At 53.1% G+C, this 56,051-nt stretch carries 54 protein-coding genes, 3 tRNA genes and 1 pseudogene (2 of these 58 cut by a window edge); 42 read left to right on the top strand and 16 right to left on the bottom strand.

Annotated elements, in window-relative coordinates; translation table 11 throughout:
- The 9 genes from tolR to nadA form a co-directional block, all read left to right on the top strand.
- On the top strand, positions 1-342 hold the 3' portion of the coding sequence (gene tolR / locus ACFOSD_RS00575) for a protein TolR (protein ID WP_380694709.1). 78 nt of this gene lie to the left of the window's left edge; only the last 342 of its 420 coding nucleotides appear in the window; the start codon falls outside the window, past its left edge; its stop codon occupies positions 340-342.
- A gap of 12 nt (positions 343-354) precedes the next feature.
- Positions 355-1,269, top strand: coding sequence for an energy transducer TonB (locus tag ACFOSD_RS00570; RefSeq protein ID WP_380694711.1), 915 nt, complete (start codon positions 355-357; stop codon positions 1,267-1,269).
- Positions 1,270-2,565, top strand: a complete 1,296-nt coding sequence (gene tolB, locus ACFOSD_RS00565) for a Tol-Pal system beta propeller repeat protein TolB (RefSeq protein ID WP_380694713.1) — start codon at positions 1,270-1,272, stop codon at positions 2,563-2,565.
- A gap of 74 nt (positions 2,566-2,639) precedes the next feature.
- Positions 2,640-3,233 carry a peptidoglycan-associated lipoprotein Pal gene (gene pal, locus ACFOSD_RS00560; RefSeq protein ID WP_380694715.1) on the top strand — a complete coding sequence of 198 codons (594 nt, stop codon included), beginning with the start codon at positions 2,640-2,642 and terminating at the stop codon, positions 3,231-3,233.
- 15 nt (positions 3,234-3,248) lie between these two features.
- The gene (locus ACFOSD_RS00555; RefSeq protein WP_380694717.1) at positions 3,249-4,058 is read left to right on the top strand and encodes a tetratricopeptide repeat protein; all 810 of its coding nucleotides are present in this window, start codon (positions 3,249-3,251) and stop codon (positions 4,056-4,058) included.
- Between the two features lie 6 nt (positions 4,059-4,064).
- On the top strand, positions 4,065-4,742 hold the full coding sequence (queC, locus tag ACFOSD_RS00550; protein ID WP_380694720.1) for a 7-cyano-7-deazaguanine synthase QueC: 678 nt from the start codon (positions 4,065-4,067) through the stop codon (positions 4,740-4,742).
- A gap of 57 nt (positions 4,743-4,799) precedes the next feature.
- Positions 4,800-4,875: transfer RNA gene (locus ACFOSD_RS00545), tRNA-Lys, on the top strand.
- A gap of 115 nt (positions 4,876-4,990) precedes the next feature.
- A tRNA-Lys gene (locus ACFOSD_RS00540) sits at positions 4,991-5,066 on the top strand.
- A 110-nt stretch (positions 5,067-5,176) separates the two neighbouring features.
- A complete protein-coding gene (gene nadA, locus ACFOSD_RS00535) occupies positions 5,177-6,232 on the top strand; it encodes a quinolinate synthase NadA (RefSeq protein WP_380694722.1) in 1,056 nt (351 codons plus the stop codon).
- Positions 6,233-6,298: 66 nt separating this feature from the next.
- On the opposite strand, the gene ACFOSD_RS00530 is transcribed toward nadA, so the two are convergent.
- Positions 6,299-7,729 carry a M48 family metallopeptidase gene (locus ACFOSD_RS00530; RefSeq protein ID WP_380694724.1) on the bottom strand — a complete coding sequence of 477 codons (1,431 nt, stop codon included), beginning with the start codon at positions 7,727-7,729 and terminating at the stop codon, positions 6,299-6,301.
- Between ACFOSD_RS00530 and ACFOSD_RS00525 the strand changes: the two genes are divergently transcribed.
- The 7 genes from ACFOSD_RS00525 (at position 7,728) to ACFOSD_RS00495 (ending at position 12,914) form a co-directional block, all read left to right on the top strand.
- Positions 7,728-7,976, top strand: a complete 249-nt coding sequence (locus ACFOSD_RS00525) for a sulfurtransferase TusA family protein (protein WP_380694726.1) — start codon at positions 7,728-7,730, stop codon at positions 7,974-7,976. The two genes, ACFOSD_RS00530 and ACFOSD_RS00525, sit on opposite strands and share 2 nt — an antisense overlap.
- Complete coding sequence (locus ACFOSD_RS00520) at positions 7,969-9,042, top strand: AI-2E family transporter (protein WP_380694728.1); 1,074 nt, start codon at positions 7,969-7,971, stop codon at positions 9,040-9,042. The genes ACFOSD_RS00525 and ACFOSD_RS00520 overlap by 8 nt, the downstream gene beginning before the upstream one ends.
- A gap of 106 nt (positions 9,043-9,148) precedes the next feature.
- Positions 9,149-10,024: a 4-hydroxy-tetrahydrodipicolinate synthase gene (dapA, locus tag ACFOSD_RS00515; protein ID WP_380694730.1), complete on the top strand. Its 876-nt coding sequence runs from the start codon at positions 9,149-9,151 to the stop codon at positions 10,022-10,024.
- The gene (locus ACFOSD_RS00510; RefSeq protein WP_380694732.1) at positions 10,021-10,587 is read left to right on the top strand and encodes a hypothetical protein; all 567 of its coding nucleotides are present in this window, start codon (positions 10,021-10,023) and stop codon (positions 10,585-10,587) included. The genes dapA and ACFOSD_RS00510 overlap by 4 nt, the downstream gene beginning before the upstream one ends.
- A gap of 2 nt (positions 10,588-10,589) precedes the next feature.
- A complete protein-coding gene (locus tag ACFOSD_RS00505) occupies positions 10,590-11,363 on the top strand; it encodes an MBL fold metallo-hydrolase (RefSeq protein WP_380694734.1) in 774 nt (257 codons plus the stop codon).
- A 13-nt stretch (positions 11,364-11,376) separates the two neighbouring features.
- Positions 11,377-12,093, top strand: a complete 717-nt coding sequence (gene purC / locus ACFOSD_RS00500; RefSeq protein ID WP_380694736.1) for a phosphoribosylaminoimidazolesuccinocarboxamide synthase — start codon at positions 11,377-11,379, stop codon at positions 12,091-12,093.
- Between the two features lie 20 nt (positions 12,094-12,113).
- The gene (locus ACFOSD_RS00495; RefSeq protein ID WP_380694737.1) at positions 12,114-12,914 is read left to right on the top strand and encodes a hypothetical protein; all 801 of its coding nucleotides are present in this window, start codon (positions 12,114-12,116) and stop codon (positions 12,912-12,914) included.
- A gap of 60 nt (positions 12,915-12,974) precedes the next feature.
- Here the strand turns inward: ACFOSD_RS00495 and ACFOSD_RS00490 are convergent, their stop codons facing one another.
- Positions 12,975-14,417: a hypothetical protein gene (locus tag ACFOSD_RS00490; RefSeq protein WP_380694738.1), complete on the bottom strand. Its 1,443-nt coding sequence runs from the start codon at positions 14,415-14,417 to the stop codon at positions 12,975-12,977.
- An 85-nt stretch (positions 14,418-14,502) separates the two neighbouring features.
- On the opposite strand from ACFOSD_RS00490, the gene ACFOSD_RS00485 reads away from it, so the two are divergent.
- Both ACFOSD_RS00485 and ACFOSD_RS00480 read left to right on the top strand, forming a co-directional pair.
- Entirely contained in the window at positions 14,503-15,912 is a 1,410-nt protein-coding gene (locus ACFOSD_RS00485) for a hypothetical protein (protein WP_380694740.1), read from the top strand.
- A 130-nt stretch (positions 15,913-16,042) separates the two neighbouring features.
- Positions 16,043-16,723 (top strand): FKBP-type peptidyl-prolyl cis-trans isomerase, encoded by a 681-nt coding sequence (locus ACFOSD_RS00480; RefSeq protein WP_380694742.1) that lies wholly within the window; start codon positions 16,043-16,045, stop codon positions 16,721-16,723.
- A 136-nt stretch (positions 16,724-16,859) separates the two neighbouring features.
- On the opposite strand, the gene ACFOSD_RS00475 is transcribed toward ACFOSD_RS00480, so the two are convergent.
- Positions 16,860-16,935: transfer RNA gene (locus ACFOSD_RS00475), tRNA-Asn, on the bottom strand.
- Positions 16,936-17,134: 199 nt separating this feature from the next.
- On the opposite strand from ACFOSD_RS00475, the gene ACFOSD_RS00470 reads away from it, so the two are divergent.
- From ACFOSD_RS00470 to ACFOSD_RS00450, 5 genes are all read left to right on the top strand, one after another.
- Entirely contained in the window at positions 17,135-17,665 is a 531-nt protein-coding gene (locus tag ACFOSD_RS00470) for a hypothetical protein (protein WP_380694744.1), read from the top strand.
- 128 nt (positions 17,666-17,793) lie between these two features.
- Entirely contained in the window at positions 17,794-18,777 is a 984-nt protein-coding gene (locus ACFOSD_RS00465; RefSeq protein WP_380694746.1) for a YheT family hydrolase, read from the top strand.
- 61 nt (positions 18,778-18,838) lie between these two features.
- Positions 18,839-19,087 (top strand): sulfurtransferase TusA, encoded by a 249-nt coding sequence (tusA, locus tag ACFOSD_RS00460; RefSeq protein ID WP_380694748.1) that lies wholly within the window; start codon positions 18,839-18,841, stop codon positions 19,085-19,087.
- A gap of 58 nt (positions 19,088-19,145) precedes the next feature.
- Entirely contained in the window at positions 19,146-20,336 is a 1,191-nt protein-coding gene (locus ACFOSD_RS00455; RefSeq protein ID WP_380694750.1) for a DEAD/DEAH box helicase, read from the top strand.
- Entirely contained in the window at positions 20,317-21,453 is a 1,137-nt protein-coding gene (locus tag ACFOSD_RS00450) for a 4-phosphoerythronate dehydrogenase (protein WP_380694752.1), read from the top strand. The genes ACFOSD_RS00455 and ACFOSD_RS00450 overlap by 20 nt, the downstream gene beginning before the upstream one ends.
- On the opposite strand, the gene ACFOSD_RS00445 is transcribed toward ACFOSD_RS00450, so the two are convergent.
- Positions 21,454-22,665: a pyridoxal phosphate-dependent aminotransferase gene (locus tag ACFOSD_RS00445; RefSeq protein ID WP_380694754.1), complete on the bottom strand. Its 1,212-nt coding sequence runs from the start codon at positions 22,663-22,665 to the stop codon at positions 21,454-21,456.
- Positions 22,666-22,727: 62 nt separating this feature from the next.
- Positions 22,728-23,504 carry a hypothetical protein gene (locus ACFOSD_RS00440; RefSeq protein ID WP_380694756.1) on the bottom strand — a complete coding sequence of 259 codons (777 nt, stop codon included), beginning with the start codon at positions 23,502-23,504 and terminating at the stop codon, positions 22,728-22,730.
- 272 nt (positions 23,505-23,776) lie between these two features.
- Between ACFOSD_RS00440 and ACFOSD_RS00435 the strand changes: the two genes are divergently transcribed.
- Complete coding sequence (locus ACFOSD_RS00435) at positions 23,777-24,613, top strand: HAD-IIB family hydrolase (protein WP_380694758.1); 837 nt, start codon at positions 23,777-23,779, stop codon at positions 24,611-24,613.
- Entirely contained in the window at positions 24,606-25,817 is a 1,212-nt protein-coding gene (locus ACFOSD_RS00430; RefSeq protein WP_380694760.1) for a glycosyl transferase, read from the top strand. Before ACFOSD_RS00435 ends, ACFOSD_RS00430 begins: the two co-directional genes overlap by 8 nt.
- A 142-nt stretch (positions 25,818-25,959) precedes the next feature.
- Here the strand turns inward: ACFOSD_RS00430 and ACFOSD_RS00425 are convergent, their stop codons facing one another.
- Positions 25,960-27,714 (bottom strand): sugar phosphorylase, encoded by a 1,755-nt coding sequence (locus ACFOSD_RS00425; protein WP_380694762.1) that lies wholly within the window; start codon positions 27,712-27,714, stop codon positions 25,960-25,962.
- A 226-nt stretch (positions 27,715-27,940) separates the two neighbouring features.
- On the opposite strand from ACFOSD_RS00425, the gene galU reads away from it, so the two are divergent.
- Genes galU through ACFOSD_RS00410 form a run of 3 tightly spaced genes read left to right on the top strand, consistent with a single transcriptional unit; the run spans position 27,941 to position 30,038 of the window.
- Complete coding sequence (gene galU / locus ACFOSD_RS00420) at positions 27,941-28,780, top strand: UTP--glucose-1-phosphate uridylyltransferase GalU (protein WP_380694764.1); 840 nt, start codon at positions 27,941-27,943, stop codon at positions 28,778-28,780.
- A gap of 43 nt (positions 28,781-28,823) precedes the next feature.
- The gene (locus ACFOSD_RS00415) at positions 28,824-29,051 is read left to right on the top strand and encodes a hypothetical protein (protein WP_380694766.1); all 228 of its coding nucleotides are present in this window, start codon (positions 28,824-28,826) and stop codon (positions 29,049-29,051) included.
- Between the two features lie 36 nt (positions 29,052-29,087).
- Entirely contained in the window at positions 29,088-30,038 is a 951-nt protein-coding gene (locus ACFOSD_RS00410; protein WP_380694769.1) for an NAD(P)-dependent oxidoreductase, read from the top strand.
- Here the strand turns inward: ACFOSD_RS00410 and ACFOSD_RS00405 are convergent.
- Positions 30,035-30,937, bottom strand: coding sequence for a DMT family transporter (locus tag ACFOSD_RS00405; RefSeq protein WP_380694771.1), 903 nt, complete (start codon positions 30,935-30,937; stop codon positions 30,035-30,037). The two genes, ACFOSD_RS00410 and ACFOSD_RS00405, sit on opposite strands and share 4 nt — an antisense overlap.
- A gap of 205 nt (positions 30,938-31,142) precedes the next feature.
- On the opposite strand from ACFOSD_RS00405, the gene ACFOSD_RS00400 reads away from it, so the two are divergent.
- The 4 genes and pseudogenes from ACFOSD_RS00400 (at position 31,143) to gdhA (ending at position 35,707) form a co-directional block, all read left to right on the top strand.
- Positions 31,143-31,877: a substrate-binding periplasmic protein gene (locus ACFOSD_RS00400; RefSeq protein WP_380694773.1), complete on the top strand. Its 735-nt coding sequence runs from the start codon at positions 31,143-31,145 to the stop codon at positions 31,875-31,877.
- Positions 31,861-33,180: a GGDEF domain-containing protein gene (locus tag ACFOSD_RS00395; RefSeq protein ID WP_380694775.1), complete on the top strand. Its 1,320-nt coding sequence runs from the start codon at positions 31,861-31,863 to the stop codon at positions 33,178-33,180. The genes ACFOSD_RS00400 and ACFOSD_RS00395 overlap by 17 nt, the downstream gene beginning before the upstream one ends.
- 96 nt (positions 33,181-33,276) lie before the next feature.
- Positions 33,277-34,230 carry an acyltransferase family protein gene (locus ACFOSD_RS00390; protein WP_380694777.1) on the top strand — a complete coding sequence of 318 codons (954 nt, stop codon included), beginning with the start codon at positions 33,277-33,279 and terminating at the stop codon, positions 34,228-34,230.
- A 130-nt stretch (positions 34,231-34,360) separates the two neighbouring features.
- A pseudogene (gdhA, locus tag ACFOSD_RS00385) lies at positions 34,361-35,707 on the top strand (NADP-specific glutamate dehydrogenase).
- On the opposite strand, the gene ACFOSD_RS00380 reads toward gdhA, so the two are convergent.
- From ACFOSD_RS00380 to ACFOSD_RS00370, 3 genes are all read right to left on the bottom strand, one after another.
- Positions 35,704-36,570, bottom strand: coding sequence for an NmrA family NAD(P)-binding protein (locus ACFOSD_RS00380; RefSeq protein WP_380694779.1), 867 nt, complete (start codon positions 36,568-36,570; stop codon positions 35,704-35,706). The pseudogene gdhA and the gene ACFOSD_RS00380 overlap by 4 nt on opposite strands.
- Before the next feature lie 37 nt (positions 36,571-36,607).
- Positions 36,608-37,048 carry a MarR family winged helix-turn-helix transcriptional regulator gene (locus ACFOSD_RS00375; RefSeq protein WP_380694781.1) on the bottom strand — a complete coding sequence of 147 codons (441 nt, stop codon included), beginning with the start codon at positions 37,046-37,048 and terminating at the stop codon, positions 36,608-36,610.
- Positions 37,049-37,122: 74 nt separating this feature from the next.
- Complete coding sequence (locus tag ACFOSD_RS00370) at positions 37,123-37,764, bottom strand: NAD(P)-dependent oxidoreductase (RefSeq protein ID WP_380694783.1); 642 nt, start codon at positions 37,762-37,764, stop codon at positions 37,123-37,125.
- A gap of 180 nt (positions 37,765-37,944) precedes the next feature.
- Here ACFOSD_RS00370 and ACFOSD_RS00365 point away from each other — a divergent pair, with 180 nt between their 5' ends.
- Positions 37,945-38,634: a tellurite resistance TerB family protein gene (locus ACFOSD_RS00365; protein ID WP_380694785.1), complete on the top strand. Its 690-nt coding sequence runs from the start codon at positions 37,945-37,947 to the stop codon at positions 38,632-38,634.
- On the opposite strand, the gene ACFOSD_RS00360 is transcribed toward ACFOSD_RS00365, so the two are convergent.
- Entirely contained in the window at positions 38,631-39,998 is a 1,368-nt protein-coding gene (locus tag ACFOSD_RS00360; RefSeq protein ID WP_380694787.1) for an MATE family efflux transporter, read from the bottom strand. The two genes, ACFOSD_RS00365 and ACFOSD_RS00360, sit on opposite strands and share 4 nt — an antisense overlap.
- An 85-nt stretch (positions 39,999-40,083) precedes the next feature.
- Positions 40,084-41,706 carry a methyl-accepting chemotaxis protein gene (locus ACFOSD_RS00355; protein WP_380694789.1) on the bottom strand — a complete coding sequence of 541 codons (1,623 nt, stop codon included), beginning with the start codon at positions 41,704-41,706 and terminating at the stop codon, positions 40,084-40,086.
- A gap of 149 nt (positions 41,707-41,855) precedes the next feature.
- Here ACFOSD_RS00355 and ACFOSD_RS00350 point away from each other — a divergent pair, with 149 nt between their 5' ends.
- From ACFOSD_RS00350 to ACFOSD_RS00330, 5 genes are all read left to right on the top strand, one after another.
- Positions 41,856-42,887, top strand: a complete 1,032-nt coding sequence (locus tag ACFOSD_RS00350) for a histone deacetylase family protein (protein WP_380694791.1) — start codon at positions 41,856-41,858, stop codon at positions 42,885-42,887.
- Positions 42,888-42,944: 57 nt separating this feature from the next.
- Entirely contained in the window at positions 42,945-43,394 is a 450-nt protein-coding gene (trxC, locus tag ACFOSD_RS00345) for a thioredoxin TrxC (RefSeq protein WP_380694793.1), read from the top strand.
- 8 nt (positions 43,395-43,402) lie between these two features.
- Positions 43,403-44,056, top strand: a complete 654-nt coding sequence (locus tag ACFOSD_RS00340; protein ID WP_380694795.1) for a rhomboid family intramembrane serine protease — start codon at positions 43,403-43,405, stop codon at positions 44,054-44,056.
- Positions 44,057-44,136: 80 nt separating this feature from the next.
- Positions 44,137-44,733: a LemA family protein gene (locus ACFOSD_RS00335; RefSeq protein WP_380694797.1), complete on the top strand. Its 597-nt coding sequence runs from the start codon at positions 44,137-44,139 to the stop codon at positions 44,731-44,733.
- Between the two features lie 6 nt (positions 44,734-44,739).
- Positions 44,740-46,698, top strand: a complete 1,959-nt coding sequence (locus ACFOSD_RS00330; protein WP_380694799.1) for a M48 family metallopeptidase — start codon at positions 44,740-44,742, stop codon at positions 46,696-46,698.
- On the opposite strand, the gene ACFOSD_RS00325 is transcribed toward ACFOSD_RS00330, so the two are convergent.
- Positions 46,680-48,596, bottom strand: coding sequence for a methyl-accepting chemotaxis protein (locus ACFOSD_RS00325; RefSeq protein ID WP_380694801.1), 1,917 nt, complete (start codon positions 48,594-48,596; stop codon positions 46,680-46,682). The two genes, ACFOSD_RS00330 and ACFOSD_RS00325, sit on opposite strands and share 19 nt — an antisense overlap.
- Before the next feature lie 201 nt (positions 48,597-48,797).
- Between ACFOSD_RS00325 and ACFOSD_RS00320 the strand changes: the two genes are divergently transcribed.
- Positions 48,798-49,661: a DMT family transporter gene (locus tag ACFOSD_RS00320; RefSeq protein WP_380694803.1), complete on the top strand. Its 864-nt coding sequence runs from the start codon at positions 48,798-48,800 to the stop codon at positions 49,659-49,661.
- On the opposite strand, the gene ACFOSD_RS00315 is transcribed toward ACFOSD_RS00320, so the two are convergent.
- Positions 49,658-50,701 carry a LacI family DNA-binding transcriptional regulator gene (locus ACFOSD_RS00315; protein WP_380694805.1) on the bottom strand — a complete coding sequence of 348 codons (1,044 nt, stop codon included), beginning with the start codon at positions 50,699-50,701 and terminating at the stop codon, positions 49,658-49,660. The genes ACFOSD_RS00320 and ACFOSD_RS00315 overlap by 4 nt on opposite strands.
- A gap of 144 nt (positions 50,702-50,845) precedes the next feature.
- Here ACFOSD_RS00315 and ACFOSD_RS00310 point away from each other — a divergent pair, with 144 nt between their 5' ends.
- Together ACFOSD_RS00310 and pgmB are read left to right on the top strand one after the other, a co-directional pair.
- The gene (locus tag ACFOSD_RS00310) at positions 50,846-53,194 is read left to right on the top strand and encodes a glycoside hydrolase family 65 protein (protein ID WP_380694807.1); all 2,349 of its coding nucleotides are present in this window, start codon (positions 50,846-50,848) and stop codon (positions 53,192-53,194) included.
- A 24-nt stretch (positions 53,195-53,218) separates the two neighbouring features.
- The gene (pgmB, locus tag ACFOSD_RS00305; RefSeq protein WP_380694809.1) at positions 53,219-53,875 is read left to right on the top strand and encodes a beta-phosphoglucomutase; all 657 of its coding nucleotides are present in this window, start codon (positions 53,219-53,221) and stop codon (positions 53,873-53,875) included.
- A gap of 28 nt (positions 53,876-53,903) precedes the next feature.
- On the opposite strand, the gene ACFOSD_RS00300 is transcribed toward pgmB, so the two are convergent.
- Both ACFOSD_RS00300 and ACFOSD_RS00295 read right to left on the bottom strand, forming a co-directional pair.
- The gene (locus ACFOSD_RS00300) at positions 53,904-54,341 is read right to left on the bottom strand and encodes a methylglyoxal synthase (protein ID WP_380694811.1); all 438 of its coding nucleotides are present in this window, start codon (positions 54,339-54,341) and stop codon (positions 53,904-53,906) included.
- Between the two features lie 125 nt (positions 54,342-54,466).
- The gene (locus ACFOSD_RS00295) at positions 54,467-55,555 is read right to left on the bottom strand and encodes a hypothetical protein (protein WP_380694813.1); all 1,089 of its coding nucleotides are present in this window, start codon (positions 55,553-55,555) and stop codon (positions 54,467-54,469) included.
- Between the two features lie 166 nt (positions 55,556-55,721).
- Between ACFOSD_RS00295 and ACFOSD_RS00290 the strand changes: the two genes are divergently transcribed.
- On the top strand, positions 55,722-56,051 hold the 5' end (the start) of the coding sequence (locus tag ACFOSD_RS00290; RefSeq protein WP_380694815.1) for a CHASE2 domain-containing protein. Its footprint extends 1,992 nt past the window's final position; only the first 330 of its 2,322 coding nucleotides appear in the window; the start codon lies at positions 55,722-55,724; its stop codon lies off the right edge, out of view.

Below are 56,051 nucleotides of genomic sequence, written 5' to 3'. Positions count from 1 at the left end.
ATTATTTTTATGGTAACCGCTCCGATGCTGACGCAAGGCGTGGAGGTGGAATTGCCAAGAGCATCCACCGAGCCATTGCCCGTTGAAGATGACCGGGAAAATCTCATTGTGTCTATTAATGCCGAGCAGCAAGTTTTTTTAGAACTGGGTGAAGAAGACCCACAACCGATTGAGTTATCGGAGGTCAATAATTTTGTCGCCGAAATCATTCGGCGTAATCCGAATACAGCGGTATTAGTGCGCGGTGATCGCAGTGTGCCCTATGGCCGTGTGGTGGAGTTGATGGTTTTGTTGCAGTCTGCCGGGGTCGGCAATGTCGGCCTGGTAACAGACCCGGTATGATGGGTTGCATGAATGATGCGTGATTGGGACCACTTGTTTCCTGGCCTTTATACCGTCATATTGCATTTGATGATCGGTGGGTTTGTGGTAATTGGACTGCCCACGTTCAGCAGTCCTAGAGAAGTCAGTGCCCCCAATGTTATTCAAGCCGAGCTGGTAACCTTAAACCGCACGCAGGCTGCTACAGCACCTGTTGCTCGCCCGACACCGCCACCACCACCTCGACAAGTTGAAACCGCGCGCGTTACGCCGCCGGCACCAACGCCTGAACCCGCTCCGACGCCTGCACCAGCACCGGCTCCGACGCCTGTACCAGCTCCTACACCAGAGCCTGCACCGGTACCAGCTCCTACACCAGAGCCTGCACCGGTATCAGCTCCTACACCAGAACCAGAACCAGAACCAGAACCAGAACCAGAACCGGAACCGGAGCCAGCACCCGCTCCGACACCTGCACCAGCGCCTGAGCCTGAGCCTGCACCAGCGCCTGAGCCTGAGCCTGAATCCGAGCCAGCACAACAACCTGCACCGCGCACGATTACGGATGAAGATTTGGCCATGCTGGAGAGTACAATGCTGAGTTCGTTGGAGGCCGACCAGCGTCGGTCAGAGGCTGCAGCAGAACAAGCGGAGCGCGAACAGCAAGCCATTATCACTTATGAGCAATTGATTGGTGATACCGTGCGGCGATTCTGGAGTTTGCCACCCAATGTAGACAACAGCATGCGGCCCACTGTACTGATTCAGTTATTGCCTACCGGTGAAATTGTTTCTGCGGCTATTGCCCAGTCGAGTGGGAATGCTGCTTTAGATCGTTCGGTATTGCAGGCGATTGACCGTGTGGGTCGTTTTCAAGTGCCGTCTGATAACCGTGTGTTTGAGCGTTCATTTAGGCGCTTTACCATGACTTTCGTTCCGGAGGTATAAATGAAAATCGGATTGATACGACTATTGTTGCTGTGTTTGTGTGTCAACACTGCCGTTGCACAGCTCAATATAACGGTTACGAAAGGCTATGATGACAAAACCAGTATAGCGGTGGTGCCTTTCTTGTGGACGGGTCCAGGGGCTGCACCGTCTGAAATGTCCGATATTATTATTGCCAATTTAGAGCGCACGGGACAATTTGAAGCGCTGGATCAAACGGCTATGCGCAGCTGGCCCAGTCGAAGCGACAGTATTGTGTTTGCGGAGTGGCGATTATTGCAGCAGGATTTCCTGGTTATCGGTCGCTTGCGTGGTATAGAAGGCGATCGCGTGGAAGTGACCTATGAGTTATATGATCCCTATCGTGAACAACGCGTTCTGCAGGGATCATTGCAGGCGGGAATAGCCCAATGGCGCGCCTTGGCACACCGCGTCAGCGATGCGATTTACGAAGAAATTACCGGTATTAGAGGCGTATTTTCGACCAAAATAGCCTATGTTGTGATGCAGGAAAACGATGCTGGGGCACAGTATCGTTTGCAGATAGCGGATGCCGACGGTTGGAACGAGCAAATATGGTATCGCTCGTCGCAACCGATTATGTCACCCGCCTGGTCGCCGGATGCTACAAAGTTGGCGTTTGTAGATTTTATGCCCGATGGCAGTTCCGTAGTGAAGATGTTGGATTTATCTTCTCGGACGATCCGTACGCTGGCAGAGCGACAAGGTGCTATTAACAGCGCGCCAGCGTTTTCTCCAGATGGGCGCAGAATAGCATTGACGTCGAGTCGGGGCGGAAGCCCCAATATTTATGTGCTGGACTTGCAATCGAACCGATTGCAGCAGGTAACGAATCATTGGGCTATTGATACCGAGCCTGACTGGCTGGACAATAGCAGCCTGATATTTACCTCGGATCGTGGCGGTAGCCCGCAGATATACAAATTGGATTTAGCGTCGCAAGCGCTGGAACGATTGACTTTTGACGGGCGCTATAATGCGCGTGGACGAGTTGGTTCTAACGGTGAACGAATCACCATGGTATACAGCAACGGCGGGGGATATTATATTGCCACCATGGAAATGGATAATCGTCGGGTGCAGGTGCTGACGAGTGGCAACGGAGCAGATGAGTCTCCCAGTTTAGCCCCAAATGGCACTATGGTGATATACGCAACAAAACGTGGCACAAACTCAGAACTTGCGTGGGTGTCAATTGATGGTAAGGTAGAAAGTGTTATGCCGAGTCGGTTTGGTGATGTACGCGAACCGGCATGGTCACCATTTACCTATTAGTAGTAAGAGATTTCAGGGTCGTGCTATGATGTCGACCATGATTTGCAATAACTTAAATTTAACGGGATTGAACGATGTCTAAAATTAAACTGCTGCAGGTACTGTTGGTTTCAGGGATTCTGGGCGTAGTGGGCTGTAGCTCTGCGCAAGTAGATGACGACTCTGGTGCTAGCACTTCTACTGAAACAACGGCGCCAGCTGAAACGGGCGGCGTAGAAGCCGATGCCGGTTCATCGACCGGCGATGTCATGGTTATTGACACTCCAGAGCAGGCCGGTACCGGTGGCGTGATGATCATCGATACCCCGGTTGCTGAAGAAGAGCCAGCGATGGCCATGCCGCAAATCACTGTTGTGTTCTTTGCTTTTGACAGCTTCACAGTCGATGCGGCTAGCCGCGACGTACTGGATCAGCACGCGACTTATCTGCGTGACAATCCAGACAGCGTTGTCGTCTTGGAAGGCCATACCGACGAACGAGGCAGCGCTGAATACAACTTGGCATTGGGCGAAAACCGTGCCAAAGCGGTTCAAGATTACTTAAGCCTGCGCGGTGTAGACGGTGCGCAAATGTATGTAACGTCGTTTGGTGAAATGAAGCCTGCTGCTCGCGGTTCTAATGAAAGCGCTTGGGCTTTGAATCGCCGCGTGCAAATTCAGTATCAATAAAACAGTACCTCTCTTATGAAGCGTTATTTCATAAGTGCTGTTGCAGGAGCTGCCCTTGTTGGCAGCTCTTTGCTTTCTGCAGCACCGCCAATTGAACAAGGTCGTCCTACGCTGATTAACCAGTCCGGGCGGGGTATTTTAGCGGACGAGTTAATTACCGATGAGTTATTGCGTCAGCGTTTGAGTACGTTGCAAGGTCAGCTGTCGTCTGAGTTCGCCACTCAAGACAGCTTGACACAATTATTGGATCGGCTGTTCCGCATGGAGCGCCAGATGCAATTGATGCAAGGTCAGATTGAAGAGTTGACCTATCGGTTGCAGGTTGCTGAACGTGACAACCGTGAACGCTATATCGATTTGGATCAACGCTTAACGAGTATTCAAGCATCGGGTGCGCAATCGTTGGCGGGACGTGCTACCGAAGTGCAGCCTGCGCAGTCGGTGTCTGCAGATGAACAGGCGCAGTTCAATGCAGCACGCGATTTAATCAGTGAGCGCAATTACGAGGGTGCAGTGGAAGCATTGCAGACCTTCATCACCGATCATCCGGATGGTTTGTTGCTGGATGGCGCGTATTTCTGGCTGGGTGAAGTCTTCACATTACTGCGTGAGTTTGACAATGCACGGGAAGTCTATCAGAAGGTGTTATCAGACTATCCGCAATCCACGCGGCGCAATGACGCCACCTTCAAGCTTGGTTTTCTGGAAGAGCGGGTAGGTGATGTGAACCGAGCTCTGGAATACTATCGAGCAGTCATTGCCGCAGCACCGGATTCTCAGTTGGCCACCTTGGCCAGCCAGCGTATTAACAGTTTGCAAGAATAACGCACCATGAGTACAGCTATTGTTCTTCTTTCCGGCGGGTTGGATTCCACCACGGTAGCCGCGGTTGCGCGCCAACAGCACGACCGTGTGGTGGCGCTGAGTTTTCGCTATGGCCAGCGCCACTCTTCCGAGTTGGCTGCCGCACAACGTGTTGCTGAAGGCTTGGGCTTGCATGAGCATCGAGTAATTGATATTGATCTCGGTCAGTTGGGCGGGTCGTCGTTAACGGATCCAGAACTCGTCGTTCCTGAACAGCAGGAAGATGGTATACCTAATACGTATGTTCCGGCACGGAACACTGTGTTCCTCGCTTTTGCTTTGGCGGTGGCCGAAGTGTCACAAGCGGACAGTATTTACCTGGGCATCAATGCGGTGGATTATTCCGGCTACCCGGATTGTCGCCCCGAGTTCGTTGAGGCCTTCCAGCATCTGGTCAATGTCGCGACAAAAGCAACAGTGTCCGGGCAACCGATTGTTATAAAAGCCCCTTTGTTGCACCTAACCAAGGCAGACATCATTCGGCTCGGCGTTGCGGCGGGCGTGGACTACGCGCAAACCGTATCCTGTTACCAAGCTGACAGTGTAGGCGCAGCCTGCGGTGTTTGCGACAGTTGTCGGCTGCGACAACAGGGTTTCCGCGATGCCGGGCTGACAGACCCGACACGTTACTGGAAAAAAAATTAATTAAATTAGGGACTTGCGTTCAAAGAAAAAATCCCTATCATATGCCGCCTTGCTTAAGGGTCGTTAGCTCAGTTGGTAGAGCAGTTGGCTTTTAACCAATTGGTCGCAGGTTCGAATCCTGCACGACCCACCACCTCCCAACGGACTTTCTGCCTCCGTGGTGATGGTCTTTAAGCAGAGTCAGCAAGCCTAAGTGCTTAATACGGTTGACTTTTTTGTATCAAAAGCGCAGAATGCACGCCGCTTGAGGGTCGTTAGCTCAGTTGGTAGAGCAGTTGGCTTTTAACCAATTGGTCGCAGGTTCGAATCCTGCACGACCCACCATTTCTCATTGCGATCTCCACAATTTATTGATCATCGATCTATTGCCTTGATGTTGACTATCGTGATAGTAGAGATCTCATGTCCTTTGAATCCAAGCTAAGCAGCGCTTTATGAATGCATCCTTTTCGGTTGGCCCAAAGATTTCTTCCATACCCGCAGTCTGCGTTCCAGAGCATGTAGATCACGGTATTCTGACTCACGCTGAAAAAAACGTGCTGATGAACGAGCTGGCAGAATTGATGCAGGCTCAGAATGCAGTGTTGGTGGCGCACTACTATACCGATCCACTGATGCAAGAGTTGGCAGAGCGTACCGGTGGGTTTATTGGCGATTCGTTGGAAATGGCACGTTTTGGTGCCCAAACCGAGGCAGAGACTCTGGTGGTGGCTGGCGTGCGTTTTATGGGCGAGAGCGCCAAGATTCTGAGTCCGGAGAAACGGGTGATCATGCCAACCTTGTTGGCTGAGTGTTCGCTGGACCTGGGTTGTCCACCCGCTGAATTCGCCGCCTTTCGAGCACAACACCCTGATCGCACCGTGGTGGTGTATGCCAACACGTCTGCAGCGGTAAAAGCCCAAGCTGATTGGGTGGTGACGTCGAGCATTGCGGTTGATGTGATCAGTTATTTGCATGACCGGGGAGAGAAAATTCTGTGGGCACCCGACCAGCACCTCGGTCGTTATGTTGCGTCACAAACCGGTGCCGACATGCTGCTATGGAACGGCGCTTGTGTAGTGCACGAAGAATTCAAGGCGTCGGGTTTGCAGAAGCTGATGGCGGTGTATCCGGATGCGGCTGTGTTGGTGCATCCTGAGAGCCCGGAGGCGGTATTGGCCCTAGCCGATGTGGTAGGTTCTACGACCCAACTCCTGAAAGCCACACAAACATTGCCACACCAGCAATTCATTGTGGCGACGGACCGTGGCATTTTCTACAAGATGCAGCAGGCCAATCCGAAGAAGTCGTTCATTGAAGCGCCAACGGCTGGCAACGGAGCGTCCTGCAGGAGTTGTGCGCACTGTCCTTGGATGGCGATGAATCAATTGGATAATCTGCGTGCTGCCTTACTGGAAGGTAATCAGGAAATCCAGGTCGATGAAATGTTGCGACAGCAAGCGATGATCCCGCTGCAGCGAATGTTAGATTTTAACAACGGTGTGCGGTAACAGACCTGTGAGCCATTGCTAGGCAACCTCTGAACAATGTCGGCGAGGTAGTTGTTCAGAGATTCCCTAGGAGCTGATTAAAGCCTGCCAGCGACGCAACTGCGGCGTCCAAGCCAAGCGTTCGGTGCTGTTCTCGGATAATTCAATGGCGCGCTGTAATTGTTCTGCCGCAGTGCCTACTTCTCCTTTGATCCAACTGCTCTGAGCCGAGGCCCGGAACGCTAGAGCTCGTTTGTCCAAGCGATTGTAGCTATCACTGAGTACACTCCAGCTCAACAGGTCATTGCTGGGCGCTAAGCCCATTAATGTGCGCGCCCAGCGTTCGTGCTCCGTAGTAGACTCGTACAGTTGACCTGAAAGTACACTCAGGGCAACCAAGCCGCTGTCAGGCATCAATCGACCCTGTCTTTTTAATTCTGTTCGTACCGCCTCGCCCTGTGTGCGTTCTTGCGCTTGCAGCCATTGGGTGGCCCGGTAAAACAGGTACGGATTGGCCGGGTAGGTGGTCAACAAACGTTGCCAGTGCTCACCTTGTTCGCTTCTCGGTTGGCGGTGCAGGTTTTGATACTGCAAGCAGCGCTCGGCTTGACTGCGTACGGTAAACGCCAGGTCGACTTGCACCCAGCACAGGGGAATACTCAGTGTTGAGCCCGCGGCGACCGTCGGGTTTTCCTGTAAACGATTGCGCAGGTCGGCTAAGCGTGCGCTGACGTTCGGATGCGTGCCTTGGTAGGAACTTTGGGTTGTTCCGGACTGACTGCGTTGCACGCGCGCCATTGCTTCATACGCATTGATCACGCCCTGTAAAGATAGGTCGCTCGACCGCATGGCGTTAACGGCGGCGCGATCGGCTTCTTCTTCCATGGCCCGTGAAAAAGCTAATCGTTGTTGAATGGCAAAACCTTGTGCGCCGTAAAACAAGCCGGCAGCTAGGTCGAGATCAATCTGTGCTGCCAGTGGCGTCAGCAGTAAGCTGGCAATGACCCATGCGGTGGATTCCCTGGCGCTGGTCGCCAACCGCGCATGATGGCCGAGGGCGAGATGACCCAATTCGTGTGCTATGATGGCTTGCACATCGGCGGTTTCGGTCATATTTTCCAATAAGCCAAGGTGCACACCGACCAAACCACCGGGCACCGCAAAGGCATTAAAGGTTCGATCATTGATACCCATGATGGACAATTGCGCTAGGCTTGGGTCACCGACAAAGTGCGGCAGCAGCGGGGTGGTGCTTTGTTCCAGGTAGTAGCTCAGTGCAGGGTCCTGTACTACGATGCCTTCTCTGTTAAGAAAGCGTAAGTAGCGTAAGCCGGATATTGCTTCTTCAAACTCGGTGCGGATATCTTTTTGGCCCAGCGTCGGTAAATTGGCTTGTGCGTAACCAACGGATGCACTGGTCGTGAGCAGAATAAGCAGCGTGCATAAGGGCAAAAATAGTGGTAAACCCCATCGTACAAATAGGCGTTTTGAGGATGAGTCAGCGACAGGTCGTTTCATGGCAACCAATATAGCTCAGACCCACATCGATGCCACAGGGTTGGCATGTCCTTTACCATTGTTGAAAACCAAACAGTGGCTGGCCCATGCTATACCGGGTGAACAGTTATTGATTGCCACGACGGATGCGGGGTCCCGGCGGGATATCCCTCGGTTTATCAGCAGTACGCATCATGTTCTTGTGGAAGAACGATTCGACCCACAACAGTGCGTGTTTATTATTGAGGCAGGTCCACGTCATGCTTAAAGTGTTCGAGCGCATGTACCAGCGTTATTTTCATGATGAAGAGGCCGTCATACTGGCATTGGTGTTGGTTTCCGCTGTCCTTGTCATTTGGTTGTTTGGCGGGGTGCTGGCACCCGTGATTGCAGCGCTGATTGTGGCCTATGTTTTGGCGCCTATTATGGATCGTCTGGTGCGGATGAAGCTACCCATTACCGTGGCCGCATCGCTTTTGTCACTCCTGTTCTTGGGGGTACTGCTTTTGGTGCTCCTGGTCTTGGTGCCTTTCTTGTGGGGGCAGCTCATGACCCTGACCAGTGAATTGCCCAAGATGCTCAATCAAATGCAAGCGGCACTGGCGTTGTTGCCCGAACGTTTTCCGGACGTGTTCGATGAAGCGGAAACGCGCCGCTTTATGAGCCAGCTCAATTTAAGTTCCATTGGCAATCAAGCGGCTAACTTTTTACCGCGCATACTCGAATATTCGTTGTCGACCATTCCTAATCTGGTCACTATTTTGATCTACCTCATCATTGTCCCCTTGATGGTGTTTTTCATGCTCAAGGACAGGCGCACCCTCTGGGATTCGTGGCTTACTCTTTTGCCTACGCGGCGGCGGCTATTGACCAATATTGGCATAGAAATGAACCAGCAAATTGCCAACTACATTCGTGGTAAGGTCATTGAAATTCTCATCGTCGGTACAGTCAGCTTTGTTGCCTTTGAAGTACTTGGACTGAATTATGCGGCCTTGTTGGCGTTATTGGTGGGTTTGTCGGTGTTGATACCGTACATCGGCGCTACCTTGGCGACCGTGCCGGTGGCCCTGATTGCGTTGTTTCAGATGGGTGTTGGTCCACAGTTTTATACCGTGTTGGTGGTTTATTTGGTGATTCAGATTTTGGACGGGAACGTCCTGGTGCCTTTGTTGTTTTCCGAAGCGGTTAATTTACACCCGATCTTCATCATCATTGCCGTGTTGTTTTTTGGCGGTGTGTGGGGCTTTTGGGGCGTATTTTTCGCCATACCGCTTGCCACCTTGGTGAAGGCAATCTACAACGCCTGGCCCAAGCATCCTGACATCGTGTAAAAAATATTGTCTTTGCAGAGTCAGCTTGGTTGAGATAGCGCGGCTAGACCTTTAACATTGCGCCCTTAAATATGCCGTTAGCACGCCATTAGGCGGGAGTAGAAACATGATTACTGGGAGTATGGTTGCTCTGGTGACCCCAATGTCGGAAGACGGAAGCATCCATTGGGAAAGTTTGGAGCAATTGCTCGATTTTCATATCGAGAACAAAACACAAGCCATTGTATCCATGGGTACAACCGGCGAATCCACCACTCTCAGTATGGCCGAACATAAGTCCGTGGTTAAATTCACCGTAGAATACTGTGCCGGGCGCATTCCCGTCGTGGCGGGAACCGGAGCGAACAACACCATGGAAGCGATTGAGCTGACACGTGCCGCCGCCGAGGTTGGGGCGTCTATGGGGTTGTCGGTCGTACCGTATTACAACAAACCCAGTCAAGAAGGCTTATACCAGCACTTTAAAACCATCGCGGCCGCCGTTGATTTGCCCATGATTCTGTACAATGTCCCCAGCCGCACCGTGACCGACATGAGCAATGAAACCATCGCACGATTGAGTCGTATTGATAACATCGTGGGCGTGAAAGAAGCCACGGGTGACGTGAGCCGGGTTAAGGCCATTAAACAACTGGCGGGCCAGGATTTTGCGCTGTATTCCGGTGACGACGCCACCAGTAAGGACTTTTTGTTGGAAGGTGGTGACGGCCTGATCTCGGTGACGGCCAACGTGTCCCCTTTAGCCATGCAGAATATGTGTGAGGCAGCGATGTCAGGCAATCTGGAGTTGGCCGAACGTTTGGATAATTTGCTGCAACCGTTGCATAAAAATTTGTTCCTCGAAAGTAATCCGGTGCCGGTGAAGTGGGCCTTGCATTTAATGGGCTTGATTCCGCCGGGCATTCGTTTGCCCTTGGTGCCCTTACACAGCCAATATCATGAGACATTGAAACACGCAATGATGGAGTCTGGCATCCTGTGATGTGGCGAATAATCTGTAGCGTGATGGTGTTGAGTCTGGTGGGCTGTTCCAGTGCGCCTTTGATAACTCAGCAACCCGGTGAATTGACCCGATCCTACCAATCCGACCTGCTACCGCCGGAAAGCTCACGGTATGCGATTGCCAATCCACTGCCCAAAGATTCTCGTGTCGACCTCGCAGCTCCGCGCCGGGTATTGTCGATCGAGGAAATGACGGATGTCCGGGTCATTGAAGAAGCGCGGTTATTTACCGATGCAAATGGCTTACCCATCATCGAGCTACCGGTTGTGCCAGCCACTGCAGCGACGCAAATAGAAGCCGCGATTGAGGCATTGGAATGGTCTATCCGGCAAACCGACTACGCGGAAAGCCGGATTTCCATCGATGGCACACCATGGCTGGAACGCCGCAGTGACCAACTTATTCCAGCGCGACCACAAATTAACATCTATTTTTACTCCTTTTCTAATGGCACACAGATCCACATGGAACGCGAAGGCGAACTGTCGTTTCCCGTAGCGACCCAGCGAGAGTTGCTGCAAGAACTGTACGATACACTGTAATCATGCTCATGCAGTTTGCGTCCTTGGGCAGTGGCAGTAAAGGAAACGCGACCTTGGTACGTGCCGCTGACACCGCCGTTTTAATCGACTGTGGTTTTAGTGTGAAAGAGACTTTGCAGCGCATGGCACGCTTAGCCTTCGAGCCGAGCCAGCTTTCGGCCATTCTGGTTACGCATGAGCATGGCGACCATGCTAAAGGCGTAATGGCGTTGTCCCGGAAGTTAAATGTGCCTGTTTTTATGTCGGCAGGAACCGCGATTGCCTTGGACTGTATGGCCGATCCTCGTGTTCAAACGATAGACCTGCATACACCCTTTCGCCTGGGGGATTTGCACATTGAACCCGTCGCGGTTCCGCATGATGCGCGTGAGGCCTGTCAGTTCGTGCTTGGCTATGAGTCGCATCGTTTGGGGATTTTGACTGACTTGGGGCATATTACGCCGCATGTTGTGAATCTTTATCAGCAGGTTGATGCGCTAATTCTGGAGGCCAATCATGACCCTGAATTGCTCGCTGAAGGGCCTTATCCACCGTCGTTAAAACGCCGGGTAGGCGGTGCGTTGGGCCATTTAAGCAATCGGCAAAGCGCTGAACTGTTGCAGCAAATAGATTTGGCGCGCGTGCAGAAGGTGATTATTTCGCACATCAGCGAACAGAATAATGATCTTGCGCTAGCGAAAGCCACGTTGGCATCGGTCATGCCGGGCCATGAAGATAAATTACAATTCAATTGTCAGGACGCCGGCTTTGACTGGTGTCAGATTCAACCGCTCTGAGGGGCTTGCTACGATGAACAAAAACACGCTGCTCTATGCCGGGAAAGCGAAATCTGTCTACACCACGGATGAAGACGGTCTGTTGGTCATGGAGTTTCGTGACGACACCTCGGCGTTTGATGGCAAGAAGAAGGAAGCCTTAGCGCGCAAGGGCTTGGTGAACAATCAATTTAATGCGTTCATTATGGAGAAGTTGGCCGCAGCAGGTATACCAACGCATTTCGTCAAGCTGTTGAGCCCACATGAGTCCGTGGTCAAAAGCCTAACCATGTTGCCGGTAGAATGTGTGGTACGTAACCGGGCCGCAGGCAGCTTGGTGCGCCGCTTAGGGTTGGCGGAAGGCCAAGAACTGAATCCGCCGGTGTTCGAGTTTTTCTACAAAAACGATGCGCTGGGTGACCCCATGATTAATGATGCGCACATCATTAGCTTTGGCTGGGCAACCGAAGAACAAATTGCTGGCATGAAAGCGTTGACCTTGGCAGTGAACCAAGTCTTGACTAAGCTGTTCGATGAAGGCAATTTGATTTTGGTCGACTATAAGCTCGAATTTGGTTTAGTTGGCGACCAATTGGTCTTAGGGGATGAATTTTCACCCGATGGCTGCCGGTTGTGGGACAAAACCACGCTCGAAAAATTGGACAAAGACCGTTTTCGTCAGGATCTGGGAAATGTCATTGAAGCCTATGAAGAAGTTGGGCGTCGCATTGGCGTAACGTTTACCGCCTAAAGGCGTAAGAGGAAAAAAGCATGAGCATGAAAAAAACGTTGTTGGCCATGGCTATGGTAGCTACCGCACCCGCCGTTTCAGCGCTGCCCTTGGTGGATGTTGAAGCCGGTTTGGGGATGAATTTTAACACGCTGAACAGCGGTGCGATTGGCGATGATGTATCGCTGACCGGCAGTGGTGGTGATGTCGTGAACCTGGATTTGGATGCAGCCAATGGCCTGTACGTCAGTGGCCGTTTGGGTTTTCCCTTGTTGCCCGACTTGAAAGTCCGTTATGAGTCCATGAAATTGTCGAACGACAACGTGAATGGCACCGTCGAATTCTTTGGTGAGTCGTTCAATGTCAGTGGTGAAGCTGAGTTGGATATGTCCCATTTGGACACCGCCTTAGTTCTGAGCTTGAAGATGTTTCCGTTTGTGGATTACCTTGATGCGGGTGTAAACGCACGTTGGATGCTGGGCGGTTTTACGGCTGAGGTGGGTGGACAGTCTCAAACCCAAGACTTTGAAGCCAATGGCGTTCGTTTATTTATTCCTAGCCTGCATTTGGCCGGTGCGGTAAGTATTCCTGTGGTAGACGCGCAGATTTCCGGTGCTATTAATACCTTGCCAGTCTCCGGTGCCAGCATGAACGATTGGCACATTAAAGCGCGGTATTACGCGCCGTTGCCTACTAACTTGTTGGCGAAGGTCGGTGTGGAAGCGGGCTACCGTAAGTGGACCATTGACATCAATGGTGCGGATTCAGCCTTTATGCCAGACGAAGCGGTGTTGAATTTCGACACCTCAGGTGTTTTTGTCGGTGCCGTGGTCAGTTTCTGATCCTACGCTACCATGAACATCGAAAGGCCGCCTACGCGGCCTTTTTTGTGGCTGGAGGAATCAGGGGGCGTTGGTCCATGCCTGACTCTCGCTGGTTTCGCAGCGGCCACGCTCGCGGGCCTGCTGAGCAGCAAGGCTCTCGTTTAACGCCGACTGGGTAGGGTGGCGATAGAAGTACAGTCGGGTTTCTAATTCCAAATCGCTGCACCAGCCGATGAGCGTGCCCTCGAGTTGCTCGGTTCGACTGCAAATACCCGTTTCATCATAGATGACGTCGGGGTCTTCCATGTCGTACGGCCATTGAAGACGCGATCCATCAAGCAGCTCCGCACACTTATTGATGGACGAAGTATTGATCAGGCGTGGAACGCGCCAACTTCCAGAGTCGCCCCAGGTGGCCAAGCTAAAATCCGGTGCAACGCCGGTCACGTTAATATCCACCCCTCCTTGTGCGACCACACCGTCTGCGGTGGCCACCACATTCACCCGATACTGTCCCACATTGCTCAAGGTGAAACTTTGTGTCGTTGTATCCCAGAAAGCCACCGGTTGACCGCGTGGATTGAGCAAGGCAGCTTCAAATACGACGCTTTCAGCCGCCGTTACGGCCTCACCCGACAAGGCAATCGTGATGTCGGTGTCCAGTGGTACATCACCATTGTTTGGTGTGGCCGTGACATCAACCTCAAACGGCATGCCCGGTGGTGACGTGATGGTGCAGGATTCGAATTCTGCGTCGGCCGGGCGTGTATAGCCTTCCGTTAATTCAAGTAGATTAGCGGTATATTCCCGACTGCCGAGAAAGGTCGAGCAGACGTGTATGAAACGGGCGATGATCTCATCTTCATCATTGGTCACGGTTGAATAACGAAAACGCGTGGCTGATAGGGTTGCGGAAAGCGTGTCTGTTTCCAAATGTTCGGTGGTAAAGGGGTTGTAGGTATCGGGCATGCGCCAGGCGTCGCCTAAAAAACCGGATAAGCCATCGGTGATGAATTCTATGAGTTCGCTGTCGAGGTCACTGGCCAGTGCTTCGGCGCAACTTTCATCGTAGAAACATGCTTCCGGTGAGGTGTCTCGATCTTGCCAAAGATACGCCCGCACGACAGCGTCTGTAATAGGGTTGATGTTGACCCGTCCTGACGTTCCTGTAATGCCCATGCGATAGAACGAATACAGTTCTACGCCCTCCGGTTCCGCCGGTGCGGTGTATATGAGCCCTTGTTCGTTAAACAGCCCCAGCAGTCGGAAACGACCCACTTCATTTGCTGCCGTCGCCAACAGTAGATCCAACTCGCCATCAATCATGTCCTGTGCGTAGATCGGTGCCCAAGGCAATGGATCATCATAGGCAGCACGGCCCAATATCGTCTGGTCACCCAATGGCCGAGTCAAGCGCGCATCACGTTCACTGGCTGAACTGCCAGACGCGTTGTTGTCGTCGCCACAAGCGACTAAGAACAAACACAGCAGACTGATCAATGTGGGTAGAATCGGCTTCATAGCATTGTGTATGTGTAAAAATTATTCCAGTGATAGTAGTATCGGAACGCGCGACCATTTCATGAGCACTTAGGAGGTAACACCCTTGGCAGACCAACTCACTTGGCTGATCTGGCCGCAGTCCGCTTGGCTGTCGTTACTGACCTGGCTTGTCGTCTTGATTGTCGTCGCCTCATGGGTTCGTTCCGTAGCCGTAACCGCTTTACAGCAAGTTTTCCGGGTCTTACGTCATGCCTTGGCACGGGTTACTTGGCGTTTGCAGGCTGCGGCACAGACCATGGCGCAACACAATGACAAAGTGTTGATCATGATCAGCCGGAGCTATCTCGAACGCGACATCAAGCGGCAAGCAGTGCATCTGCAATACGCGCTGGAAAATGATCTTGCACAAATCGAGCCCATGAGCATCGAAGTACGCCGGTTAATTGAAAAGATGCAAGAAGACTACGCCGCCACGCAGGAACAAACGCCCGAACTGCCTGAATGGCTGCGCGCTGCCGAGGCCATGGCGAATGCCCCTGCTACCCAGTCGGGGAATCGCACACTGCAGCATCTCTTGCAGCAGTTGCTGGAACGTATCCAGCAGGAATCTCGGCAGGTACGCCAGGAATACCGGCAAGCGATTGCCGATCGACACGCCGTGTTGAATCAGTTTCTGCCCTTTTGGCGACGTCTCCTGCATATGCAGGGCGATATCGGTCAGGGCGTACGACGTATCGAGCAACGGGCCGAGCGCTTGGAGCATCTATTAGAGCAATTTGATCGCTTGTCAGCTGGGACGTCGCGCGCCTTGCGCCCGGCGGTGGGTTCTATTCTGGTTCACTTTACCACCGCCTTGTTGATCACCGCGGGTTTACTGATGTTCGGCTTGGTGAGCTACTGGGTTATTGCCCCGGCCGTGGTTGTGCTCATACCCGTCGCAACCTATGAGTGGGGCATTGTGTCTGTGGTGGCTCTGTTATTGGGTCAGGTGATGACGGGCTTGGTATTGTTGGAGAATGTCCAGGCGACACGCTTGTTGCGCGGGTTGGGCGCCACGGATGCCATCCTGGCAAAAAATCTGCGGCGTATGGCCTTTGTGGGTTTGCTGATTTGGTCTTTGATTAACGCGTTGCTGGCTTTGGTTGGAATGAATTACCCGCCGATTTCCGATGCCTTGGTGGTCGGCACGGTCGAGAATCCACAGGTGGCGCTCGGTGCGCGTGTCTTGTTGGCTTTGATGATTCCTTGGGTACTGACGCTGATTGTGATTCCACTGGAGCCGTTACTGAATGGTCTTCGTTTGATGCTGGGTACTTCCGTGGTGGGTGGTCTGTTGTTGTTGGCTTGGGTTATGCGGTTGGGCTTGTTGTTACTGCGTATCGTCGAGCGCTTTGTGCTGGGTTTGTATGATTTGGTCTGTGCACCTTTAAATCCCTTGGTACAGGCTTGGCAACAGCGTAAACAAAGCCAAAAGACGGCAGAAACTCACGCCGATGCTCCATCTGACACTTGAGCACACGACAGCGCCTTGGTAACGTGTGACACGGTAAATGATCCTTTCGTTTGTTGCCGTTATGAGCGCCTTGTTTGGGGTGGCATGACCGAGCAACATTCGACCTGTTAAATAAGAAAAGGCCTACAGAATGAAGAAGTTCACCAAGCTCGCGATGGCGAGTGTTTTGGTTGGTATGGGCGGAATGGTTAGCGCTCAAAATTTGGAAACGGTCACCGAGCAAACCAGTTATTACTTTGGTTTGGATTTGGGCAGTAACCTGGCGCAGCAAGTTGGCCAAGATCGTATTGATGTTGAATCGGTCATCCTCGGTTTGCGTGACGGCTTATCACAATTGGAGCCGCGTTTAACGATGGATGAGATCCGCACCGCCGTTATGGCGTTGCAGCAAGAATTACAGCAAGAGCAGGAAGGGCGGGTGTCTGAGATGCGTCAAGCAGGCGATACGTTTTTAGCTGAAAATGCCACCAAAGAAGGTGTCATGGTAACGCCAAGCGGTTTGCAGTACGAAGTCATCACCGCCGGTGCGGGCGGCGCGTCCCCCGAAGCAACAGACACTGTCCGGGTTCATTATCATGGCACCTTGATCGATGGTACGGTTTTTGACAGTTCGGTAACGCGTGGCGAGCCGGTTGAGTTCCCATTGAATGGCGTGATTCCAGGTTGGACAGAAGGCGTGCAGTTGATGAGTGAAGGCGATAAGTACCGCTTCTATATTCCTTCCGATTTGGGCTATCGCGACCAAGCGGTTGGCTCAATCCCACCGTTCTCTGTACTGGTGTTTGAAGTCGAATTACTGGAAGTGCTGTAAGTCGATTTCTTTCGTCAAGTTCTCTATGAAAACCGCCCATGTGGCGGTTTTTTGTGGGCTGAAATTAAGGGTTGCCATGAATACGCAAGGCAACAAAAAACCCGGCCATGTTGCCATGACCGGGCTTCTCAAAATATGGCTCCAGCGGCAGGACTCGAACCTGCGACCAAAGGATTAACAGTCCTCTGCTCTACCGACTGAGCTACGCTGGAGTAACTCGAACAGGTGGGGATTATAGAGAGTCGACTTTTCGTGTCAACCCTAATGGCCTGTTTTTTAAGAATTTTTCTCTCATTCCAGCCTTTCGATGGCCTCATCCGTTCAGCACTTGTGACAGACTCAGAAGCGGCACGATTTTTGATTGTTATCCGTACTGACTGAACAATCGTCAATTTAATGGCGGAGACAACGATGGACTTGCAAACGATCTATTTATTGGTGGGTACCTTTGGTGCCGGAATTCTGACATGTGGCCTGATCGCGCTCATTGCCGTTAAGTTGGCACGGCGCAGAGAAAGTGGCCCGGAATCAGGCTCTGTACAAACGCGCCGCGCGTTGCTGGAGTCTGTGGCACAGAACGTCAGTGAAGTTCACCATGTATATCAACAGTTTCTGGCGATGGCCCTGGAGTTCTCACGCCACGGTAATTCCTGGCCGAACCAACGCAAAGAAGAGTTGCGGCGCATCACCGATGAACTGGTGAATGCCTTTCGCCATCTGACGGAGGCCGAGGCAACCTTGCTGTTGTTGGGTGAAAAGAAATTGGAGCGTGCTTTGCGTATCTATGGCTCGAAAATTGTCCATCTGCGCCGTCAGATCTATGCCGACAAGGCAACGTTCAGCGGTGAAGATATTCAAGGGCTTGATCATCTGCGTAAAGAGATTGCCGAGCTGCGGGAGACTTTTTACGACGCCTTAAGCCAACGCTTTAAAACGGTATAGGCTGAAAACGCATGTCGGATACAGAAAAGAAACCACCCTGTCCATATTGTCAGCGATTGCGCTGGTCAACTTTGGGGTTGGTTGCGGTAGCCGTGCTGTTGTATTTGATCACACGCTGAGGGCGGTTGATGCCCATCGTCAATTCATCATTCCGCCCTGTTGCCTGGCAATGGGGTGGTCATTTACAAACCATAATCCCCAGCCTGTTCAGGCGCGTTACTCAACCCAGTGACCCTGTTGAAATACCCTTGCCGGATGGCGACCGCTTGGTGGCCGACTACTACTCGGTGGGAAAACCTGCGGCGGAAACGCCGGTGATCATCATCGCGCATGGCTTGGAAGGGCATTCCCAGCAGCCTTATGTGACGGGCATGGCGCGCGCCGCGCAGGCCAATGGTTGGGCCGTTATCGGATGGAACTTTCGCGGTTGCGGTCGTGCCGACAATCTTACCCCCAAGGTCTACTACGCCGGATGCAGTGAAGATTTGGATGCAGTAGTGACCTGGGCACGGGTACAAGGGCATCAGCGCATTATGTTGTCTGGCTACTCCATGGGGGCCAATGTCACCTTGAAATGGCTGGGTGAGCAGGGTGGTCAGGCCATCGAGCGCGGGGTTGTTGCCGCGGCGGTTGCGTCAGCACCCGTGGACCTTGAAGGTTGTGCCGATACGCTCGGCAAACCCTCCAACTGGCTGTACCGAAAGCGTTTTGTACGTGATCTCAGCACGCGCCTGCGGCGCAAGGCTGAGCGGTTTCCTAACCATTTCGACCTAACGCAGCTCAACCAGGTGCGCACCGTTCGTGATTTCGATGAATTCTACACCGGGCCATTGCAGGGTTATGCCAACGCTGCTGAGTATTATGCAGCGTGCAGTGCACAACGGTTTATGTGGGATATCATGGTGCCGACCTTGGTCGTGAATGCCGTGAACGATCCCTTTCTTAGCCCCAGTTGCTTTCCACTGGAGCAGGCTGCAACCCATTCACAGCTATACTTTGAAGCGCCAGAAAGCGGCGGGCATGTCGGTTTTCAGGGTAAACCCGGGCCTTGGTATCTGGATGAGCGGTTTTCCCTGTTTCTGGTACAAGCGTTGACTGACGCCACGACATGAATGCTTCAGAGTCTCTTTAACTGTGCTATTATGGCGCGTCTGAAAAAACCGATCATTTCCGATGGATTTTGTACCACCGTCACAGTTTACTGAACTGGATACGTCGGGCTTGAAATGCCCCGAACCCGTAATGATGTTGCACGCCAACGTGCGACAGCGTGTCGCCGGTGATGTCATAAAGATGATTGCCACGGACCCTTCAACGCAGCGTGATGTGCCCAAGTTTTGTCACTTTTTGGGGCACACATTACTGGCTCGTGAGGACCGTTCAGACGACTACATATATTGGATTGAGATAGCGGCTCGTTGACAGCAGAAAAGAAGCGCGCCGTAGACTCTGTATGACAACGATGAGGAAATAACGCTCCATGGCCGCAACCGCCGAAAATATCTTGGCTTTCTCTGAGCTTCCGTTGCCGGACGCACTCCATAAAGCCCTAAATGACTTGGGTTATACCCACAGTACTCCGATTCAAGCCGCCATTTTGCCTTATTCCATGCGGGGTAGGGATTGTATTGGCAAAGCACAAACCGGCACCGGTAAAACCGCTGCGTTTCTGTTATCCATTATGTCGGATTTACTCTATTGCCCATTGCCGGCGCAGTATCAGGGTGAGCCGCGTGCAGTGATTTTAGCGCCTACGCGCGAACTGGCGTTGCAAATTGCTTCCGATGCCGAACTGTTGGCCAAGCATACCAACCTGAACATTCATTGTTTGGTGGGTGGCATGGACATGCAGAAGCAACGTGTTGGGCTGGAAAGCCGCACAGTGGATATTTTGATCGCAACCCCCGGTCGCTTAATGGATTTCATGCGACAAAAGGCGGTGTTCTTGGATCAAACCGAGTATTTTGTCATTGATGAAGCCGACCGTATGCTCGACATGGGCTTCATTCCCGACATCAAATACATCGAGCGCGCCATGCCAACGAAGCGTGACCGACAAACCCTGTTGTTCAGTGCTACCTTTTCAAAAGACATTCTGGCATTGACCGAGCGGTGGACCAACGAACCTTATTTTGTCGACATTGCACCTGATGTGTCGACAACCGACCGAGTGCAACAGTATTTATACCTGACCACCACGGACGAAAAATATGACTTGTTGAAAGCTATCCTGGAACAAGAGACTGTCACCAAAGCCATTATTTTCGCCAACCGTCGTGACCTTGTGCGCAAGTTGCACGAACAGTTAGGTAAGACGCAACATAAAGTCGCCCTGTTGTCGGGTGAGATCAGCCAGGACAAGCGCGTGAAGACCTTGGATCAGTTCAAGAAAGGGGTGATCAACGTGTTGGTTGCGACCGATGTGGCCGGGCGCGGTTTGCATGTTGATGATGTAAGCCATGTGATTAACTTTACCTTGCCGGAAGACCCGGAAGACTACGTACACCGCATTGGTCGTACCGGCCGTGCAGGTGCTGAAGGCAAGTCGTACAGCTTTGTGTGTGAAGACGACGCCTTTTTGGTGGATGATTTGCAATCGTTTATTGGTGAGAAGTTGGTCGTCGAGCACCCGCCTGAGCATCTACGTCCCCATGCGCATACTGGCGGATGAAAACATACCGGGCGTTGAAGCCTATTTTGGCGACATCGCTACCGCAATTTCCTATGCACCAGGCCGTGCGATAAACACGGCTCAGGTCGCGGCTTGCGACCTGTTATTGGTGCGAAGCGTAACCCCCGTGAATGCCTCGTTGCTGCAACAGCATCGCCCGCAGTTCATCGGCAGTGCCACCATTGGCATTGATCATATCGATGTCGAGTGCTTAGCCAAACAACAGATTCCCTTCGCCCATGCACCCGGTTGCAATGCCGATGCCGTAGGTGATTACGTGCTCGCCGCCTTGTTGTATGTGCATGCCGATGCGCCGCAGCGGTTAGCCGACAAGACCGTCAGTGTGATTGGCGCAGGTAATGTGGGTGGTCGTTTGGTGAAACGGTTACGAGCGTTGGGCATAACCGTGCGGGTATGTGACCCGCCGCGTGCCGAGCAGACGCCGGAAGCGGAAGCTTTTGTCACCTTGGCGGACGCCATGCAGGCCGACGTGGTGTGTGTCCATACACCGTTAACTGGGGAAGGCGCGCACCCGACCCGACAGTTGATCAGCGATTCCATGCTGAGTTTATTGCCGCAGAATGCCGTTTTGCTGAACGCTGGACGCGGAGCGGTGGTGAGTGCTGGGGCGTTAGAGCGGTTTTTGCCGCAACGCCCGGATGTTCAGGTGGTGTTGGATGTATGGGAGCCGGAACCGGATATTCCGCGCATCTTGTTACCTCAAGTGCGTTTGGCCACCGGACATATCGCAGGCTATTCGCTGGAAGGCAAGTGGCGCGGTACACAGATGTTGCGGGCGGCGTTGAATCGCGTCTACCCGGAATACGACCGTCCGTTGCCTGACATGGCGACCTTCTTACCGCCCGCGCCGCGCATTGTGGTGTTGGATGATGACCCATGGCAGGCACTGTACGACAGCGTTGAAGCGGTGTATGACATAGCCCAAGATGATCGGCGGTTTCGTTTGGCCATGCGTGCTGAGGAGCCTGCACGGGCTTTTGACCAATATCGAAAAACCTATGTGCAGCGTCGAGAAATACAACAATGCCGGGTGCTGGTGCAAGAAAGCCCTGCACGCCCTTTATTGCGTGCGGCGGGCTTTCAAATACCGTCTTAACTATTGTTGGTAGCTGGACAAAAACTGCTCCAACTTACCCAAGGCTTCGGTCAGGGTTTCATGGTTAGGCAGGAATACGACGCGGAAGTGGTCGACTTCCGGCCAGTTGAACGCGCGGCCATGGACGAGCAATATTTTTTGCTCGCGCAGGAAGTCCAAGACAAAGCGTTCATCGTTCTGAATATTGAATTTCCGAATATCGATCCGCGGAAACAAATACAATGCACCCTTGGGTTTCACGCAAGTAATGCCAGGAATAGCGGTCAGCATCTCCCACGCCAGATTGCGTTGTTCACACATGCGACCGCCGGGTTTGGTGAGGTCATAGATGGACTGATAACCGCCTAGGGATGTTTGAATGGCGTGTTGCGCGGGCACGTTGGCGCACAAACGCATACTTGCCAACATGTTTAGCCCTTCCAGTAAATCACGCGCTTTATGTTTCGGCCCGCTGACCATGATCCAACCCGAGCGAAAACCGGCTAAGCGGTATACTTTGGACAAGCCATTAAAGGTGAGCGTTAATACATCGTCCGCAAGCGCAGCCATCGTAAAATGTTCGACGCCGTCATAGGTGATTTTGTCGTATATTTCATCGGCCAACACAATGAGCTGATGTTCTCGCGCCAGTTGTAAAATCCCTTCCAAAATTTCTTTCGGATAGACCGCACCGGTCGGATTGTTGGGGTTGATCACTACAATGGCTTTGGTGCGCTCGGTGATTTTCGCGCGCATGTCATCGAGGTCGGGGTACCAATCTTGTGCTTCGTCGCACAGATAGTGCACGGCCTTGCCACCGGCCAGGGTCACGGCACCGGTCCATAACGGGTAGTCGGGCGCTGGCACCAATACTTGATCGCCATCATTGAGAATGGCTTGGGTCGTCATCACGATCAGTTCGCTGACGCCATTGCCCAAAATGACATCTTCGACGTCCACGTTGGCCACACGTTTCTGCTGATAATATTGCATTACCGCTTTGCGAGCCGAATAAATGCCCTTGGAGTCGCTATAGCCTTCGGCACTGGGCAGATTGCGAATGACATCGGTGATGATTTCATCGGGCGCATTAAAACCGAACGGGGTCGGGTTGCCGATGTTCAGCTTGAGAATACGATGGCCTTCTTCTTCAAGGCGTTTGGCTTCTTGCAACACAGGGCCGCGAATGTCATAGAAGACATTAGCGAGTTTGAGTGACTTCTTGAATTCCATTCTGACGGGTCCGCACCAGGGTAAGTGAAAGAGGTTAACAATGCTGACGCAGGGTCAGCGGGTCAGTCATCGTACACCTGTTTTTTCTTCCATTCATCTTCGGCGCTGGCCCATTCATCCAATTTTTCTGCCAGTACCTCCGAGCGTGCTTCGGCCGCCTCTTTGTTTTGCTCTTTCCATTCTTTTTCAATTTCCTTGATCTTGGCGCGTCCCTCTAGAATCCGTTGCTTGTACTGCCCGACGAATTTAGACCCGGAAATGTTTTCAATGGACTTCCGCCACAGCGCCATGGCTTCACGGTAGCGTTTTTTCTTGTGCGCATGCCGGGCGCGCGAGCGGAAAAAGTCCGCCGCGGTAATGACCAGTCGGTGTTCGACTTCGGCCACCAGTGCTTGTGCTTCCTGGCCTTTAAGTTGCCGGTCTTCATAGGCTCGCTTGATGTGCCCGAACATCGACTTTAAGCCAGCTCGTGCTGCATTCGCATGCTCTACTTCAATCACCGGTTCGGCCGGTGGTTTGAGCCGCCCTTCAAGGAACGCTTGGCGTTGTGCGGTAATTTCGTTCAGATCGGATTGCAGAAAGCGGCTGCGGCGATCTTCTTTGATTAATGTTTTGTAGTTATTGATGATGGTGCGGTACATGAAGTCGCGCAAGTCCTTCGACAAATAATTGCCGGGCATGGTGCGCAACAGGTTTTGCAACTTCTTGTTGTCGTTGGCAATGCTCAACAAGCGTTCGCGTTTGGATTGACTACTGCCATATTTGAAATGCATGAACGCCATGACGCCAACAACGCCGACAGCAACCAAGACAAGTAAAATGGGAACGATGCCGTTCATGAGTATGTAATAGCCTATTTTTTGTGCTTAGTGTAAATAAATATTTCCCTGACTCCTAGTATCATCGGCCATCGAGTGAATTTATTAAGGGTGGCGGCCGAATTACTGCGGCAAAGCGCCTTAATCATCCCCTGTGCACAGATGTGGTGCATTCTATCCTTCTGTGCCTGATGTTTTTGCACCAAAAATGCGCCTTCCATTGCTATTTGGCCCAAAAACCGGGTTGGCACCCATCTTGAATAGGTCTTTGTACGCACAAAGATGGGGACACTATGGAACAGCATGAGCCGACACACCCTTGGCGCATTTATACCGACCTTGATGGTTCCCTATTGGATCATCATACCTACGATTGGTTGCCCGCCAAGCCCTGGTTAGACCGGCTCACGGCTCAAGGCATTCCGCTGATTCCCAATACCAGCAAGACCGCCGCTGAGGTCGCGGTATGGTTAACGGAATTGAAGGTAGATGGCTATGCCGTCGTGGAAAATGGTGGCATGGTGCTACTGCCCAACACACACGTTTACTGGCATACGCATTTGCCACATTGGACCGGCCGGGAAGTCAGTGGCGTCCTGTTAGGACGCAGTTATGACGCGCTTTGTGCATGGTTGGACGATGTACGCCGTGGCCATGGTTTCGACTTTCGGGGTTTCCACGATGTGGACCCTGGCACCATCGTACAGTGGACCAGCTTAAGCCCGGACGAAGCGGTCCGGGCGCAGCAGCGGCAGAGCAGTGAGCCTCTGCTGTGGGAAGGTTCGCGCTCATCCTTGCAGCAATTCATCACCCTTGCCCAAGCGGCGGATTTACAGGTTCAACAAGGTGGGCGGTTTCTGCACATCAGTGATCACACCACCAAGGCAACCGGTATGGCATGGCTGGAAGCTCTTTGGGGTACAGCTGCGCGCACTCTGGCGTTGGGTGATGGCGGCAACGATATCCCGATGTTGGAAGCCGCCGACCGCGCCGTCGCCATCTGCAATGCCAAGGGCACACACGTCAACGTTCAACAACCCTATGTCTACTTCACTCAACATGCCGGGCCTGAGGGTTGGTCGGAAGGCTTGTCGTATTGGTTGTCATCTGAGGAGCAACAACATGGCTGATTTCTTTCAAAACGGCGTCATCGCCAACTTACACAACATTGTCGATCGACCGGTGGAGAGTTTGGAGGCAGAACTGCGCAGTTTTTCGCGCACCAGCCCCATGGCTCTGGTGTTGCCATCGCTGTATTCCGAATTGGCGCAGCCTGCGCTGGAAAACATTGTGCAGGAACTCTCCTCAGTGAATTATCTGAATGAGATTGTGGTCGGGCTTGACCGGGCAACCCGAGAAGAGTTTGAACACGCCAAAGAATATTTCGGCCGCTTAAACCAGCCGGTGAAAATTCTCTGGCAGGATGGCCCGCGGTTGCGCGCCATTGATAAACAACTAGCGGACTTGGAATTAGCCCCGCGTGAAATGGGTAAGGGGCGTAACGTATGGTACTGCTACGGCTATATTTTGGCGTCCGGCAAGTCCAAAGCGGTGGCGATGCACGATTGCGACATAAAGACCTATTCACGCAGCATGCTGGCACGTTTGATTTACCCGGTGGCGAACCCCGCCTATCGTTACCAATTTTGTAAGGGCTATTACGCACGCGTGGCCGACAACAAACTGAACGGGCGGGTATGCCGTTTATTGGTGTCGCCGCTGATTCGTGCGTTACGCAAAGTGTGTGGGCCGGACCCGTTTTTGGACTACCTCGACAGTTTTCGCTATGCCTTATCGGGTGAATTTTCATTGCGCACGGATGTCATTCCTAATATGCGCATCCCCAGTGACTGGGGCTTGGAAATTGGTGTGTTGAGTGAGTTATTCCGCAATTATTCCAACCGCAGTATTTGCCAGGTCGATATTGCCGATGTGTACGATCACAAGCACCAGCCACTGTCGAAAGAGGACGCGCAAGCAGGCTTGTCAAAAATGAGCCGCGACATCAGCAAGGCGGTTTTCCGCAAATTGGCCACCAACGGGCAGGTGTTTACGGAAGAACATATTCGCACCATCAAAGCGACCTATTACCGCATTGCCCTGGATTTTGTCGGCCTGTATTACGATACCGCGATGTTCAACGGCTTGAAGGTGGACCGCCACGCCGAGGAAGAAGCGGTGGAGTTGTTCGCTAGCAATGTAATGGACGCGGGCAAAGAGTTTCTGGATAACCCAATGGCGACGCCCTTCATTCCGAGTTGGAACCGGATTCAAGCGGCTATACCGGATGTGTTAGAACAGATTTACGACGCGGTGGAGCTCGATAACCGGTAAGTCATCTAACGATATGATCAGTAGAGGGGCGAGCCAGCCAGGCAATGGACGTAGGGGGATGCCTCAAGGCGCGACTCCCGGCCTGCCGTGGAGCGCCGGAGGCATGCCCCGAAAGTCCATGCCGGGGCCGAGGATTTAACCATTACTCAAAGGTCAACCACATCGTCTGATACGGCAACAGGGTGACGGACTTCTCCAGCGCGTGGTGCTGTTCCGTCAGCAGGTCCAGCGCTTGGCCTTCCATCTGATGCAGAATTTTCACCAACGGCAACTCCACATCCTGCGCGGTGGTGTTGCACACGCACCATACAGATTCTTCGCCATTGCCGCGTTGCACAATAAACAACCGCGAGTCCAAATCATGAATTTTTTGGGCACTGGACGGGCTAAATGCCGGGTATTGCTGTCGAATACGAATGCGTCGCCGTAGTTCATGATGCACCAAATGCTGTGCGCCATGCGGCGTTTCCAGAACTTGTTCTAGTTCATCCCATTGCCAGCGTTTACGGTTAATGGAACGCAACCGCCCGGTGACTTCTACGCCACGTTGATCATTCGGAGTGCCTAATAAAGAATGAATGTAGAACGCGGGCAGCCCTTGCAGCACTAGCATGATGCTTTGCGCACAGAGAAAACGTTCTATTTGCAGGCTATCCGGGCCACGCCGGGTGCCCATCATCGCATCGAAATAACTGATGTTGATTTCATAAGGCGAATCGGTGCCATCGGCGTTCGCCTTCATGCTCACATAGCCGCCAAACTGCTGCATGCTGTCGATCAGGCTGGCAATTTCATGTTCAGGCAGGATGCCTTCCAGCGCCCGCAGGCCAATACCATCGTGCGAGGCGGTAAAATTCAAGAAGGTACAGCCCGGCGGTGGCGGTGCCAATGACTGGGCCCAGTTGGTCAACAAGTCGGCATTGCCTCTGTTCATGGTGTACAAGATCAGGGGCGGAAGGGCAAATTGGTAGACCAGATGCGCTTCATCGCCGATGTATTCACCGGGCTGTTCGGGGTGCTCTATCACGTTGCCGAAGTACGATAAGTTTTCTTCGTGCGGCACATTGGTTTCGGTAATCAATAAACTGCCGGGCCTGACCGCATCATTGATGGTGCGCAGCAGTTTGACGACTTCATGGGTTTGCGGCAGGTGAATACAGCGTGTGCCCAAAGTCTTCCACAAAAAGGCGACGGCATCCAAGCGCGTTAGGCTGGCTCCCTTGTTGAGATAAGTGATAAAGATACTGATCATATCCAACAGCACATCCGGGTTGGCGTAGTTCAGGTCAATTTGGTCCGGTGAAAATGTGGCCCAGACATGATTAATACCACGACGGGTATAGATGGGCGTTAACAAGGCTTGGCTGCGCGGACGCACGACCTCTCGAACATCGGTATCCGGATCCAGTTCAATAAAATATTGGTTGCCCGGCGGGTGGTTGGACACATAGTCGGCGAACCAGACGCTCTCGCGCGAAATATGATTCAGCACAAAGTCGAACATAAGGGCCCGGTCTTCTCCTAGGGCAGCAATGTCCGCCCAGGTGCCCAATGCCGGGTCGACCATCAAATAATCAATAACGGAGAAGCCGTCATCAGAACTGTAAGGAAAGAAGGGTAAGATGTGCACATACGACATTTCGGGCAAGTGTTGGTCGATGAACTGTCGTAGGGTTTGCAGTGGCGTTTCATCGGGGCGTTGTAGCGTATGTCCGTAGGTGATCAGCAGCACGCTCCGCTCGTCCAAGACAGGCGTTTTTGCACCTTTATGGTGCGCTGCACCGTCATCGACCATGGCGATAATCTGTGGGACAATGCGTGCCACAACATCGTCCGGGTATAAATGACGGCAGTGGTCACGCAGGCGCTCACTGAGGGGTCGAGAAGGTTGAGTCATGGCGTTCTCCAACAGCATTGCCCATTAACCAAGGGGTTCAATGGCTTAGCGCCGCATAAGTTATGCGAGCATGTAAGTCATCACTGTATAGAGCCTATGCAGGTTCTATGCCCTTTGGCACTGCGCCGTTTGGCATGATTGCACAAAGTGATTGGTAACAAGAAAAGCCCGGCATGGCATTTGCTCGGGTAATGAATACATCAACTGGAACGTGAAAGGATCGGTAATGATTAACAAGTGTTTATTTCCTGTCGGCGGCTACGGCACGCGCTTTTTACCCGCTACCAAGGCTTTGGCCAAAGAAATGATGCCCATCGTCAACAAGCCGTTGGTGCAGTACGGTGTTGAAGAAGCGATAGAGGCCGACCTCAACCGCATCGGTTTTGTGACCGGCCGCGGTAAACGCGCCATCGCTGACCACTTCGACATATCTTACGAACTGGAGCACCAAATTTCCGGTTCCAGCAAAGAGAGCTATTTGAAATCCATTCGTCACGTCATGGCGAATGCGCAGTTTTCATTTACCCGCCAAGCGGAAATGAAAGGCTTAGGTCACGCCATTTTGACCGGCGAAACCTTGATCGGCAATGAAGCTTTCGGGGTCGTGTTGGCCGACGATCTTTGTTTGCCGCTGCCCGGCGAAGACAACGTGATGGCGCAGATGGTGAAAATCTACAAGCAGTTCCGTTGCAGCATTGTTGCCGTGATGGAAGTGCCGGAAGATGAAATTCACAAGTACGGCGTGATCGCAGGCGAGGCGATGAAAAACGGCCTGTACCGGGTTGATGATATGGTGGAAAAACCGGCTAAAGGCGAAGCTCCGTCAAATTTAGCCATTATTGGGCGCTACATTCTGACCCCGGATATCTTTGACATTCTGCGTGAAACCAAGCCGGGTAAGAATAACGAAATCCAACTCACCGATGCCTTGCTGAAGCAGGCACAGGATGGTTGTGTGATGGCGTACAAATTCAGAGGAACCCGATTTGACTGCGGTAGCGTAGATGGCTTTGTTGAAGCAACAAACTATGTTTACGAGCATTTCTACAAAGAAGGCGAAGCGTAATTCAATCGGCGCGACGCTTTCAGGTTCATAAAACGGGAGCATCATGCGCGATTACATCATCGAAGCCAGCCCAGCGGGATACCGTGTGTGGCTGGTGGATGGCGAACAGAAATACCCCTTGGGTGATCAGCCCTATCCTAGCCTAAGCCGGGCGCGGGACCAAATTCCCAAACGTTTTCGTGCTAAAGCACGGCTGATCCACCACACCGCTTACACAGAAATGATCAACGGGCCAGAAGGCGTGTCGCCGCCGTTCGATTTGTCTATTTGATAGCGACACAACCTACCTGTACGAGGGCGACTTGCGATGCAACCTTGGCACATTACCTTTCTGGATCAGGGCACCATACCTCCGCACATACAATGGGAAGCGCCCGATTTCGCCCATGTTTGGCAGGCGCACCACAATACATCACCGGATGCCGTGGTCGAGCGTTTGCAAAACACCGATATCGCCATCACCAATAAAGTGGTACTGGACCGTGCGGTGTTGACGCAATGCCCGAAATTGAAATACGTGCAGGTCAGCGCCACTGGCATGAACAATGTGGATATCGATGCCTGCCGTGAACTCGGCATTGGCGTGGGGAATGTGCAAGGCTATGCCCGCCATGCTGTGCCGGAATGGGTGGTCGGTCAGTTGTTCAGCTTGGTGCAGAGCCATACGGCGTATCGACGCATTCAAGAAGCACGCGGTTGGTTAGACAGTGAATTCTTTGCATTGCGGACCGCACCTGTGCGCGAAGTACGTACCATGACCGTAGGCATTTTGGGCCGTGGTGCCATTGGGCAAGGCGTGGCTGATCGCTTACAGGCCATGGGCAGTAATGTCTTGTTTTTAGAACGCCCTACCGCGGGCAAAGTCCGCAGCGGCTACCATGACCTAAACGCGACTCTGCCTACGTTAGACGCCTTGGTGCTGTGTTGCCCGCTAACGGACGACAACGCCGGCATGGTCAATTCAGTCTTCCTGCAACGCATGAAACCTGGTGCTCTGTTGCTTAACCCATCACGTGGCGGATTAGTGAATGAAGCCGATCTGGTGCAGGCAATATCCAGCGGTCATTTAGGTGGCGTCGCCCTTGATGTGGTGAGCGCCGAGCCGCTGCGTGCAGAAAATCCCTTGTGTGCTGTGATGGACGAGCCAAACGTCATCATCACTCCGCACATTGCGTGGAGCTCGGACGAGGCGATCACCGCTTTGATGGCGCAGGTGATCACCCGAATAAATGCTTTTGTGACCACCTACCAAGGTTAAGGGTGTGGCGCGGTTTTGCGCGAGCGCTTCGTTTGACTGATCGCAATGCCCGCAAATATCGTTCCCAAGGCAATGAATTTTTGTACGCTGGCGGGCTCACTCAGTAGCCATACCCCAGCGCCAAACGCCACCACCGGGATGATGTAGTTGATCATCGATAAAAAACTGGGGCCTCGGCGCGCGACAATCAGAAAATAAACCCAAGTTGCTAGCCCGGTCGACATCACACCCAACACCAAGACAGCGGCCATAGCACCCGGTTGAATGCTGTTTTGCCAAGGCTGGTCCACCCACAGCGCTAGCGGCGTGAGGATCAAACTACCCGCTACCAAGGTGCCGGTGGCTGCCACCAAAACATGCACGGTCGGCAATCGCTTGGTGATGATGCTGTTCACGGCATAACACAGCGTAGCAGCAATGATCGCGACCTGCGCTAACAGGTTGATGCCACCCAAGCCGGTAAGGGCTTCCGTGCCGACCAAAACCAGCACTCCCACCAAGCCCAAAATAAAGCCGGTGGCCTTGCGCGGCGTAATGCGTTCGTTGGCGACAAAGAAATGCGCCAAAATCATCACACTGATGGGCATTAACGCCATCAAAATCCCCGCTAAGCTGCTGGAAATATAAAGCTCACCCCAAGAAATCAGGGTGAAGGGCACAATGTTACCCACGGCCGCCAGCGTTGCAAAACGCCGCCACCAAGCCCATCCCGTCGGGAGACGTAGCCCCTGCCAACGCAGGACAATGTAAAGCGTTAGCGCACCCGTGATCAACCGGATGGACACCAAGGTCATGGGTGGAAAACTGTGTAAAGCCACGGAGATGAGTACAAAGGTAAAGCCCCAAGCCAACGATAAGCTCAGCAATAAAGCCCAATCGAACCAACGATGCGTAGTCACAGATGGAATCCTTAAAAATAGATGCACCAAAACAGCGCGAATATATCATGCTTCTTGGTGCTTCATCGGTTTTTACTGAATTGCGTTTGGCAGAGAATCCTTACAGAATTGTCCTTTCGGACAGAAAGGGGAGGCGCAAACCGCGTATTCTCACCTATACTGAAAACCGTTTTATTGTGATCATTGATAAAGGCGCGAATTGTCTATGCTGTTTCGACTTGCTGTTGGTATGTTGCTGCTCTCAAGCGCAATCGCCTCCATGGCGGAAGACAGACTGACTTTCATCACCGAGGAATATCCGCCGTTTAATTATGCTACGGAGAATGGTGTCGCCGGCTTCGCCGTGTCGTTGTTGACCGACATGATGGCAGAGGCCGGTTATGAATTTGATCCGTCCGCTGTGCGTTTATTACCTTGGGCCAGAGCCTACGAAACGGCGTTGCACGTGCCCAATACCCTGTTGTTTTCCACCACCAGAACCACCGCTCGTGAGTCGCTTTTTCAATGGGTTGGGCCTATCGCGCCCGATCGTGTGGTGCTGTTAGCGCATCGTGATGCGCCCGTATCGTTGTCTTCAATCGAAGACATCACCCGCCAAGGGTTAAAAGTCGCCGCAATTCGGGAAGATATCGGAGCCCAGCGCTTGCTGGAGTTGGGTATCGACGAAGAACAGATCCTCTATGCTTTCAGTAATCAAAGCGCGGCGTCCATGTTATCCGCGCAACGCGTAGATTTGTGGGCCTACGGTGAAGAGGTTGCCTACTGGCTAATGGAGCAACACGGGATGGACCCAGAACAAGTAGCCCCGGTATGGGTGTTGAGCGAATCTGCCCTGTATTTTGCCGTGCAGAAAGATACTGACCCGGCCATTGTGGAGCGCTTGCAGGCGGCTTTAGATCGCGTGCAAGCGAAGCGGCAGGCCCATGACCACGCCCGATGATGTTGAACGTATGGTTTTGAATACCGCACCGAAGCGCTCATGGCGTCGTCGTATACGCAGCCTGACCACCAAACAGGCCATTTGGACGCTTTCTGTTGCACTCAGCCTAAGCGCATTAGCCGGTATGGTTGAACTGGTCGTTAATGCTCGCAACTTGCGAGCCGATGTACAGACACAAATAGACCGGAGCATCGCACTGGTCGAAGGGACAGCGGCGGAAGCTGCTTTTCAGCTTAATCCCGAGTTGGCCGAGCGTGTCGTCAATGGCTTGTTCGCTACGGGAATCTGGCGACATGTCGAGTTAAAAGACGACTTTGGTCGTAGCATGGCCAAGCAATCGCGTACTGACCAAGCATTCAGAGGACCCTTGTTGAACAGGCTGTTCGCAGATATCAAGCAGCGGGATCAGATACTGCTCTATCAAATCAGTCGGCAGGGTGATCAAGAGCGGGTTGGTACGCTGTCGATGACCTTGGCGCTGGATGTCGTGGCGCGCGAATTTATCGCCAACACCCGGCTGATTTTTGCCGTCGGCGCCGTTAAGGCGCTCGCGATTTCACTGCTCTTGGTGTGGGTGTTTTCGTGGTTAATCACCCAGCCACTACTGCGCGTGTATGATGCCCTACAACAAGTGAACCCCAAACACCCGGGGCAATGGCCTAAGCCTGAATTATTGCACCATGAAAATGATGAACTAGGGCGCTTGGTAGACGGATTGGATGACGTACTGCAAGCCTTCCAAAAAGGTTTGGACCAGCGCGACCAACTGCGCCATATCAGTACCGTTGACGGACTCACCGGCATCGCCAACCGGCGCCAATTTGATGCTGTGTTTGCCAAAGAATGGACGCTGGCAAAAGCCAATGGCCAACCTCTGGCGATCATCTTTATGGACATTGACCAGTTCAAACCCTACAACGATCATTACGGCCATATTGAAGGTGATGATTGTTTACGTCAGGTAGCGGCTGCGCTGGCGAATGCGATGGTTCGCCAGAGTGACTTTGTGGCCCGCTATGGTGGAGAAGAGTTTGTGTGCGTGCTGTCGAACACTTCTCTGACCGAAGCATTGAGCGTTGCCGAGCGTATTCAGAATACCATTGCCGAATTGAAAATCCCGCACATTCAGGCAGACGAGCAAGCTTTTATCACGCTCAGTATGGGCGTGGCGGCACGCGTACCTGGACCCCATGACAGTACTGCAGAAGCGTTATTGGGTGAAGCCGATGAACAGCTCTATCGCGCCAAGTCTCAGGGTCGGAACCGAATTTGCAGTGCGGAATCAAAAGACAGTCACCGTTAGCCTGCACTGGACATCTAACGTTCATCCTACCGTCACACGCTTGAAATTTAATCCCAAGACAATTCAAGGCCCTTATTCACCTGATTGCCAAACAGCATGACACGATCACTATTGCTTGATGTGTTTCGAATTGGGGCCATAACCTTGGTATTTATGGCGCATTTCGGGCAGTTGCTGGACGCCCCATTGGGGGACTTTTTCGGTATCAAAAATTTTTACTATGTCAGCCTGGGGGGCATCGGTGTAACACTATTCCTAGTGCTGTCCGGTCTATTGGCGGGACTGACGGATGCGCCCAAACGGCTGAGCTATGGTGCGTATCTGTTAAAAAAAGCGCGACGTATTTACCCGCTCTACTGGCTCACGTTACCGCTTTCAATCTTGGGGTATTGGCTGAGCGGTTGGCTGCTGGAAGGTGATGGCCCTGCATTATTTCCGAATGGTGCAGGGGTCGATGTGCTCGGCAGCGTGACCGGGTTCTACGCGTGGTGGGGGATGTGGGGCGGGCCCTACAATCCCCCCAGTTGGTTCATCGGGTTAATCCTGTCGATGTATGCCGTGTTCCCGCTATTGGCTTTCTGCATGAAACGTCGCCCACATCTTACTCTTGGGATATTGTTTTTGGTGAGTGTGCTGAGTCGATGGTATGTGGGTCAGTATGGTTTGCCGTGGTTGTCGTCCTCATGGCTAGACGACGTGGAAGGCTGGGTTTACCGACAGTTCGGATTTATGCCGGCTCGACCCGGCGACTGGTTTCCACTGTGCCGGGTGTTCGAATTTGGTGCTGGAATGTGGTTAGCGATGACGCTAAAACCGACGGTCTGGTCGTGTCTCAACGTGGGATCAGGTCGACTTGTCGCCTTTTTCAGTGATCTCGCTTTCCCGATGTTTTTGTTGCACTACCCTTACCTGTTTTTGGTGCAATGGATGACGGAGAACGGCATGCCGGTCATGTTGGCGGTCGGCCTCTTTATGGTGTTGCTGACGCTCGGGGCTTATGGCGTGAGCCGACTCGAAAGCAGGCTGCTGCGGAAGCGACCGACGACCTAATGCGGGTAAATTTTAATACGAGAACACGGTAAGCAGCGTCCACGTATAGAGAGCGCAATGCGCTACAGCTTTCGCCCTGATTCGGCCACAATGGCGGACTATTTATGGTCGTAGGACAGGAGCAGGTGGCATGCCAGAAGCAGCTCAGCGCATCTCTGATATTTATCAGCAAGTGGTGGCGCGGAACCCCGGAGAAACCGATTTTCATCAAGCGGTGAAAGAAGTTTTGGATACCCTAACGCCGGTATTGCGGGAGCACCCCAAATACGCCGAACGGAAAATCATTGAGCGTATTTGTGAACCGGAACGGCAAATTATTTTCCGCGTACCCTGGCAGGACGACACCGGTGAAGTACAGATCAATCGTGGCTTCCGTGTGGGTTTTAACAGCGCCCTAGGGCCCTAAAAAGGCGGTTTGCGGTTCCATCCCAGTGTGTATCTCGACACCATCAAGTTCTTGGGCTTTGAGCAGATTTTCAAGAATGCCTTAACTGGCCTCCCCATCGGCGGCGGTAAAGGCGGTTCAGATTTTGATCCCAAGGGTAAGTCCGATGATGAAGTTATGAGGTTCTGTCAAAGTTATATGACCGAGCTGTACCGTCATATCGGTGAGCAAACCGATGTTCCGGCCGGAGATATTGGCGTGGGCGCCCGTGAAATCGGCTATCTTTTTGGGCAATACAAACGCATCACCAACCGTTATGAATCGGGTGTGTTTACTGGCAAAAGTCCGCAGTGGGGAGGCTCTTTGGTGCGCAAAGAGGCAACCGGCTATGGTGTGGTTTATTTCCTGGATGAAATGCTCAAGGCCCGTGGTCACCGGTTGGCCGACAAAACGGCCGTGGTGTCTGGTTCCGGCAATGTAGCCATTTACGCCATGGAAAAATTGCAAGCCTTGGGCGTTAAGGTGGTGGCCTGCTCGGACTCTAGTGGCGTAATCTACGACCCGAAAGGATTGAATTTAGACACGATTAAGCGGCTGAAGGAAGTCGAACGGGCGCGTATTTCCGCCTATCAAGATCACCATGAAAGCGCAGAATTTAGGGCGAAGGTATCAATCTGGGATATTCCATGTGATATCGCCTTGCCCTGCGCGACACAGAATGAACTGGATGAACAAGCCGCGAGGACCTTAGTGGACCAGGGCTGTATTGCCGTCTGTGAAGGTGCCAACATGCCCTGTACGCCCACCGCCATGAAGGTCTTCGAACAGGCTAAGCTGGCCTACGGACCGGGCAAGGCCGCCAATGCCGGCGGTGTTGCGACGTCCGCACTCGAAATGCAGCAGAACGCCAGCCGGGATGCATGGACATTTGAGTACACAGATGAACGGTTGCACAACATTATGCGCAACATCTTTCGTGATTGTCATGAAGCGGCGGAAGCCTACGGCGCCCCGGGCAACTATGTGGTAGGGGCTAATATCGCCGGATTCCGGCGGGTCGCCGATGCCATGTTGGCGTTTGGTTTGATTTAGCGGAGAAAGTGACGCTGATTATCGGCAATAAATTGCTCAAGAAGAATCGGTTTTCGCTGCATGATGGTTTGAAAGCGGTCACTGATTTTCGGTGGCCCTTGCAGCACCGGTAAAAAGTGTAAGACAAGCATAACCATGACTTTATCTCGGGGCTGGCCTTCTCGTCTCTTCAGATAATAGTAGCGAAGCGGGTTAACACTTTTATACCGTATTCGTGCTCCGGTCAGTCTATTGAGACGTTGCACGACCTCATCAAACGATAGATTTTCATTGCCTGAAATGACCAAGGCTTGGTTTTTGTGAGTTTCAAAGTGGACCATCAAGTTCGCGGCGATGGCTCCGATATCTTGCACGCTAACCCAGTTAAACTGAGCATTGCGAGACGGCAAGGTAATGGTGCGTAGAGCTTTGATTTCCGGCAATAGGGTGGTAGTCAGATTTTCCATAAAGTAGCTTGGCCGGAGAAAGATATATTCCAGCTCGTGCGCTAGGATGAGTTTTTCTATCTTACGGTGCGGAATAATGTTGGAACGCTCGGCCCCTTGTACCGACAAAAGCACCACCTTAGTGATACCAGAGTGTTTGATTTTTTGAATTAAGGGAGCAAAGAAACGTGGGATGTCGGCGATAGGTGGTGGTCGCAATAGAAATACCAAGTCAATGCCGTGCAGCGCGGCATCAAAGGTTGCTTCCCGCCCAAAATCGAAATGTCGACATTCCAAATGTTTGAGTTCATCAAATTGTGCTTTATCCTTGTCGACGTCGCGGACGCCGGCTACAACCTCAATTGACGGCTGATCGACTAACGCTCTAAGCAACGCAAGGCCCACATTGCCGGTTGCGCCGGTGATCAGAACCTTCATACATTTCTCCTAAATGCGTTTTACCAAAATAGCGCCATTATCGGATGCCCGCGAAAGGTAGGCACACTTTTGCCAGTAGTCCTGTTAACTGTTGCCACTCAGTATCTGTTAACGGGGTCTTCAATTCGTCTATCCACGCCTGTGCATGGGTGATGACTTCACGCCGGGCAGCAATGCCTTTGGGTGTTAAGCGAACCAGCCATTGTCGACCATCGGTTAGGCTTTTGTTGCGTTCCAAATAGCCTTCATTGCTCAACGCTGTGAGCGCGCGCGTTACATTGGATTTATCGACCGATAGGCGCTGTGCTAACGCATCCTGGTGAATACATTCAGACTCCTGAAGCGCTAGTAAATAGACTTGTTGGCCGGGGCCAATAGACAACGGGGCAAGCACTTTGCTGAAACGTCCTTGCGCCAGCCGGTTGAGCAGCCAAAGGTGATACCCAAAGGCGCTGTCTACATTATGCGTATTATCCATACTGTCCCTATTGTCGTACTGCATCTTGGCACCTCTGGCGGCTTGTCTATGGTCAATGCGTTAAGTATGCTGCCTTAGTAGCTTACCATTGGAGACCCATCCCGCCACACATCGTCCGTCAGGGTTTCGACCATAAAACGGCCCAAGTCAGTCCGGCTGATACCACGAGGTTTAGGCGGCTGATATGACGCCTTCAGATTGCCCTGCGCTGGCCCATTGGCCAAAATCGGTGGTCGCACAACGGTGTAATCCAGCCCTGAATTTACCAGATGTTGGTATGCCCGCTCGCTGGATTCTAGTACATCACGTGCCGTGAATTTCATGATAAAGCGAATGATCTTGCGCCCGAAATCTGGCGCGTCGCGTTCATCTATCACCGCAGCACCTAGCAGCCAGACCAAGCGCTTGATACCCAGCTGAGTGGCGGCCTCCGTGACATTTTTTGCGGCTAAATATGGTAGGTCAGGGTGGCCGCCTTTCACTGGCCCGGCGGCGAAAATAAAACCATCACAATCGGTTAGGGTTTGCGTTACCGCTTCTGCATCCAGCAAATCGCCTTGTATCCATTTTAGGCGTTGTGGATTGTCCTGCGCAAAAGACCTATCGATTTTAGCCGGGTCGCGAACCAATGCCTTAACGTCATAACCCTTTTCCAGCGCGGTTTGAATAACGTGGCGGCCAGTTTGTCCGGAGCCACCAAAGACGGCAATTTTCATATAAACCTCAATTAAGTTGCGTACGCAACAATATTACTGAAGTTAGAAATAACAGCAATGGTTTTTAAAAATAAATTCCATTAACAGGTAAAAATTTTGTCTTCCCAATTACGGGAATGGGTTTTCACGGTAAATTAACTATCGTAAATATTTATAAGCCAAAGCCTAGAGGATAAAGCCATGAACACCCGCGGTTTGATCGACCAATTGTTGCAGTCCGGTGGTAATTTGATGCAAAACCCGGCGGCCAACCAAGCCAAATCGGCGGCAACCGATAAAGTGTCTCAGCTGTCAGGTTTGCTAGGGGGGCAAGGCAAAGGCTTGATGGCTGGTGGTGCGCTGGGGATGCTACTGGGCAATAAAAAGCTGCGCAAAACGGGTGGCAAGGTCGCCGTGTATGGTGGTTTGGCGGCATTGGGTGTGGTGGCCTACAAGGCCTATAGCAATTACCAGAAAAACCAAACAACTGCACCGCAGGGTACGCCTGAAACGGTAGACCGATTACCAGCCCCGCAAGCGGAACAGCATAGCCATGCCATTCTTCGTGCCATCATTGGGGCGGCGAAAGCGGATGGTCATATTGATGACAAAGAACGCGAGCTGATTGACGGAGAAATCCAGAAGCTCAGTAGTGATGCTGAACTAACCCGGTGGTTTGACGAGGAACTGCGTAAGCCTTTGGACCCGGCCGATATAGCCCGTGCAGCCACCACTCCGGAGATGGCTGCAGAGATGTACTTAGCGAGTTTGTTGGTGGTGGACGAGCAAAACTTTATGGAAAAGGCGTATTTAACCGAGCTTGCGCGCCAGTTGAAGCTGGATCCCTCTTTGGTTCAGGAGTTGGAAACGCAAGTATTAGAAATGCGTTAGCGGCTTTCTGCTTTGGGGTCCAGGCGTTCGAACAAGCCTTCTCGTGGAAAGAAACGCCACAAAAAGACTAAGGCCAAGCCAAAAGTCAACCATTCGGCAATGGGCAGTGCCACAATGAATGGCCATTGTGGAAACATAAAGTAGAACGTCAGTAGTAGGCTGGCAGGCAGTATCAAACCTCGGCTGAGCGCAATGATTGCGGAGGGCACAGGCTGATGCAAGGCGGTGAGGTAAGAGGTCACAATCATGGTTAGGCCGTTCACAACAAAGACCGGCCAAACCCAGCCGATCAATTCGGTGGTCAGGGCAATGACTTCGACTTCATCGGCGTTCAAAAACGCCGACACTAAAGTTTCGGTTTGCCACAGCAAAAGGCCAATAAATACAGCGGCAATGGCTAATGCATTCAGGGCACTGGTGGCTAGGAACTGCCTTATACGAGCCAGCTGGCGCGCCCCATAATTTTGGCTTACGAACACGCCGCCTGCGTCACCGATGGAAAATACCATCATCATGCCGATCACCAAGAGGTAATTGAGTACCGTAATCGCCGCTACGCCCTCGACGCCAAAACGCAAGACAAACAGCCAGTTCAGAATCAAGGCAATGACCGAGCCGGAAATTTCGTTGACGAACTCAGACAGTCCATTAAACGCCGACGAAAACAATTCTTTCCAGCGCCCGCGTTGTAGGCCAAACCGAAGATGCCTTTGCTTGTAAAAAAAATATCGACACATGACCAAAAGTGGCAGCGCTTGCGACAACCCGGTTGCCCACGCGGCACCGGCAATGCCCCACTCGAAATGGGCGATAAATAGATAGTCCAAGCCTATATTGATGCCCGAACCAATGACCAAGGCAATAGCGGCCAAGCCCGGATAACCATCTACCCGGACAAAAAAGTACATGGTAACCATCAACAACTGAGCCCAAATGAAGCCCAGCGTTATACGAAAATACGTTTGCATGAGCGGCAGAATTTCGTCGGTGCCGCCCAGTGCTTTCAATAGGGCGGTTTCAAACAGAATGCCTAAGGTGGTGACCACAAAGGCAAGCATACCCACGGCAAGCAGGGTTTTTGAAAAAATACCGGCCGCGCCATCATAGTTCGCTTCGCCTATGTATTTACCCGCGCGTACCGACCCACCCATGGCCAGCATAAAGGTGGTGCCAAACAGAATGCCAAAGAATGGGATGATCAGATTGACGGCCGCCAGCGCGCGTGCCCCAACAAAATTGCCGATGAACAGCCCGTCCACGATACTGGCAGTGGATAGCGCCAACAAGCCGATCATGGAGGGGAACCACAAGCGGTAAAATGTCGGTAAAACGGCGCTGGTTAGGGCGTGGTTAGTGCGTTCCAAGGTAACAAGCCTAAAAGATGGAGGGGAGCGATGATGCTTGACCCCTCCCACGAGCGGAAGTGATGATTGTCACCTTTGTGCCAGGCTAGACCTGATACTGCGCCACCAACAGATTCAACTGTTCCGCCAACCGCGCCAACTCCTGGCTGGATGAACTGGTCTGGTTCGCGCCGGTGGCGTTCTGCACCGCAATGTCTCTAATGGTGACCAAACTGCGGTCGACTTCACGCGCGACTTGCGCCTGTTGCTCGGCAGCACTGGCTGAGGACGCATTACGATCATTGATGACATCGATGAGTCGGGCAATGGCGGTCAGTGCGGTGCCTGCTTCACGTCCGGCATCCAAGGTGTCGTTGGCGCTGGCATTGCTGTCACGCATTGCGGTGACGGCTTGCGCCGTTACGCCTTCAACCGCGCTGATGATTTCTTCAATTTCGCGGGTGGAATTTTGCGTCCGGCTGGCCAGTGCACGTACCTCGTCGGCTACCACCGCGAAGCCACGCCCGGCTTCACCCGCACGGGCCGCCTCAATGGCAGCGTTTAACGCCAAAAGATTGGTTTGTTCGGCAATGGCACGAATAACCACGAGCACTGAAGATACGTCAGCCACGCGTTTTGACAAGCTCTCCATGTCCATTGCTGTGTTGTTGATGGTCTTTGCCAATTGTTCTATGGACCGCACCGTGGCTTCTACTTTTTGCCGTCCGGTACGAGTTTCTTCTTGTGCTTTTTGTGTTTCTTCGGAGGTTTTTACCGCATTGCCCGCGACTTCTTCTATTGCAGCCGTCAGTTCATTGACCGCCGTCGCGGCTTGTTCCAACTCATCGTTCTGGCGCTGCAAGTTTTCATTGGTTTCGTGCGTGACCACGCTCAACTCCTCGGAAGACGCGGCCAGTTGATCGGAAGACGAAGAAATTTTCCCTAAATTGTCGCGCAGCGCTGCTTGCATGCGAGCCAATGCATTCATTAAATCGGTGACTTCATCCGCGCCATCGGGTTTGATGTTCGTGGTCAAATCATTGCCCGCAATGGTGTTCGCCACGTTGACGGCAAAGCTCATGGGCTTGTTGATGCTGTCAGCAATGCGCCATGCGATGGCTACGGCAATCACCACCATCGCCATTAAGGCACCGATCGTTGCCTGCAAGGCGCGGTCATAAATGCGTTGCCCCAGCTCTGCCGTGGTGGTGATTAACTGCACCTGATAGCTAACCAACTTTTCAATCGTATTGGTCTGATTGATGGCTACCGGGTCCATGCGTTCTATGCGCAGCGTGCGAGCTTCGGCAACTTGTCCGGCGCGAACCTGCGCCCGCAGTTGTTCATTTAAAGCCCAATATTGCCGCTCGGCGGTTTCAACTTCGGCTAACAGGCTGCGCCCTTGCGCTGAGGTGACCACGTGGCTGAACTGCGTTTTTGCCGCATTAAAGGCTGTCCGAGCTTCTTGAATTCTTGCCTCGTAGCGCTGACGTTCGGTATCCGTGGTCGCACCGAGCAGGTTGCCGGTGTACAGGCGAACAATCATAAACTCCTGATTCATGTTCGCGGCAGCGGCCAAAGCCGGGACGCGTTGGCGGTCAATCAGGTCAATTTCATCGTTTAATGCACTTAACTCGTTGACGGAAAAAACGCCTAATGCAACGATGAGCGCGATCAGCACAGCAAAGGCCGCGCCTAAGCGAGCCCGTATACGCAGGTTTCTGAGCATGATGAGTCCTCAATGGATATAGGGCGGAAGCAGATTTGCTGTCCATTGACACTATAGGCTTTTCCAAGCTGTTCGGTTAGTTATTATTGTTAGATTATTATGGTCTATCTAACCATCTTACATCCTTACCCTCTATATAGGGCTGCACCATGAAAACCTTTTACTCCGAAGACCACCGTTTACACCATGCTAACGCCGAATTGAACGATGGCCAGTTGGTGCCGGTGTTCGAAAAACCCTCTCGCGCCGATATGGTGCTGGCAAGGGTCGAGGCCGTAAATCTAGGCCCGGTGTTGCCGCCGGAAGCCTTTGGCATAGCGCCGTTAAAACGCGTACACGCCGGTGAGTATATCGACTTCTTGGCCGGAGCCTGGGCTGAGTGGGCCGCACTGGGCCGCACTAACGACATGTTGCCGCTGGCGTGGCCGCCGCGTCGGGTACAGGCGCGTTGTCCTAAAGATATCGATGGCAAACTGGGCTACTACAGTTTCGATGCCGGAGCACCACTGACGGCCACCAGCTGGCAAGCTATTTATGCTGGCTCACAAGTGGCCTTGAGTGCGCAGGCGGCCGTGGCGGCAGGAGACCGCGCAGCGTTCGCACTGTGCCGCCCTCCGGGCCATCACGCCGGCATCGACTACATGGGCGGCTATTGCTATGTGAATAATGCGGCCGTCGTGGCGCAGGCCTTTCTGGACGGTGGGATGCGTAAGGTGGTGGTGCTGGATGTTGACTACCACCATGGCAATGGCACACAGGATATCTTCTATCAACGTCCCGATGTGCTCTTTCTTTCCATTCATGGTGACCCACAAACCGAATACCCTTGCTACACCGGCTATGCGGACGAACGAGGTGAAGGCGCAGGCTTGGGCTATAATCACAACTACCCGCTACCGGTTGGTAGTGACTGGTCGGTTTGGTCACAGGCATTGCAAGATGCGTTGCGGGTGGCGGCCGGTTGTGGCGCAGAGGCCGTGGTGGTGTCCTTGGGCGTGGATACCTTTGCAGACGACCCTATTTCACAGTTCAAACTGCGCAGTGACGACTATCTGCGCATGGGTGAAATGATCGCTGCATTAGGGTTGCCGACGGTGTTTGTCATGGAGGGTGGTTATGCGGTGGAGGAGATTGGCATAAATGCGGTAAATACCTTACTGGGTTTTGAACAACAGGCTTGAAATTAGCGGTTTTGGCCATACATAACCAAAAGCTAATAATCTTTTGGAGACGCAGCAATGTCTACACTTAATGTCACCTGTGCCCACTGTGCGCGCTTAAACCGCGTACCCGCCGAGCGTATGAACCAGTTGCCGGTATGCGGTGCCTGTAAGCAACCCCTGTTGTCGGCAGCACCTGTGGTTGCGACGTCCGTGAATTGGTCGAAATATCTGAAGCAGGACTTACCGGTTGTGGTCGATTTTTGGGCCAGTTGGTGCGGCCCCTGCCAAGCCATGGCGCCGGTGTTTAATCAAGCAGCACAACTGTGGGAAGGCAAGGCGTTTTTTGTGAAAGTAGAAACGGATGCGGTGCAGGATATCGCGGCGCGATACGCCATAAGGAGCATTCCTACGCTGCTGATTTTGCATCGCGGCATTGAAGTAGCGAGAATGGCAGGCGCTCTGCCAGCTCCCCAGTTCAGCCAGTGGTTACAGCAGAATCTGCCAAGTGTTGGCGCGGCGGTGTAGAGGCGATTATGTCCTCACCCATCGCACAGTTACTTACCCCACGCCCCGGCTACCGCCTGACGCCCTGGATCATTTATGTGAACGCCGCCGTTTTCGCGGCGTTCGTGCTTATAACGCAGCAGATTTTGTGGTTTCCACCTCAGGCGCTGGCGCTGTATGGCGGGAATTTTGCGCCGTTGACCACCGACGGGCAATGGTGGCGGTTGCTGTCGAGTGTGTTTATGCACGGGGGTCTGCTGCACTTGGTCTTTAATGCACTGGTGTTGGCAAATGTGGGCTTGTTGCTGGAGCCGCTGTTGGGTAAAGCGCAATTATTGGTGATCTACCTGTTAACGGGCATTGCTGCCAGTTTGACCAGCGTGGTCTTCAGTGAAGGAGCCGTTAGTGTCGGCGCTTCCGGTGCCATATTCGGCCTCTATGGCTTTTTCCTTGCGTTGTTGTTCAGCAACCTGTTTCGCCCAGAAGTGCGCCAGGCTTTCTTGCGCGGTACCCTTGTGTTTATTGCTATTAACCTTGTGCTCGGCTTCACCATGAGCGTGATTGACAATGCCGCGCACATTGGGGGGCTGTTGTCGGGCGCGGTCTTAGGGATTATCTGGATTCCTTTCTTGCGCCGTCGCTTGCGACAGCGGTTACGAGAACCCGATCACACCCTCGAATAAACGCTCAATTTTTCCTCGACACAGCACAAAATAGTCGTGCTATATTGCCCTCACTGAATTCATTCATCGAGGGAGCCGCAATGGAAATTTCAACCATTATTATTCTGGTGGTATTAGCACTGGTTGTGTTGTACGTCATCAGCATTTTCAACAAGCTGGTGGCGCTGAAGAATCGCTACAAAAACGCGTTCGCGCAAATCGAAGTTCAGCTCAAGCGTCGGTATGACTTAATTCCTAATTTGGTTGAAACCGCGAAAGGCTATTTAAAGCATGAGCGCGAAACGCTGGAAGCCGTTATTGCCGCCCGAAATACCGCCGCAGCAGGCTTAAAAGCCGCCGCGTCCAATCCCGGTGCAGCTGGGGCAATGGCACAATTAGCCGGAGCAGAAGGCGCGCTGGGCGCCGCATTGGGGCGCCTCAATGTGGTGATGGAGGCTTATCCGGATTTAAAAGCCTCACAAAACATGCAACAACTGTCAGAAGAACTGACCAGTACCGAGAACAAAGTTGCCTTCGCGCGGCAGGCCTTTAACGACTCGGTTATGGCCTACAATACCTTGAAACAAAGCTTTCCTGCCGTGGTGTTCGCGGGCATGATCGGTCATGGACAAGACGCGAATTTGCTGGAGTTTGAAGACAGTGCCGAAATTAAAGTAGCGCCAAAAGTGTCGTTCTAAACCGCCATGAACTTTTTTGAACAACAGGCGCGCGCACAGCGAAACTCCTTGTGGTTGGTGGTACTGCTGGTATTGGCGGTGGTTTCACTGATTGTCATGACCACGGGCGCGGTGCTGGCGATCCTGTATTTGTTGAACGGCGTAACCCCCGGTTATGTGCAGGTCGATGGTAGCGGCAATATCTCTACCAGTCGGATGATAGACTTGCTGAACGCACCCTTAGTGGGCGGTATTGCGCTCACTATAATGGCCGTGGTGGTATTGGGCATTGTGTTTAAGCGCCTGCAATTAATGGGCGGTGGTGCAGCGGTGGCGGAAGCCATGGGCGGTCGCCTGATCAACATCAGCACGAACGATGCCGCCGAGCAACGGGTATTGAATGTGGTGGAAGAAATGGCCATCGCGTCCGGCACGCCCGTGCCTCCGGTGTATGTGTTGGATGATGATGCCATCAATGCCTTTGCTGCCGGTTATGCGCCGCAAGATGCGGTCATCGGTGTAACCCGCGGCACTGTCAACCTCTTGTCGCGAAATGAATTGCAGGGCGTTATTGCCCATGAGTTCAGCCACATATTCCACGGCGACATGCGCTTGAACATTCGCTTGGTGGCGTTATTAAACGGTATTTTGGTGCTTGGTCTGCTCGGTCAGATGCTGGTGCGCAGCGTGCGGTATCGTCGTATTGGTGGCAGCCGTAACAGCAAAGACAATTCCGTGGCGATAATGTTGAGCTTGGGTGCCGCGCTTATGGTGATCGGTTATGCCGGCACCTTTTTCGGTAACCTGATCAAGGCGGCGGTCAGCCGCCAGCGCGAGTTTCTTGCGGATGCGTCTGCCGTGCAATTTACCCGTGATCCAGACGGCATAGGTGGTGCCTTGAAGAAGATCGGTGGGCACCTTTCCGGCTCTCAAGTGCAAGCCTTGAATGCGGCTGAATACAGCCATTTATTCTTTGGTCAGGGCGTTAAGACCGCGTTTGCCTCGATGATGGCAACCCACCCGCCCTTGGGTGAACGGATTCGGCGGGTGCAGCCAAACTGGGACGGGCGCTTTACGCCGGTTGTGCCATCCGGCATGGCGAGCAACAAAAGTGCCGAATTCGTTGAACAGACTCATGCGCCTCGACCAGACGGGCTAGCCGCCTTCGCCCCCCATGCGGCCATGACAGCCATAGATTCGGTGGGTGAACCACAAGCCGAACACTTGGCCTATGCCCAACATACCTTGGCGCAGATGGATGATGGTTTGCGGCAAGCGGCACACGATCCCTACTCGGCGCGCGCGATCATTTATGGATTGCTGCTTAGCCCGGCGGCGGACCTGCAGGCGCGGCAAATGGAAGCACTGGTCGCCCATGCTGACCCGCAGGTATTTGCTTTGTTGCAGCGCTTGGCGCCACGCTTGATCAGCTTGGACCCTGCATTCCGCTTGCCGCTGGTGGAATTGTGCCTGCCCGCATTGAAACAGCTCTCCTTGGCCCAGCATCGAGTGTTTATGCAGTGTTTAAGCCTGCTGATCAAAGCGGATGGCGTTTTCAGCTTGGCGGAATGGTCGCTCTATCGCGTGGTGGTGCATGGGTTGAATGAGAAACCCGTAACCGGGCGGCGACTGGCGTTGGCTAATTGTGCAGATGACGTTGCCAACCTATTGCGAGTCGTTGCGCAAGCCGGTGCGGCAGACGCAAAAGCGGCGAAAGAAGCGTACGAAGCCGCGGTCTCAAATTTGCCGTTTGCTTTAACGAGCTTCAATACCAATGCGGTGTCCATGGCACAGCTCAATAAAGCGGTGGCTCGCTTACAACACGTTAAACCCTTGGAGAAGCCACGGCTCCTGAAAGCCTTGGCCCGTTGTATCGAACACGATGGCCGTATTGCGGTGCGTGAAGCAGAAGTGTTCAGAGCGGTGGCTGACGCATTGGATTGCCCCATGCCACCGCTGTTGGCGGATCAGACTTTGAAGAACTGAATCCGTTGTTGCAGCATGGTCGCCAATTTCGCCAACTCTTCACTCTGGCGCATGCTTTGGTCGGAGTTGGCGCTGTTGTGCTCGGCGGAATCACGTATATTGGTGATGTTGCGGCTGATCTCTTCCGCCACGGCGGACTGCTCTTCCGCCGCACTCGCCACTTCGGTATTTAACAGATTGATCCGCTCGACAGCGTGCAAAATCTGCTTGAGCGACTGACGCGATGTTTGTGCCTTAGCGACACTGCTCTCGGCGGTCTTTTGCCCGTTTTCCATTACCTGAACCGCTTTCGCGGATTCACTTTGAATGCGCTCGATCATAGAGTGGATTTCTTCGGTCGAGCGCTGCGTGCGGCTGGCCAACGAGCGCACCTCATCGGCGACCACCGCGAAGCCCCGGCCGTGTTCACCGGCACGTGCTGCTTCAATGGCAGCGTTTAACGCCAACAAATTGGTCTGTTCGGCTATGGTTTTGATCACATCCAACACCTGGCTGATGTCATTACTGGCCACGGACAATTCATTGATGACCTTGGCCGCGTTTTCCACATCATTCGCCAAACTTTCGATGCTGCTGATGGTTTCCGCCACAACGGTTCGGCCTTCGGTGGCTTCGTGTTGCGCATCATGCGCGGCGGCAGCGGCTTGTTCGGTCGATTTGGCGACTTCTGCAACCGTCGACGACATTTGGTTCATCGCCGTTGCTACTTGCTCGGTTTCCGAGGTTTGTGCCGCAATGGCTTTGTTGCTGTCGATGGAAATGGTCGACAACTCTTCTGACGCCGCGGTCAACTGATTGGCACCGGAACTGATGTCCAACAGCGTGCCTTGCAAACGTTCCAGCATGCGATTGAACTCGCGGGCTAAATCACCCAGTTCATCTTTGCTCGTACTGTCCAGCCGGATGGTGAAATCACCTTCGGCAATGTCCTCCATGCGATCTATGGTGCGGGCCAGGGGCAGGCTGACAATGCGCTTCAGCAACCACCAGATGATGCCAATGAGCACTAAGCCACTGACCACTACAATGCTGACGATATTAATGATGTCGTCCAAAATCTGTGCATTCAATTCGCTTTCCGGGAACGCACTGATGATGTCGTAGCCCCACCGATTGATCGATGTGGTTTCGACGCGCCAGCCCGGCAGGTTGCCGTTCAGGACCGCTTCAACCAGCGGCATATCCACATGCGCTGAATGCTTGCGGATATTACCCGCGTTGTCGCGCAATGCGGCGAAGCCGGTGTCTAAAATGCGTTTGCTATCGACAATTTCTTCCAGAGCTGAGACGTCAGCAATGTAACCCACGTACCAAATACCAATCACTTGGTTTTGTGCGTTGCGGATGGGCTCATAGCCGGTCAAATACGGCTCGCCTAAAATGTCGACCAAGCCGTAGTACGCCTCGCCACGACGAATAGCTTGCATCGCAGCCCCGTTGGGTGCCAAAACGGTACCGATCGCGCGCTGACCATTGTTGATGACGTTGGTGGATACCCGGACGAAGTCATCGCCTGATCGGCTGAACAGGGTCGCCGTGCCGCCCATGATGTCGGTTAGGCCATCAACCAAAGCGAAATTATTGGCTTGTGCATTGGTACCCAGCAGTAAGTCGGGTACAGTGCGCCCGTTAACGTTTACCGTGGTGCCTTGGCTTGGTGTGCCAAGGGCCCGACCATCACGCATCAGCAGGCTCATGGCACTGTTGACCTGTTCGTCGATCAACGCATCAGCCAGTACGGCGAGGCGGTAGAGTTCGTTGCGCACATCAGTGGCTTCCTGATTCGCTGCTTCCGAGCGTACATTAGCGGTCAGCAGGGTAAAACCTACAATCGCCAGGAGTGTGAGTCCGCCTATTAAAGCGGCAATAGAAAGGGCAAACTTTTTAGCAATGGTCATCGTTGTGTTCCTTACTCATGAAAGCAGGGGCCATGAGTTGCCCAAATGCGAGTGGTGACGTTCCGTAAGCTGACGTTGGTCAGGATGTCCTAATTTACGGAGTGGTGTCCTGATTTGGGTCACTTTTTTATGCTTTATTTTTTGTTACAAAGAGTCGGTTTTTTGGCGTTTTTTGTGGATCTTTTTCTAGAGCGAGTGTCAATGTCACAGCAGCGGTCAGCATTATGGGTTTTGCACGGTACGGTTTTGCTCATGGGAGCCACCGGTTTGTTTTCGCAGTGGATTCAGTTGCCCGCGTGGGATATCACCGCGTACCGTACCTGGGTGGCGGTATTTGCATTATTCGGCTGGGTGTTTTGGCGTGAACGGTCGATCGCCATGGCGCAGACAAAGGATTATGCCAAGCTGGCGCTGTTGGGCCTGTTGTTAGGCGCGCATTGGATCACCTATTTCCATGCCATGCAGGTGGCCGGTATTGCCGTTGGCATGATCTCGCTCTATACCTATCCGGTGATTACTGTGTTCCTAGAGCCGTGGATCAAAGGAACACGGGTGGATTGGTTGGATGTGGCCAGCGCCTGTTTGGTGTTGCTGGGCATCTATTTTCTGGTGCCAGAATTTACCTTGTCGAACACCACGACGCAGGGTGTTGTGTGGGGTGTACTCTCCGCATTCTTATTTGCCTTGCGCAACGTCCTGCAAGGGCATTGGTTTTCCGGTGTGTCTGCGGCGCGGACCATGGGTTACCAGGTCTTGTTGATTGCCGTGCTAATGACCCCCTGGCTGTGGGTAACCGCTGCACAGCCTTCAACCACGGATGGTCTACTGTTGATCCTGCTCGGCTTGGGCTTTACGGCCTTAACGCACACGCTTTTTGCCCATACCTTGCGCTATCTAAAGGCTAAAACGGTCAGCTTGGTGGCCTGTATTCAGCCGGTGTATGGCACGGTTTATGGGGCTTTGGTCCTTGCGGCCATTCCGACGCTGGGTACGGTCATTGGCGGCATTATCATTGTTTTAGCCGCCGTGTATGAGTCGGTACGCGAACACCAGCGAACGTCTTAGTCCATCCGTTCGTTTTTTAGATGCCGTGTGGTGCGCCGTTTCACCACGCGGGTGGGAATGCTTTGGGAGAGCGTAGGCTGGCCTGCCAAACGTTTGAGCATGGTGTCGACCAAGGCGCGCCCACCTTTTTTGAGGTCTTGATGAACGGTGGTCAACGGCGGGTAGCTGCTGGCCGCAAGTTCAATGTCATCGAAGCCGACGAGGGCAACATCTTTGGGAATCTTTAAGTGCTCTTGAAACAGCGCCAGCGCGGCACCGATGGCCAGGTGGTCACTGCAGGCGAACAGACCATCGCAACGACGCGGTGCCTGCCGCAGTGCGTTTAAGATTGCTTGATGCCCTTGTTCCGGCGTGAAGCCCGCCACCGCAATGGGCGGATGAATGGGCAAATGCGCGCGCGCTAGCTCGGCACAGAAGCCTTCGTAACGTTGGCGGATTTCAGCATGCCGGATATCGCCTAAAAACCACGGTTCTGTGCAGCCGGACAACATCAGCTGTCGTGCCGCTTGCTGTCCGCCACTGTAATTATCACTGCCGATACAGGGATAGGGCGTGTTGGCGTCCGCTTGCCCCCACACCACGAACGGACATTCTTCGGGTTGCAGCCGTTCAAAGTGGCTTTCATCAATGCCACGGCCAATCACAATGATGCCGTCCGACCGACCATTGCGCACCAATTCGTCATACCACTGCGCTGCGGTGAGGGTTGAGCTGGCGAACAAGAGGCCATAACCGTGCTCATTGAGCGCGTCGGCAATGGCCGACGTAAGCGTCATCATGAAGGGATCGGAGAGGCTCTGGCCCGGTTGACCATGATGATTGATCACCACCGAAATGATCTGGCTGCGCTGCAGACGCAGGTTACGCGCGCCCTGATTGCGTTGGTAGTTTAAGGCTTGGGCTGCTTCCTGTACCCGTTGCCGAGTTTTGCTGTTGATGGCGGGGTTGTTGTTCAGCGCGCGCGACGCCGTGGATGCCGAGACTCCCGCTGCACGCGCAACGTCCGCTAATGATGCTGGGGGTGGTTTTGGAAGCAACATGATCGACGCTACCCGCAATAAGATGACTGCATTATCACCAAAAAAAAGCTGATTGCAATCGATTGCATAATGACTAAACTTGGCGCCACATAACCTTTGAAAAAGGTCTATGCTTATTATTCCACCGAAAAAGGCTCAGTTGTTATGGCTCGACACGCTTCTCTGGATTCAAATCGACTCGGTAACCATCCTTGGCAAATTACTGAAACCGGAATTCAGCCGAAAGACTATGCGTTGAACGCCAGTTTGTTCGCGCAGGCTAACGGCTTCATTGGGGTGCGTGGCGGGTTGGAAGAGGGCTTAGCGGGGCATGACCACGAGGTGGGGTGCTACCTGAACGGTATTTATTCATCCGAGCCCATTGCGTACGGTGAGAGTGCATACGGTTTTGCCCGGAACAACGAACGCATTGCTTCGGCACCCAATCCGGCGCAGCTTCAGGTGTTGATTGACGATGTGCCGGTCGATTTTACGGTGGGTGAATTATTAGAAAGTGAGCGCTCGCTCTCCTGGCAAGCCGGACTATTAACCCGGCGCATGCGTTGGCGTTCGGCAGCGGGCAAGACCTTGGATATCAGTACCGAGCGGTTGGTGTCACTGACCGAGCGTCGTCTGGTGGCGTTACGCTACACCGTCACTGCCGTGGACTTTTCCGGCACGCTAAGCTTGGTATCCGTTCTGAACAGTTTGCCGCCTAAGTTACAGAAAACCGACGATCCTCGGGTCGGTGCAGGAATGAGCGAGGCAGATATTGAACCCATTGCCAGCGCCAGTTCGGTGGCCGAGGCCCATTTGGTGTATCGCTTGCGCAGCACAGGCTTTTATATTGCCAGTGCAGTGCATCACGACCTCGTGGCAGTAGGCGATGTTGATGAACACGCGATAGTGACTGAACACCAAGTCGGCGCGCGCTATAACATCGCCGTTCAGCAAGGTGACAGCGTGTCGTTGGATAAGCGGGTGGTCTACGCGGCCGGGCGCGAACATGCATTAGCCGTACCGGCCAGTGCCGTATTGCCGGAACTGGAGCGCTGTGCAGTTATTCCTTTTGACGCATTAAAGGAGGCGCAACGTGCCGAGCTTGATGCCTTTTGGGCCACCTCCGACGTTCGTATTGGTGGCAATGCACCCTTGCAGCAGGGCATGCGTTTTAACCTATTCCACCTGTATCAGTCGTTGGGTCGTGATGGCTTCAATAATATTGCAGCCAAGGGCCTCACCGGGCACGGCTATGACGGCCATTATTTCTGGGATACAGAAATTTATATTCTGCCTTTCTTCCTGTTTACCCAACCACAATTGGCGAAAAACCTGTTGCAGTATCGCTACAATTTGTTGGATGCCGCGCGTCGTCGCGCGCGCGATCTGGCGATTGACAAGGGTTGCTTGTTTCCGTGGCGTACCATCGGGGGAGAAGAATGTTCCGCCTATTACCCGGCGGGAACCGCGCAATATCACATCAATGCCGATGTCGCTTATGCGGTGAAACAGTATCACCAAGCCACGCAAGACGATGACTTTATGCGTGATGCCGGGGTTGAGGTCGTGCTCGAAAGCGCTCGCATGTGGATGTCGATCGGGTTCTTTAATCCGCGTCGGGGCGGCCAGTTCTGCATCAATGAAGTTACCGGCCCGGATGAATACACCGCCTGTGTGAACAACAATTTTTTCACCAATGCGATGGCGCGCACCCACCTGCGCTATGCCTATGAATGTGCGTTATGGATGCAAGACAGGTTTCCCTCCGAGTGGGCCAGCTTGCAGAGCCGTATAGGCTTGGTTAAAACGGAACCGGCAGAATGGGAAGCCGCGGCCGAAAATATGTATTTGCCCGTCGATGACGCGACCGGCTTGCACATGCAAGACGACAGTTTTTTCAATAAAAAGAAGTGGGATTTGGCAAGCACGCCCGCCGACAAACACCCGCTGTTGTTGCACTACCATCCGTTGGTGATCTACCGCCATCAAGTGTGTAAGCAAGCCGATACGGTATTGGCCATGCTGTTGCTGAGCGATCAATTTACCTTGGAACAGAAAAAGAACAACTTCGACTACTACGAAGCCATCACCACACATGATTCCACCCTGTCAGCCTGTATTCACAGCATCATTGCGGCGGAAGTTGGTTATCAGGACAAAGCGTTGCACTATTTTTCGAATGTGACGCGGATGGACTTGGATAACAACCATGGTAATACCCAGCACGGTGTTCATACCGCGTGTATGGGTGGCGCGTGGATGTGCGTGGTGCAGGGGTTTGCGGGCATGCGCGTAAACCATGGCCGGTTGCATTTCGCGCCGACCTTACCAGAGGGCATGGACGACTATCAATTCCATGTTAATTACCAAGGGTCGTTAGTGAAGGTTTCTGTGACGCCGGAAGAAGCGCGTTATGAATGGGTCAGTGGGCCGGCTTTAATACTGAGTCAGCGTACGCGCAACATCACACTGGATAGCCAAAACCCTATTGTTAGCCTTGGTTTGCAAGACTGAGCATTGCCAGACAGGAGTTTTACCATGAGTCATCCGCAATATCGCGCTGCGATATTTGATTTAGATGGTGTGATTGCCGACACTGCGCGTTTTCACTTTGTGGCGTGGCAGCGTCTGGCAAAAGAAGAAGGCTTTGCGATTCCGCACGTGGTGGACGACCGAGTGAAGGGCGTCGACCGAATGGCTTCGCTGAACATTGTGCTGGAATATACCGATCGGGGGTATTCTCAGGCCGAAAAAGACGCGTTGGCTGCGCGCAAGAATGGCTACTATGTCGAGTTGATTAAAGCATTAACCCCGGCTGATCTTTTGCCCGGTGCGGGTGAAGTCTTGCATACGTTGCGGGCCGCCAAAGTGCCCGTCGGGTTGGCGTCGGCCAGCAAAAATGCCGTACCGGTATTGCAGGCTTTAGGGGTGTTGGATGACTTCGATTACATTGTAGACGCTGCCACGGTCACGAACGGTAAGCCCGACCCCGAAATCTTTCTCAAGGCTGCGCACGCGTTGGGTGTTGATCCTAGCCTGTGTGTGGGCTTTGAAGATGCCCCGGCGGGTGTGACCTCGATCCTATCGGCTGGAATGTTCGCCGTTGGCATTGGTGAGAAAGACTTACTCGCGGATGCGCATGAAGTCTTTCCCTCTTTAGCGGACGTCAGCTTGGCGCGTTACTTTCAATTGTAACGCGCAACTTTAACGCGCTGTCGGTCGGTTAAATTTTCCGTTGCGTGTAGTAGCTGAAATCGGGTCGTTGCGGGGAATGTTTGTCGTCGGTCATGTAGGCCGATGTCAAAATGAATTCTGCGGTGGCCCGGTTCGACGCGACAGGGATATTCCATAAGGCGGCAATACGCAGTAAGGCTTTAATGTCCGGGTCGTGCGGTTGCGGTTCCAGCGGGTCCCAGAAGAACACCAACAGGTCAATTTTACCTTCCGCGATCATGGCACCAATTTGTTGGTCGCCGCCCAATGGTCCGCTCAACAAAACATTAATGTCGTCACGCTTGAGGCGCTCGCCCAAGAGACGCCCGGTGGTGCCGGTAGCATAGAGCTTCAGGGGAGAAAAACGGGTATTGTTGTCCGTTACCCATTGTACGAGTTCTTCTTTCTTATTGTCGTGCGCTACCAGCGCCACACTTTTTACGGCCATGAGCATTTCCACTGCAATGATTAGCGATGTCCGTCAGTGTACACAAGGTCGGAAAGCAGAACCATAAACACGTAAGCCATATACCTGTTGTAGGGGAGGGTCACGACCCTCCCGGTTGCTGGATATTATTTAAACGTAGCCGCTTGCGTAACAGCCATTTCAACAAAGGCTTGGCTGGCTAGGCGGCTGATTTCGGCATAACGGGCTGGAATGGCGTTGACATCATAACGCGTAATGTCCCGGCTGGTACCGCCGCCCAAAAATGCCAGAGCCGAGGTAACCGCGCCCGCTACCGCGTCGCCGGTGGTGGTGGCGTCTACCACGTCAGTGTAAAACGTTTGTGGTATCACCACGGGCCAATGATTGCTGAATCGAGCGATATGATTGGCGTTCACCATGCATTCGCGATTGCCAAAGCGGTTCCAACAATCCAGTTGAGAAAAGGGTTTGAACGCCAGTTCGCCTGCAGCGCTCAATCGAACTTCACCCGAAACTTCGGCCGTATCCCGGCTGACAAATCCGCCACCGGAGGCTCCCTGTCCGCTGGAGGTTAACGCTGCGAAATCGAGCATGATGTTGATGTTCACACCACTGGCTTCAAGCGTTTCCAATGTAACGGCTTCCAATTGCCATGCCGAACCGCCTGCGGCCGCACGAAAGGCCTGTCCGAGCCCGGCTGCGGTACCAATGTAACGCTCGTCAAATACTGACTCGCCGCTGCGGGCGAACACCTTATAGGTGCTGGCGCCCATTTTGTATTCGTAGGGGCTCTCGCGTCCGGCGGTCTGTAATTCCTGAAAGGTTTCTACGCCCGCAAGTGCACTGCGTGGCACGACGTCATAACCGGCCTCTGCCAACTGGGCTTCCGCATCCGCACAGACGTCGTCAGCCAATCGTTGTAACTGGTTATTATCCAGGCCCTTCAGGCTGTAGATAACACTGACCGAGGCTTCGGCCCGGTTTGTGTCGTCAAAAATGCCGCCACCGGTACTGGCGGTGGCGGAGCTGACGTCCGCAAACATGACGTTGCAGGATGTGACCGCCACACGTTGCACACTGTCGACCGAGCGCGTGGACGCAGCGGTAATGAACAGTGGCGCTTGTTCGGTGGCCGACAGATTGCTGTCGTATTGGGGCGCTGGGGGTTTGGATGCGCAGGCGGTAAAGAGAATGCCGGCGGCACCGGCTAGGCTCAAACTCATAATGCGGGACATAAATTACTCCTTGATGATGACAGATCGAACGCCTTTACGATAATGTGTTCCTCTCGACACCACTATCCCGCGTTCTGGGGGAGTCTGGCCTACGTCGCGGGCGATATGCTTGGTGCGGGTGTATACTGCAGGTACTCATTAGAAGGAACCCTTGGCGGTGACGAACGTGTTCAAAAATTCTGCGATGTGGTCATTGGTTCAGCGCACCGGTCTGACGCGCGGCGTAGGTCATGCGGTGGTTGGGGTTTGGCGCTTTGTGAGTAGTCGTTGGGTGCCTTTATTGACGACATTACTGGCCGTCGTGGTCGCTGTGGAGGAATTGCGGCGTGATGAAGCGAAATATCAAAATGTCATTTTTGACCGCTTGGACTATGTCTACTACGACACCCGATTGGCGTTACTCCCGAAAACGCCGATTACCAAAGACTTTAGCGTCGTTGTGCTGGATATTGATGAGCGCAGTTTGGCCGCTGAAGGTCGTTGGCCTTGGTCGAGA

This window comes from Salinispirillum marinum, from assembly GCF_042650105.1.
Lineage (GTDB): Bacteria > Pseudomonadota > Gammaproteobacteria > Pseudomonadales > Natronospirillaceae > Salinispirillum > Salinispirillum marinum.
The sequence above is the reverse complement of the archived record's forward strand: the minus strand, read 5'-3'. Positions and strand labels throughout refer to the sequence as shown.

Bases quoted from the DNA above. Each gene is read 5' to 3' on its own strand.
- ACFOSD_RS00450 (WP_380694752.1), top strand. From the start codon at position 20,317: ATGCGCATACTGGCGGATGAAAACATACCGGGCGTTGAAGCCTATTTT.
- ACFOSD_RS00395 (WP_380694775.1), top strand. From the start codon at position 31,861: ATGACCACGCCCGATGATGTTGAACGTATGGTTTTGAATACCGCACCG.
- ACFOSD_RS00425 (WP_380694762.1), bottom strand. From the start codon at position 27,714: ATGACTCAACCTTCTCGACCCCTCAGTGAGCGCCTGCGTGACCACTGC.
- purC (WP_380694736.1), top strand. From the start codon at position 11,377: ATGAACAAAAACACGCTGCTCTATGCCGGGAAAGCGAAATCTGTCTAC.
- ACFOSD_RS00400 (WP_380694773.1), top strand. From the start codon at position 31,143: ATGCTGTTTCGACTTGCTGTTGGTATGTTGCTGCTCTCAAGCGCAATC.
- ACFOSD_RS00310 (WP_380694807.1), top strand. From the start codon at position 50,846: ATGGCTCGACACGCTTCTCTGGATTCAAATCGACTCGGTAACCATCCT.
- ACFOSD_RS00335 (WP_380694797.1), top strand. From the start codon at position 44,137: ATGGAAATTTCAACCATTATTATTCTGGTGGTATTAGCACTGGTTGTG.
- ACFOSD_RS00530 (WP_380694724.1), bottom strand. From the start codon at position 7,729: ATGAAACGACCTGTCGCTGACTCATCCTCAAAACGCCTATTTGTACGA.
- ACFOSD_RS00470 (WP_380694744.1), top strand. From the start codon at position 17,135: ATGGACTTGCAAACGATCTATTTATTGGTGGGTACCTTTGGTGCCGGA.
- dapA (WP_380694730.1), top strand. From the start codon at position 9,149: ATGATTACTGGGAGTATGGTTGCTCTGGTGACCCCAATGTCGGAAGAC.
- pal (WP_380694715.1), top strand. From the start codon at position 2,640: ATGTCTAAAATTAAACTGCTGCAGGTACTGTTGGTTTCAGGGATTCTG.
- galU (WP_380694764.1), top strand. From the start codon at position 27,941: ATGATTAACAAGTGTTTATTTCCTGTCGGCGGCTACGGCACGCGCTTT.
- ACFOSD_RS00325 (WP_380694801.1), bottom strand. From the start codon at position 48,596: ATGACCATTGCTAAAAAGTTTGCCCTTTCTATTGCCGCTTTAATAGGC.
- ACFOSD_RS00430 (WP_380694760.1), top strand. From the start codon at position 24,606: ATGGCTGATTTCTTTCAAAACGGCGTCATCGCCAACTTACACAACATT.
- ACFOSD_RS00415 (WP_380694766.1), top strand. From the start codon at position 28,824: ATGCGCGATTACATCATCGAAGCCAGCCCAGCGGGATACCGTGTGTGG.
- ACFOSD_RS00495 (WP_380694737.1), top strand. From the start codon at position 12,114: ATGAGCATGAAAAAAACGTTGTTGGCCATGGCTATGGTAGCTACCGCA.
- ACFOSD_RS00380 (WP_380694779.1), bottom strand. From the start codon at position 36,570: ATGAAGGTTCTGATCACCGGCGCAACCGGCAATGTGGGCCTTGCGTTG.
- ACFOSD_RS00480 (WP_380694742.1), top strand. From the start codon at position 16,043: ATGAAGAAGTTCACCAAGCTCGCGATGGCGAGTGTTTTGGTTGGTATG.
- ACFOSD_RS00410 (WP_380694769.1), top strand. From the start codon at position 29,088: ATGCAACCTTGGCACATTACCTTTCTGGATCAGGGCACCATACCTCCG.
- ACFOSD_RS00520 (WP_380694728.1), top strand. From the start codon at position 7,969: ATGCTTAAAGTGTTCGAGCGCATGTACCAGCGTTATTTTCATGATGAA.
- trxC (WP_380694793.1), top strand. From the start codon at position 42,945: ATGTCTACACTTAATGTCACCTGTGCCCACTGTGCGCGCTTAAACCGC.
- pgmB (WP_380694809.1), top strand. From the start codon at position 53,219: ATGAGTCATCCGCAATATCGCGCTGCGATATTTGATTTAGATGGTGTG.
- nadA (WP_380694722.1), top strand. From the start codon at position 5,177: ATGAATGCATCCTTTTCGGTTGGCCCAAAGATTTCTTCCATACCCGCA.
- ACFOSD_RS00375 (WP_380694781.1), bottom strand. From the start codon at position 37,048: ATGGATAATACGCATAATGTAGACAGCGCCTTTGGGTATCACCTTTGG.
- ACFOSD_RS00525 (WP_380694726.1), top strand. From the start codon at position 7,728: ATGGCAACCAATATAGCTCAGACCCACATCGATGCCACAGGGTTGGCA.
- ACFOSD_RS00505 (WP_380694734.1), top strand. From the start codon at position 10,590: ATGCTCATGCAGTTTGCGTCCTTGGGCAGTGGCAGTAAAGGAAACGCG.
- ACFOSD_RS00300 (WP_380694811.1), bottom strand. From the start codon at position 54,341: ATGGCCGTAAAAAGTGTGGCGCTGGTAGCGCACGACAATAAGAAAGAA.
- ACFOSD_RS00435 (WP_380694758.1), top strand. From the start codon at position 23,777: ATGGAACAGCATGAGCCGACACACCCTTGGCGCATTTATACCGACCTT.
- ACFOSD_RS00355 (WP_380694789.1), bottom strand. From the start codon at position 41,706: ATGCTCAGAAACCTGCGTATACGGGCTCGCTTAGGCGCGGCCTTTGCT.
- ACFOSD_RS00340 (WP_380694795.1), top strand. From the start codon at position 43,403: ATGTCCTCACCCATCGCACAGTTACTTACCCCACGCCCCGGCTACCGC.
- ACFOSD_RS00445 (WP_380694754.1), bottom strand. From the start codon at position 22,665: ATGGAATTCAAGAAGTCACTCAAACTCGCTAATGTCTTCTATGACATT.
- ACFOSD_RS00390 (WP_380694777.1), top strand. From the start codon at position 33,277: ATGACACGATCACTATTGCTTGATGTGTTTCGAATTGGGGCCATAACC.
- tolB (WP_380694713.1), top strand. From the start codon at position 1,270: ATGAAAATCGGATTGATACGACTATTGTTGCTGTGTTTGTGTGTCAAC.
- ACFOSD_RS00490 (WP_380694738.1), bottom strand. From the start codon at position 14,417: ATGAAGCCGATTCTACCCACATTGATCAGTCTGCTGTGTTTGTTCTTA.
- ACFOSD_RS00370 (WP_380694783.1), bottom strand. From the start codon at position 37,764: ATGAAAATTGCCGTCTTTGGTGGCTCCGGACAAACTGGCCGCCACGTT.
- ACFOSD_RS00440 (WP_380694756.1), bottom strand. From the start codon at position 23,504: ATGAACGGCATCGTTCCCATTTTACTTGTCTTGGTTGCTGTCGGCGTT.
- ACFOSD_RS00455 (WP_380694750.1), top strand. From the start codon at position 19,146: ATGGCCGCAACCGCCGAAAATATCTTGGCTTTCTCTGAGCTTCCGTTG.
- ACFOSD_RS00570 (WP_380694711.1), top strand. From the start codon at position 355: ATGATGCGTGATTGGGACCACTTGTTTCCTGGCCTTTATACCGTCATA.
- ACFOSD_RS00295 (WP_380694813.1), bottom strand. From the start codon at position 55,555: ATGTCCCGCATTATGAGTTTGAGCCTAGCCGGTGCCGCCGGCATTCTC.
- tusA (WP_380694748.1), top strand. From the start codon at position 18,839: ATGGATTTTGTACCACCGTCACAGTTTACTGAACTGGATACGTCGGGC.
- ACFOSD_RS00365 (WP_380694785.1), top strand. From the start codon at position 37,945: ATGAACACCCGCGGTTTGATCGACCAATTGTTGCAGTCCGGTGGTAAT.
- ACFOSD_RS00330 (WP_380694799.1), top strand. From the start codon at position 44,740: ATGAACTTTTTTGAACAACAGGCGCGCGCACAGCGAAACTCCTTGTGG.
- ACFOSD_RS00350 (WP_380694791.1), top strand. From the start codon at position 41,856: ATGAAAACCTTTTACTCCGAAGACCACCGTTTACACCATGCTAACGCC.
- ACFOSD_RS00555 (WP_380694717.1), top strand. From the start codon at position 3,249: ATGAAGCGTTATTTCATAAGTGCTGTTGCAGGAGCTGCCCTTGTTGGC.
- ACFOSD_RS00465 (WP_380694746.1), top strand. From the start codon at position 17,794: ATGCCCATCGTCAATTCATCATTCCGCCCTGTTGCCTGGCAATGGGGT.
- queC (WP_380694720.1), top strand. From the start codon at position 4,065: ATGAGTACAGCTATTGTTCTTCTTTCCGGCGGGTTGGATTCCACCACG.
- ACFOSD_RS00315 (WP_380694805.1), bottom strand. From the start codon at position 50,701: ATGTTGCTTCCAAAACCACCCCCAGCATCATTAGCGGACGTTGCGCGT.
- ACFOSD_RS00320 (WP_380694803.1), top strand. From the start codon at position 48,798: ATGTCACAGCAGCGGTCAGCATTATGGGTTTTGCACGGTACGGTTTTG.